The 57671-nt window shown below is 37.1% G+C and carries 57 protein-coding genes and 1 tRNA gene (1 of these 58 running past the window's edge); 47 read left to right on the top strand and 11 right to left on the bottom strand.

Features of this window, described 5'->3' with window-relative positions; genetic code table 11:
* The 6 genes from LDK52_RS13950 to LDK52_RS13925 form a co-directional block, all read left to right on the top strand.
* Positions 1-263, top strand: partial view of an ABC transporter ATP-binding protein gene (locus LDK52_RS13950; RefSeq protein WP_277586569.1) — the 3' end only. Its footprint begins 511 nt before the window's first position; the window shows 263 of its 774 coding nt (coding positions 512-774); its start codon lies beyond the left edge, outside the window; the stop codon is at positions 261-263.
* Positions 235-2166: an FtsX-like permease family protein gene (locus LDK52_RS13945; protein WP_277586568.1), complete on the top strand. Its 1932-nt coding sequence runs from the start codon at positions 235-237 to the stop codon at positions 2164-2166. Before LDK52_RS13950 ends, LDK52_RS13945 begins: the two co-directional genes overlap by 29 nt.
* 159 nt (positions 2167-2325) lie before the next feature.
* Positions 2326-3873, top strand: a complete 1548-nt coding sequence (locus LDK52_RS13940) for a fatty acid--CoA ligase family protein (protein ID WP_277586567.1) — start codon at positions 2326-2328, stop codon at positions 3871-3873.
* A 245-nt stretch (positions 3874-4118) separates the two neighbouring features.
* Positions 4119-4379: a hypothetical protein gene (locus tag LDK52_RS13935; RefSeq protein WP_277586566.1), complete on the top strand. Its 261-nt coding sequence runs from the start codon at positions 4119-4121 to the stop codon at positions 4377-4379.
* Positions 4380-4438: 59 nt separating this feature from the next.
* The gene (locus LDK52_RS13930; RefSeq protein ID WP_277586565.1) at positions 4439-4708 is read left to right on the top strand and encodes a translation initiation factor 2; all 270 of its coding nucleotides are present in this window, start codon (positions 4439-4441) and stop codon (positions 4706-4708) included.
* Positions 4709-5002: 294 nt separating this feature from the next.
* Positions 5003-6979: a S9 family peptidase gene (locus tag LDK52_RS13925; protein WP_277586564.1), complete on the top strand. Its 1977-nt coding sequence runs from the start codon at positions 5003-5005 to the stop codon at positions 6977-6979.
* Between the two features lie 167 nt (positions 6980-7146).
* Here the strand turns inward: LDK52_RS13925 and LDK52_RS13920 are convergent, their stop codons facing one another.
* On the bottom strand, positions 7147-8505 hold the full coding sequence (locus LDK52_RS13920) for an amino acid permease (protein ID WP_277586563.1): 1359 nt from the start codon (positions 8503-8505) through the stop codon (positions 7147-7149).
* A 129-nt stretch (positions 8506-8634) separates the two neighbouring features.
* On the opposite strand from LDK52_RS13920, the gene LDK52_RS13915 reads away from it, so the two are divergent.
* On the top strand, positions 8635-9171 hold the full coding sequence (locus LDK52_RS13915; RefSeq protein WP_277586562.1) for a GNAT family N-acetyltransferase: 537 nt from the start codon (positions 8635-8637) through the stop codon (positions 9169-9171).
* A gap of 157 nt (positions 9172-9328) precedes the next feature.
* Here the strand turns inward: LDK52_RS13915 and LDK52_RS13910 are convergent, their stop codons facing one another.
* Both LDK52_RS13910 and LDK52_RS13905 read right to left on the bottom strand, forming a co-directional pair.
* The gene (locus LDK52_RS13910) at positions 9329-9583 is read right to left on the bottom strand and encodes a DUF6774 domain-containing protein (protein ID WP_277586561.1); all 255 of its coding nucleotides are present in this window, start codon (positions 9581-9583) and stop codon (positions 9329-9331) included.
* A gap of 377 nt (positions 9584-9960) precedes the next feature.
* On the bottom strand, positions 9961-10962 hold the full coding sequence (locus LDK52_RS13905) for a S66 family peptidase (RefSeq protein ID WP_277586560.1): 1002 nt from the start codon (positions 10960-10962) through the stop codon (positions 9961-9963).
* 196 nt (positions 10963-11158) lie between these two features.
* On the opposite strand from LDK52_RS13905, the gene LDK52_RS13900 reads away from it, so the two are divergent.
* The 6 genes from LDK52_RS13900 to LDK52_RS13875 all read left to right on the top strand — a co-directional run bounded on the left by LDK52_RS13900 (position 11159) and on the right by LDK52_RS13875 (position 16946).
* On the top strand, positions 11159-11656 hold the full coding sequence (locus LDK52_RS13900) for a GNAT family N-acetyltransferase (RefSeq protein WP_277586559.1): 498 nt from the start codon (positions 11159-11161) through the stop codon (positions 11654-11656).
* 126 nt (positions 11657-11782) lie between these two features.
* A complete protein-coding gene (locus LDK52_RS13895; RefSeq protein WP_277586558.1) occupies positions 11783-13624 on the top strand; it encodes an SLC13 family permease in 1842 nt (613 codons plus the stop codon).
* Positions 13625-13759: 135 nt separating this feature from the next.
* The gene (locus tag LDK52_RS13890; RefSeq protein WP_277586557.1) at positions 13760-14398 is read left to right on the top strand and encodes a class I SAM-dependent DNA methyltransferase; all 639 of its coding nucleotides are present in this window, start codon (positions 13760-13762) and stop codon (positions 14396-14398) included.
* Between the two features lie 12 nt (positions 14399-14410).
* Positions 14411-14881 (top strand): S-ribosylhomocysteine lyase, encoded by a 471-nt coding sequence (locus tag LDK52_RS13885; protein WP_277586556.1) that lies wholly within the window; start codon positions 14411-14413, stop codon positions 14879-14881.
* On the top strand, positions 14881-15810 hold the full coding sequence (locus LDK52_RS13880; RefSeq protein WP_277586555.1) for a PLP-dependent cysteine synthase family protein: 930 nt from the start codon (positions 14881-14883) through the stop codon (positions 15808-15810). The genes LDK52_RS13885 and LDK52_RS13880 overlap by 1 nt, the downstream gene beginning before the upstream one ends.
* A gap of 2 nt (positions 15811-15812) precedes the next feature.
* Positions 15813-16946, top strand: coding sequence for a bifunctional cystathionine gamma-lyase/homocysteine desulfhydrase (locus LDK52_RS13875; RefSeq protein ID WP_277586554.1), 1134 nt, complete (start codon positions 15813-15815; stop codon positions 16944-16946).
* A gap of 138 nt (positions 16947-17084) precedes the next feature.
* On the opposite strand, the gene LDK52_RS13870 is transcribed toward LDK52_RS13875, so the two are convergent.
* Positions 17085-17333, bottom strand: coding sequence for a hypothetical protein (locus LDK52_RS13870; protein ID WP_277586553.1), 249 nt, complete (start codon positions 17331-17333; stop codon positions 17085-17087).
* 148 nt (positions 17334-17481) lie between these two features.
* Between LDK52_RS13870 and LDK52_RS13865 the strand changes: the two genes are divergently transcribed.
* Positions 17482-18321, top strand: coding sequence for a DUF2268 domain-containing putative Zn-dependent protease (locus tag LDK52_RS13865; RefSeq protein WP_277586552.1), 840 nt, complete (start codon positions 17482-17484; stop codon positions 18319-18321).
* 653 nt (positions 18322-18974) lie between these two features.
* On the opposite strand, the gene LDK52_RS13860 is transcribed toward LDK52_RS13865, so the two are convergent.
* Entirely contained in the window at positions 18975-19853 is an 879-nt protein-coding gene (locus tag LDK52_RS13860) for a LysR family transcriptional regulator (protein ID WP_277586551.1), read from the bottom strand.
* A 128-nt stretch (positions 19854-19981) separates the two neighbouring features.
* Here LDK52_RS13860 and LDK52_RS13855 point away from each other — a divergent pair, with 128 nt between their 5' ends.
* From LDK52_RS13855 to LDK52_RS13845, 3 genes are all read left to right on the top strand, one after another.
* Positions 19982-20950 (top strand): DMT family transporter, encoded by a 969-nt coding sequence (locus LDK52_RS13855; protein ID WP_277586550.1) that lies wholly within the window; start codon positions 19982-19984, stop codon positions 20948-20950.
* 104 nt (positions 20951-21054) lie between these two features.
* Positions 21055-21936, top strand: a complete 882-nt coding sequence (locus LDK52_RS13850) for a DMT family transporter (protein WP_277586549.1) — start codon at positions 21055-21057, stop codon at positions 21934-21936.
* A gap of 203 nt (positions 21937-22139) precedes the next feature.
* Positions 22140-22457, top strand: a complete 318-nt coding sequence (locus LDK52_RS13845) for a DUF378 domain-containing protein (RefSeq protein ID WP_277586548.1) — start codon at positions 22140-22142, stop codon at positions 22455-22457.
* A 59-nt stretch (positions 22458-22516) separates the two neighbouring features.
* On the opposite strand, the gene LDK52_RS13840 is transcribed toward LDK52_RS13845, so the two are convergent.
* Positions 22517-23293 (bottom strand): enoyl-CoA hydratase-related protein, encoded by a 777-nt coding sequence (locus LDK52_RS13840; protein ID WP_277586547.1) that lies wholly within the window; start codon positions 23291-23293, stop codon positions 22517-22519.
* A 160-nt stretch (positions 23294-23453) separates the two neighbouring features.
* On the opposite strand from LDK52_RS13840, the gene LDK52_RS13835 reads away from it, so the two are divergent.
* Positions 23454-24683, top strand: coding sequence for an EAL and HDOD domain-containing protein (locus LDK52_RS13835; RefSeq protein ID WP_277586546.1), 1230 nt, complete (start codon positions 23454-23456; stop codon positions 24681-24683).
* 683 nt (positions 24684-25366) lie between these two features.
* On the top strand, positions 25367-25732 hold the full coding sequence (locus LDK52_RS13830) for a YhjD family protein (RefSeq protein WP_277586545.1): 366 nt from the start codon (positions 25367-25369) through the stop codon (positions 25730-25732).
* Here the strand turns inward: LDK52_RS13830 and LDK52_RS13825 are convergent.
* Positions 25729-26268 (bottom strand): competence protein ComK, encoded by a 540-nt coding sequence (locus tag LDK52_RS13825; RefSeq protein ID WP_277586544.1) that lies wholly within the window; start codon positions 26266-26268, stop codon positions 25729-25731. The genes LDK52_RS13830 and LDK52_RS13825 overlap by 4 nt on opposite strands.
* Positions 26269-26445: 177 nt before the next feature.
* Between LDK52_RS13825 and LDK52_RS13820 the strand changes: the two genes are divergently transcribed.
* The 5 genes from LDK52_RS13820 (at position 26446) to LDK52_RS13800 (ending at position 34602) form a co-directional block, all read left to right on the top strand.
* Complete coding sequence (locus LDK52_RS13820) at positions 26446-26682, top strand: IDEAL domain-containing protein (protein WP_277586543.1); 237 nt, start codon at positions 26446-26448, stop codon at positions 26680-26682.
* A gap of 144 nt (positions 26683-26826) precedes the next feature.
* Complete coding sequence (locus LDK52_RS13815) at positions 26827-28404, top strand: M14 family zinc carboxypeptidase (protein WP_277586542.1); 1578 nt, start codon at positions 26827-26829, stop codon at positions 28402-28404.
* A 130-nt stretch (positions 28405-28534) separates the two neighbouring features.
* Complete coding sequence (gene uvrB, locus LDK52_RS13810) at positions 28535-30517, top strand: excinuclease ABC subunit UvrB (RefSeq protein ID WP_277586541.1); 1983 nt, start codon at positions 28535-28537, stop codon at positions 30515-30517.
* 6 nt (positions 30518-30523) lie between these two features.
* Positions 30524-33415 carry an excinuclease ABC subunit UvrA gene (uvrA, locus tag LDK52_RS13805; RefSeq protein ID WP_277586540.1) on the top strand — a complete coding sequence of 964 codons (2892 nt, stop codon included), beginning with the start codon at positions 30524-30526 and terminating at the stop codon, positions 33413-33415.
* An 83-nt stretch (positions 33416-33498) separates the two neighbouring features.
* The gene (locus LDK52_RS13800; protein WP_277586539.1) at positions 33499-34602 is read left to right on the top strand and encodes a DUF4097 family beta strand repeat-containing protein; all 1104 of its coding nucleotides are present in this window, start codon (positions 33499-33501) and stop codon (positions 34600-34602) included.
* Between the two features lie 34 nt (positions 34603-34636).
* Here the strand turns inward: LDK52_RS13800 and LDK52_RS13795 are convergent, their stop codons facing one another.
* Together LDK52_RS13795 and LDK52_RS13790 are read right to left on the bottom strand one after the other, a co-directional pair.
* Positions 34637-34798 carry a hypothetical protein gene (locus LDK52_RS13795; RefSeq protein ID WP_277586538.1) on the bottom strand — a complete coding sequence of 54 codons (162 nt, stop codon included), beginning with the start codon at positions 34796-34798 and terminating at the stop codon, positions 34637-34639.
* Positions 34799-35437: 639 nt separating this feature from the next.
* Positions 35438-35989 (bottom strand): N-acetylmuramoyl-L-alanine amidase family protein, encoded by a 552-nt coding sequence (locus LDK52_RS13790; RefSeq protein WP_277586537.1) that lies wholly within the window; start codon positions 35987-35989, stop codon positions 35438-35440.
* Positions 35990-36112: 123 nt separating this feature from the next.
* Between LDK52_RS13790 and hprK the strand changes: the two genes are divergently transcribed.
* The 22 genes from hprK to nadD all read left to right on the top strand — a co-directional run bounded on the left by hprK (position 36113) and on the right by nadD (position 55742).
* Positions 36113-37048, top strand: a complete 936-nt coding sequence (hprK, locus tag LDK52_RS13785) for an HPr(Ser) kinase/phosphatase (RefSeq protein WP_277586536.1) — start codon at positions 36113-36115, stop codon at positions 37046-37048.
* Positions 37049-37071: 23 nt separating this feature from the next.
* Positions 37072-37881, top strand: coding sequence for a prolipoprotein diacylglyceryl transferase (gene lgt, locus LDK52_RS13780; RefSeq protein ID WP_277586535.1), 810 nt, complete (start codon positions 37072-37074; stop codon positions 37879-37881).
* A gap of 15 nt (positions 37882-37896) precedes the next feature.
* Entirely contained in the window at positions 37897-38835 is a 939-nt protein-coding gene (locus tag LDK52_RS13775) for a nucleoside recognition domain-containing protein (RefSeq protein ID WP_277586534.1), read from the top strand.
* On the top strand, positions 38832-39482 hold the full coding sequence (gene ppaX, locus LDK52_RS13770) for a pyrophosphatase PpaX (RefSeq protein ID WP_277586533.1): 651 nt from the start codon (positions 38832-38834) through the stop codon (positions 39480-39482). Before LDK52_RS13775 ends, ppaX begins: the two co-directional genes overlap by 4 nt.
* The gene (locus tag LDK52_RS13765; protein ID WP_277586532.1) at positions 39479-39988 is read left to right on the top strand and encodes an acyltransferase; all 510 of its coding nucleotides are present in this window, start codon (positions 39479-39481) and stop codon (positions 39986-39988) included. Before ppaX ends, LDK52_RS13765 begins: the two co-directional genes overlap by 4 nt.
* 330 nt (positions 39989-40318) lie before the next feature.
* The gene (locus LDK52_RS13760; protein ID WP_277586531.1) at positions 40319-41497 is read left to right on the top strand and encodes an ATP phosphoribosyltransferase regulatory subunit; all 1179 of its coding nucleotides are present in this window, start codon (positions 40319-40321) and stop codon (positions 41495-41497) included.
* Positions 41490-42119: an ATP phosphoribosyltransferase gene (gene hisG, locus LDK52_RS13755; RefSeq protein WP_277586530.1), complete on the top strand. Its 630-nt coding sequence runs from the start codon at positions 41490-41492 to the stop codon at positions 42117-42119. The genes LDK52_RS13760 and hisG overlap by 8 nt, the downstream gene beginning before the upstream one ends.
* 8 nt (positions 42120-42127) lie before the next feature.
* Positions 42128-43411, top strand: a complete 1284-nt coding sequence (gene hisD, locus LDK52_RS13750; RefSeq protein WP_277586529.1) for a histidinol dehydrogenase — start codon at positions 42128-42130, stop codon at positions 43409-43411.
* Complete coding sequence (hisB, locus tag LDK52_RS13745) at positions 43408-44004, top strand: imidazoleglycerol-phosphate dehydratase HisB (protein WP_277586528.1); 597 nt, start codon at positions 43408-43410, stop codon at positions 44002-44004. Before hisD ends, hisB begins: the two co-directional genes overlap by 4 nt.
* 13 nt (positions 44005-44017) lie before the next feature.
* Complete coding sequence (hisA, locus tag LDK52_RS13740; RefSeq protein WP_277586527.1) at positions 44018-44758, top strand: 1-(5-phosphoribosyl)-5-[(5-phosphoribosylamino)methylideneamino]imidazole-4-carboxamide isomerase; 741 nt, start codon at positions 44018-44020, stop codon at positions 44756-44758.
* A gap of 45 nt (positions 44759-44803) precedes the next feature.
* Complete coding sequence (gene hisIE, locus LDK52_RS13735) at positions 44804-45430, top strand: bifunctional phosphoribosyl-AMP cyclohydrolase/phosphoribosyl-ATP diphosphatase HisIE (RefSeq protein ID WP_277586526.1); 627 nt, start codon at positions 44804-44806, stop codon at positions 45428-45430.
* A 78-nt stretch (positions 45431-45508) separates the two neighbouring features.
* On the top strand, positions 45509-47035 hold the full coding sequence (locus tag LDK52_RS13730; RefSeq protein WP_277586525.1) for a tetratricopeptide repeat protein: 1527 nt from the start codon (positions 45509-45511) through the stop codon (positions 47033-47035).
* A 69-nt stretch (positions 47036-47104) separates the two neighbouring features.
* On the top strand, positions 47105-48055 hold the full coding sequence (trxB, locus tag LDK52_RS13725; protein ID WP_277586524.1) for a thioredoxin-disulfide reductase: 951 nt from the start codon (positions 47105-47107) through the stop codon (positions 48053-48055).
* A 198-nt stretch (positions 48056-48253) separates the two neighbouring features.
* On the top strand, positions 48254-48724 hold the full coding sequence (locus LDK52_RS13720; protein ID WP_277586523.1) for an 8-oxo-dGTP diphosphatase: 471 nt from the start codon (positions 48254-48256) through the stop codon (positions 48722-48724).
* A gap of 3 nt (positions 48725-48727) precedes the next feature.
* On the top strand, positions 48728-49612 hold the full coding sequence (gene rapZ / locus LDK52_RS13715) for an RNase adapter RapZ (RefSeq protein WP_277586522.1): 885 nt from the start codon (positions 48728-48730) through the stop codon (positions 49610-49612).
* 4 nt (positions 49613-49616) lie between these two features.
* Entirely contained in the window at positions 49617-50588 is a 972-nt protein-coding gene (locus LDK52_RS13710; protein ID WP_277586521.1) for a gluconeogenesis factor YvcK family protein, read from the top strand.
* A gap of 29 nt (positions 50589-50617) precedes the next feature.
* Positions 50618-51559, top strand: coding sequence for a DNA-binding protein WhiA (gene whiA, locus LDK52_RS13705; protein WP_277586520.1), 942 nt, complete (start codon positions 50618-50620; stop codon positions 51557-51559).
* An 18-nt stretch (positions 51560-51577) separates the two neighbouring features.
* Positions 51578-51835: an HPr family phosphocarrier protein gene (locus LDK52_RS13700; protein WP_277586519.1), complete on the top strand. Its 258-nt coding sequence runs from the start codon at positions 51578-51580 to the stop codon at positions 51833-51835.
* A 285-nt stretch (positions 51836-52120) separates the two neighbouring features.
* Entirely contained in the window at positions 52121-52921 is an 801-nt protein-coding gene (locus tag LDK52_RS13695; RefSeq protein ID WP_277586518.1) for an NUDIX hydrolase, read from the top strand.
* A 67-nt stretch (positions 52922-52988) separates the two neighbouring features.
* Positions 52989-53537: a cysteine hydrolase family protein gene (locus LDK52_RS13690; protein WP_277586517.1), complete on the top strand. Its 549-nt coding sequence runs from the start codon at positions 52989-52991 to the stop codon at positions 53535-53537.
* A 57-nt stretch (positions 53538-53594) separates the two neighbouring features.
* Entirely contained in the window at positions 53595-55079 is a 1485-nt protein-coding gene (locus LDK52_RS13685; RefSeq protein WP_277586516.1) for a nicotinate phosphoribosyltransferase, read from the top strand.
* A 30-nt stretch (positions 55080-55109) separates the two neighbouring features.
* Positions 55110-55742: a nicotinate (nicotinamide) nucleotide adenylyltransferase gene (nadD, locus tag LDK52_RS13680; RefSeq protein WP_277586515.1), complete on the top strand. Its 633-nt coding sequence runs from the start codon at positions 55110-55112 to the stop codon at positions 55740-55742.
* A 607-nt stretch (positions 55743-56349) separates the two neighbouring features.
* Here the strand turns inward: nadD and LDK52_RS13675 are convergent.
* Both LDK52_RS13675 and clpP read right to left on the bottom strand, forming a co-directional pair.
* Entirely contained in the window at positions 56350-56661 is a 312-nt protein-coding gene (locus LDK52_RS13675; protein WP_277586514.1) for a hypothetical protein, read from the bottom strand.
* Positions 56662-56720: 59 nt separating this feature from the next.
* Positions 56721-57317: an ATP-dependent Clp endopeptidase proteolytic subunit ClpP gene (gene clpP, locus LDK52_RS13670; RefSeq protein WP_277586513.1), complete on the bottom strand. Its 597-nt coding sequence runs from the start codon at positions 57315-57317 to the stop codon at positions 56721-56723.
* Between the two features lie 165 nt (positions 57318-57482).
* Here clpP and LDK52_RS13665 point away from each other — a divergent pair.
* Positions 57483-57554 (top strand) — tRNA-Arg (locus LDK52_RS13665).
* Positions 57555-57671: the final 117 nt, after the last annotated feature.

Raw genomic sequence — 57671 nt, 5'->3', positions numbered from 1 at the left:
GAAATTTGGATTCAAAAGCTACCAGGGATGTATTAGAACTACTATCTAACGTAAACAAAAGAAGTAATACGACCATCATTATGGTCACACATGATCCGATTGCGGCAAGCTATTGTGACCGAGTTCTCTTTATAAAAGATGGGGAGTATTTTAATGAAATTTATAAAGATGACCGTAGACAAACATTTTTTCAGCGTATTTTAAATGTCTTATCTTTACTAGGTGGAAATGTAAATGACCTTTCGACAATTCGCTTATCATAATGTCATACGGAATGCTCGCGTTTATGCTGCATTTTTATTAGCGAGTATTTTTTCTATTTTAGTGTTTTTTGTCTACTCGATGTTAATGTTTCATCCTAAGATTGAAGATCAATTTTTACAGAATATCGCATTTGGTGGGATGTTCACAGCACAAGTCATTCTGATCATATTTACCGTGTTCTTTTTGTTTTATTCGATGAGTGCATTTTTACAGGCGCGTTCGCAGGAATTTGGAGTTCTTCTGAATTTAGGGATGGATAATCGTCAGTTGAATCGCATGATTTTTTTAGAGACAATGATTTTAGGGTTTATATCAACGACAGTCGGTATCTTTTTTGGATTTGCTTTTTCTAAGTTTTTCTTTATGATTATTCGAGAGATGTTTTTACTGGACAGCTTACCTTTGTATCTTTCATGGAAGCCCTTTGTATTAACTATTTTTGTGTTCTTGTCATTGTTTGTCATTATTTCGTTTAGTAGTTCAGTATTTATTCGTAAAAAGAATATTGTTCAGCTGTTAAAGGGATTTGGTAGGCAAAATGAGCAAGAGGCTTATAGTAAGAGAAGGGCAATGTTAGGAATTTTGCTGCTTATAGCTGCTTATAGCTTAGTTATACTGTCTCTTTTTCAACTTAAAGTATATATGAGCTTTATTATTATTGTACTAGCGTTAGTTGGTACTTATTTGTTTTATACGGATAGTGTTTTGTATTTGTTAGGGATTATTCGAAAGCGCAAGAATTTGTACTGGCGTTCTTTTCGATTAATAGCTTTTGCGGAAGGTTCTATTAAGATAAGAGAAAATGCCCGAATGTTTTTTATAGTAACGGTTGTTTCGACTATAGCCTTTTTATCCGTTGGTGTCGTAACTTCGTTTACTTCTTTTACAGCGCAATATCGGGAAATGAATCCAGTTAGTATTTTCTACTCTAGTAATTGGGACAATCCCTTTGAGGAAGAGCATGTGATGAAGTTATCCCAGGAGCTTCAACAGGAAGGGCTCTCCTACGAATTGGTTAAGTTCACCGTAAAAAAACAAACTTCCTCCAGTTTACGTAAGGAAGTAAATCTTATAAAAGAATCGGAAGTGAATAGTTTAGCGGTTGCATTGAAAATCCCTTTGATAGACCTACAAAATGGGGAAGCAATGATCATACCGAATACGCTTGAGGACTACGAAGGTATAAGAACGGAAGAAGAGCAAACAGTGTTAGAGGAAAGCAATATACCAATTCAAATTAAAGGTGCCTACGATCAGGTGATATTCCCTTCGCTTGTTATCAAAGATAATTCATTAATCATTAGCGACGAGGATTATGAACTTATTACCGAACCCTTATATGGGTATGGCCTTAGGGAATCTAGCATGACATTTTATGCTTTTCACGTTTCCGAATGGCTTCGCACGAAGGATGTTGGAACGGACTTAGATAGAGTTATGACACAGTCTATGGGAACTTCCGATGTAAATCCCAACTCGTTCTATATCTCCAATCCTGGATTAAACTATTCGATTATCCGAGCAACATTTTCCCTATTGTTATTTACTGGTCTACTTGTAGCAGCAGTATTATTGCTTGCAGCCGGGAGCTTTGTTTACTTTAAGCTTTATACGGACCTTGAGCGTGATAAAAAACAATATGATGTACTTCGGAGAATGGGAGTTACGGATAGAGAGCTAGTGAAAATCGTCAATCGCCAGTTAATTCCTCAGTTTTTCTTACCTTGGGGATTAGCTATGGTCCATAGTACGTTTTCATTTATGTATTTACAAGCCTTTTGGGTCGACCTAGCAGCAGTCTCCATCGTGATGGAAATGTTACTTGTATTAGTAGCATTCACAATCATTCAAGTTTCTTATTTCTTTTTAATCCGTTGGAGGTACATTACTCATATTCAATAATGAAGAGAAGGTTATGAAAGTAGCCTTCTTTTTTATATAATTAATTTAACCTCTAGTATTCTACATTCTAGTTTTTCTTGAATTGTCAAAACTTTTCTTATATAATGAATATGGGGATAATGAATGGTCATTCATTCAAAAAAGGTGGGAGACGAGATTATGAGTTTAGTTTCACGTGTTCGACAGATTGCCAATGAGCATCCGGAGAAGGTTGCCTATCATTTTATGGGGAAAGATACTACATACGCAGAATTCGACCAGTCAGTTGAACTATTTGCGGGGGCATTAAAGTCAATTGGAGTGCAAAAAGGAGATAATATAGGATTTTTATTGGGGAACTCACCACATTTTTTAATTTCTTTATATGCTACTATGCGAATTGGCGCCACGGCAGTTCCGATTAATCCAATTTACTCGCCAGATGAAATTAGTTATATTGTAAAAAACAGTGATGCAAAAGTAATCATTGCACTTGATGCACTATTGCCTTTGGTGGAGAAAGCTGCAGGGGTTTTCACTTCGGTTGAAAATTATATTATTTGTGAAACACAACCAGATACTGCTCAAAAACTAGCTGCTTTACCTGAAAACTTGAAGAAAAAAGTGAAACCGTTTTCATTAATGATTTCTTCATCTAGTTTGGGGACTTCTGCAGTGGATACAGATCCAGATGATATTGCTGTAATCTTATATACTTCTGGGACAACAGGTCATCCAAAGGGTGCTATGTTAACGTACAATAATATTTATTCCAATGCTCGAGATGTGGCAGAATACTTGAAGATTAATACAGAGGATCGTATAATTACGACTTTACCTGTATTTCATGTGTTTGCTCTAACGGTTGTTGTGAATGCACCATTATTAATGGGTGAAACATTACTATTAATTCCAAGATTTAGCCCACAAGAGGTATTCACATTTGCAAAAGAGCATCAAGCAACAGTATTTGCAGGTGTTCCAACGATGTATAATTTCCTATATCAATTCCCAGATGCAAATGTAGAAGACTTTTCTAGTATTCGCTTAGCTATTTCGGGTGGATCTTCCTTGCCAGTAGCACTGTTACACAACTTTGAAGACAAGTTTAATGTTCGTATATCTGAAGGGTATGGTTTGTCGGAGGCATCTCCGGTAACATGCTTTAACCCAATTGACCGTGATCGAAAGCCAGGTTCAATCGGGACAAATATTATAAATGTTGAAAATAAAATTGTAAATGAGCTTGGAGAAGAAGTTCCAGTTGGAGAAGTAGGAGAACTGATCGTTCGCGGACCAAACGTGATGAAGGGCTACTACAAAATGCCAGAAGAAACGGAAAGTGCGATTCGTGATGGATGGTTATATACTGGAGATCTTGCAAAACAAGATGAAGAAGGATATTTCTTTATCGTCGACCGGAAAAAAGATATGATTATCGTAGGTGGATATAATGTTTATCCTCGAGAAGTAGAGGAAGTCCTATTTACACATCCCGGTATAGTAGAAGCTGCTGTTATTGGCATACCAGATCCAAACTTTGGAGAAGAAGTTCTTGCGTTCGTTGTGAAAAAAGATTCTACCCTAACTGAACAACAATTACATGACTTTTGTGCAGAGAAGCTAGCAAAATATAAAGTACCTAAGAAGTTTGAATTCTTGGAGGAACTTCCTAAGAATACAACTGGTAAAATACTACGTCGGTCTTTAAAAGCACAAACTGTTTAACAAATTAATGGTTGAGTTTGTATAGAAAAATGAACTTGGAGCTTTATTTCCAGGTTCATTTTTTGTCTTTTTTTATTAAAGCGATTTAGGAATTTGAAGAGATTAAAAGAAAACCCATAGGCATCTACTCTTTTATTACACATTATATTTGCATAGTGATAAAAATAAGTAAATCCCTTTCACGAAAAAATGCATATTGCATAAAATAAATTGAAAATGAAATTAATTAATTGAAGGCTTACGATTTGAACAAAAATAAAACAAACTTTAAAGACAAATATCCTGACCTCCTAACAAATAGCCAATCCATTTTACCAGCGGTCATCGCAGATTTAATGATTCCGCTTGCCCACGCCCTTGCCGCTATGGCAGAAGTGCTGACAACAGTTGGAGCACAACAAGAACAAAGTAACACTGCGGAAAATAAAAAATTGCAGAAACTACTTGAATTTTTAAACTATGAAATAGAAAATTTTAAAAAACAATTCAATTACCATAACGATTAATTAGGATCTAATCATTTTATACTAATTAGTAAGCATAATGAAATCTAGGATGTGTAAAAATGAAAAACGGAAATAACTATCAAAAGGAACAAAATCCTGAATCGCCAGAAATTTATGCTGCTAAACTCTCATTAGTTGGAACTACCCTTTCTACATTGGGTGATGCTCTTCAGACAATCGCTGCAGGGATTACATTACAAGAATTAGAAAAAACAACTAATCAAGACTCCCAAAACCAATCGGATCAATCCCAAAAAATAGAAAGTATGCAAAAACAAATTGAACAATTAACTAGAAAAATAGAAAGAATGGAACGTAGAAATAAGTAACCATTTTTGGGGGAACAGGTCTCTTCATCCATTCCATTAGAGTTGGTTAAGAATACAATAACTTCCTACCAAATCAAATAGTAGGAGGTTATTAAAATTATTTGAAAATTAGTGATTAAATTATTATATTATATGACATTGCTTATTTTAACATTACACAATGAATCTCATTATTTGCTACACTACTTGAAGAGCATTTTTTCATATAAGCTTTTCTTAGAAAATAGAAGGAAAAAGATTTCGAATGTCGAAATAAATAGTGAGAGAAGTTTTAGATAGAGGGGGACTTTTAATATGACTAAAAGAAAACTAGAAGCTACGGATTTATTTGCGATACAATCAGTAACAAATCCTGTGATTTCGCCAGACGGGAATGAGGCAGTCTTCATCCGGACGGAGATGCACAAAGAGGATAACAAATACTACGCCTATTTATATCATGTAGATATTGAAACTTATGAAATAACACAATGGACCCATTCGAAAGAAAAAGTATCATCTCCTAAATGGTCGGAAGACGGAAAGCAACTAGCATTTATATCGAATCGTGACGATAAAAACCAAATTTACGTAATGTCCGCTAAAGGTGGAGAAGCAAAGCAACAAACCAAATTAGAAAAAGGTGTTTCTAGCTTTATCTGGTCCCCTTGTAGTAAAAAGATTTGGTTTTCTGCTTCGTTAAAGGAAGGGAAAAGCTGGACAGATGAGACTGAAAAAGAGGATAAGAAACTACCAGAAGCCTATATAGTAGATGAAATGAAGTATCACAATGACGGTGTAGGATTATTACCAAAAGATACATATCGACAAATTGGATCTATCATTGTAGCAACTGGAGAAATTACTGCCTTTACAGAAGGTACATTTAATCATAGCCTTCAAGCAATTTCTCATGATGGGAAACAACTAGTAATTGGTGTAAATCGTGATGAAAATCAAGATCTTTCATTCCGTGAACCTATGTTGTTAATCGATGTAGAAACGAAAAAAGAATCGATAATTATGGAAGAAAACGGATATTTCGGAGGAGCAACATTCTCAAGGGATAACCAATACATCGCCTTTAGTGGAGCACTCCACACATATAAAAATGCGACGCAAGCAGAAGTCTATATATACGAAGTAAACAGTGGGATTCTTCAAACTCTAACTGAGGGAATTGACGCTCCAGTTGGTGATTATGCAGGAGCGGATACCCAACAAGGAGCAAATGCACCTGATGTTGTTTGGACAAATCAGAATCACCTATATTTCCAACTATCCACAATGGGTGACGTACGTTTGTATTTTGCTTCACTTGAAGGAGAGATTTACCCAGCAACGCAAGAAAACGAGCATGTATACGGATACGATATTGCTAGAAATGGAGCCTATGCTCTTGCGACAATTAGTAATTCAATATTTCCCGGGGAATTATTTAAACTAAATTTGGCGACTGGTGAAAGAATTGCTCTCACTAAATTTAACGAAGAGTTGTTAAACGAAGTAGAGTTTGTCGAACCAGAAGCCATTGTGTATAAAGGTCTTAACGATTGGGATGTACATGGTTGGTTAATGAAACCAACAGGGTATCAAGCAGGCGAAAAGTATCCACTAATTGTAGAAATTCACGGTGGGCCGCATACGATGTATGCGAATACCTTTTTCCATGAGCTTCAACTATTAGCGGCTAAAGGATATGGAGTATTGTATGTGAATCCAAGAGGAAGTCATTCATATAGTCAACAATTTGTGGACGCTGTTCGCGGAGATTACGGTGGTGGCGACTATGAAGATATCATGGCTGGAGTAGATTATGTATTGAATGAAAATGACTGGATTGATGAAAAACGTTTAGGTGTTACTGGTGGAAGTTACGGTGGTTTTATGACTAACTGGATTGTCGGTCATACGAATCGTTTTAAAGCAGCAGTTACCCAACGTTCGATCTCCAATTGGGTTAGTTTTTATGGCGTTTCTGATATTGGTTACTACTTCACACCATGGCAAATTGGTGCTGATATGACGGATATTGATAAACTATGGGATGCATCTCCACTCAAATATGCGGCAAATGTAGAAACTCCTTTATTAATATTGCATAGCGAAAATGACTATCGCTGCCCAATTGAACAAGGACAACAGCTATATATAACATTAAAAGCTATGGGGAAAGAGACAAGTTTTGTTCGCTTCCCACAATCTGACCACAATTTATCTCGAGTTGGATTGCCTAATTTAAGACAAACACGATTAGAACAAATCACAAACTGGTTTGCAAAATATCTATAAGAACAAACGACAAAACCCCTTCATTTCGAAGGGGTTTTTGCTATATCGGTCGATAGATTGTGATAATCGGTCGAATAAATAGAGTAATTGGTCGATACCGCCAACTAATCGGTCGAAACCACCAAAGAATCGGTTGAATAACTGGAAGAATCGGTCGAATCGAACATTTATTTTCTTTTATGAAATCCTTTTTTATAATAGACAAATACTAATCCGATTATCCATATAGGTCCTACTATTAGCGCTATACGTGTATCAGGGAAGTAAGCCATTAGTCCGAGAACTAACACTAAAAAAGCTAATACTAAGTAAGATCCAACTGGATAGAATAGCGCTTTAAAGGAAAGTCTTGAAACTTCACCCTTTGTTAGCGTTTTACGGAATTTTAATTGAGATAATAATATAATTCCCCATGTCCAAACGGCTCCGAATGTCGAAATACTCGTTACCCAGATGAATACTTTCTCAGGAACTAAATAATTTAATACAACCCCAATTAATAATAAGATGGCAGAAAAGATAATTGCTTTGGAAGGTACTCCCGATCTGCTTATTTTAGCAAATGAATTAGGAGCCTGTTTTTGCTGTGCCAAATTAAACAACATACGTCCAGTACTAAAAATACCACTATTACAACTAGATAATGCAGCTGTAAGAACAACAAAGTTAATAATACCTGCAGCTGGACCAATACCAATTTTCTCAAACATTAGAACGAAGGGGCTTCCGTTACTCCCAATTTCATTCCAGGGATAAATCGACATTATGACGAACAGTGCACCGACGTAGAAAAGTAAAATGCGCCAAAATACCGTATTGATCGCTCGAGGAATTACCGTTTTAGGATTTTTTGCTTCCCCTGCCGTTACCCCAATCATTTCTACACCTAAGTAAGCAAACATGACCATCTGTAAGGACATGAATATGCCAGTAACCCCATTTGGTGCAAATCCGCCGTTCGACCACAGATTACTTATGCCGACTGCAATTCCATCATTACCAAGGCCAAAAAGAATAACACCTAGCCCTACAAAAATCATTGCTAAGATCGCAACTATTTTAATAAGAGCAAACCAAAATTCAAACTCCCCATAAGCTTTTACAGCTATCAAGTTAACGAGCGTCATAATAACTAATGCTGCTAATGCCCATATCCAGGATGGGGTACCTGGATACCACATTTTCATATAAACCCCGACAGCAGTGATTTCTGCCATACAAGTTACTACCCATAAAAACCAATAATTCCATCCTGTTATGTACCCTGCAAGAGGACCTAAGTAATCCTTTGCATACCGACTAAATGAACCCGCAACTGGATTATGTACCGCCATTTCACCAAGTGCACGCATAATGATAAAAATGGCCATTCCTCCGACAATATAGGAAATCAGAATAGCAGGTCCTGCAAGCTGAATGGCCGTTGCTGAACCTAAAAATAGACCAACTCCAATCGCAGCTCCTAATGACATCAAGGTGATATGTCGTTGTTCTAAACCTCGCTGTAATTGATGATTTCCACTCAAGCTATCACTCCTTTAAATTTTTCTGTAAGCTAAAACTCTATCACAATAATATGTATATTGGGAACAGTCTATCATACTGAAATTGTGGTAAAATTATGTATATAAAGCATGATAGATTGGAGTTAAACGATGAAAGAAGTATCGATTCGCCCTATTATCGAAGAAGAACTTGTTCGCCTTTGGGAATTAAGTGCAAAAGAAGAGACCCCTGAATGGAAAAAATGGGACGCGCCCTATTTTCCGCATACACCTAAAACTTTAGAACAATTTTTAGAAAAGAAAGATCAATTGATTCACCAAGAAGATATGTGGGGTATTTATGTAAATGGAGAATTAGTTGGTTCCCTTTGTTACTACTGGGAGCATGAGGCATCGCTGTGGCTAGAAATGGGGATTGTCATTTATGAAGCTCGTTACTGGAGTGGTGGAATAGGTACACAGGCACTTCGCATGTGGATTGATCATTTATTTAAAGAATTACCACTTGTACGTGTTGGCTATACAACCTGGTCGGGCAATGAACGCATGATTAAAGTCGGTGAAAAATTAGGAATGACGATGGAAGCTAGACTACGAAAATGTCGATTCTATAATGGAGTTTATTATGACTCTATTCGAATGGGTTTATTGAGAGAAGAATGGGAAGAGCTTGTAGGACGCTATTAGTGGAATATGGCGTAGGAATATATTATTTACGAAAGACTTACAATTGAAGGATTGGAGATCTAATTAAAGCAATGGTTTTACGACTTGTAAAGGTCCTATGAGGGCTGGACATCGAGGATAGTCTATTCTTAGCCTTATTTTCCACCTAAATAGAACACTAAAGATGCCAAGGTGTCATATTATTTATTTGTTTTTTTAGCTGTTTCACTTCATTCGTTAAATAATCAATCTGTTGTTGCATATCATTATTGCTATTTTGTTCTTGTTGTTCTTCTTTCAAAGCTTGAACTGCTGCGATGGTAGATATAGCATCGCCGAGCGTAGTTAATAATGCACCCCATACAGAAAGCTCTAGTGTACTTATTTCATTGGAATCTTGATTCTTTTGATCATTATTTTCACTATTTGTCATTAAGTTTTCCTCCAATATTAAAAAGTACATAGTGAATAGAAAGGTTCTGGAAGTTTTCCATTAAATATACACTCCTTTGATTATGCCTTATTGTATGAACTGATTAATGTTCTCTAGAACACACTTCCTATCTTTAAAAGAGGAATACTCTTAGTACTGAATTTGAGAAATACTTAGAAGAATAGTTATAAAAAACATTCCTTTAGATTTAGGGAATGCAGATATACTAGTAGAACAAGTCGCTTGAAAGCTTACTAGCAACATTAACATGATTACCTATAACATAGAAATGCAGTAAGAAAATACTCCCTACTGCATTTCTTATAGCTGTAATAACGCGGTTCCTAAATTGGTCCCATCTCGGTCAACCACTTGCTTCATCCTATCCATTTCTCTATTATGGTAACCTCCTTTTTTACGGAATCCAGTTTCACACTACGTCCAATAGGCATCGTTAGCATCGGGTGGGTATGGCAGCAGTCAAAGTCTGCAAGAATTGGAATCGTTGTATTGCCAATAGTTTCAACTAGAATATCAGCTGGTTTTCTACCAGTTCCTTGATCATCGAATAATTCATGTTTGCCTAAGATAATTCCAGAAACCCGTTCAAACACGCCATTCAACTTTAGTAAGTTGAAATTTTTCTCCACTACAGATGCTGATTTCATCGTGTCTTCTATTAACAGAATGTCTCCTTCATTAATCACTGGCATATAGGGGCTGCCCCATATACCGTACATAGCATTCAGATTACCGCCAATTAATCTACCTTCAGCTGTTCCCTCATTTACGCAAATCCACTCATTCGGTCTAAGTTGCTTGTCCTCGGTTTTAATTTCCCAATTGAGCGGTTCATCTGTCCAATAAGGGGGTAGTGGAATAGTGAAAGGGATTTGTTGCTCCTTTATTAATATGTCCTTGAAATAATCATATGTGTAATTTACGTACGGTTCAAACTCACCAAATGACGGTACTAATGCTGGTCCATAAAACGTTGGTATACCGGTTTGAGCATAAATTGCCAGTAAGATAGCAGTAGCATCGGAGTAGCCAATCATAATTTTAGGATTTCTTTTAAAAGCTTCATAATCAATATATGGCAAAATTGCATTAGAATTTGTCCCACCAATGGTAGACATAATACAGCGTATATCAGGATTACGAATAAGCTCGTTTAACTCTTCGGCACGTTCTAGGATATTTCCAGAGCGATAAAAGTCGTGTTTCCCTGTTAAATTCCCTTCAACAATTTCGAATCCTTTTGTTTCTAAAAAGTTTTTAGCTCTTCCAAAGCGCTTTGGGGAGGAATTGGTAATAGGTGATGATGGCGAATAAATTCCTATTTTATCGCCTTTTTGTAGTCTATTTAAACCTTTCATAGAAAAAATCATTCCTTTCAATAAATTGTAATCAGACACTGTTGAAAAAATCTAGTATTAAAGTAAATAGTCCAATATAAATCGAAGAAGTATAGTTAATATCTTAGAATATTCTATATTTAATTTAACCCAATTAATATATAATTGGAACTACTTACCTTAATGGATTAATACATAGTAGATAGGGGATGGATTTATGAGTCATGAAGAAATTGAATTTACTAGTAAAGATGGATTTTATATAAGTACAGATAAAAACTTATTGGATATAGACGTTATCTATAATTTTCTAAGTCAAGAATCCTATTGGTTAGAAGGTACTTCGAGAGAATTAGTGGAAACATCGATTGACAACTCCATTCTTTGTTACGGGATTTATGATGGGGATCCAACTAAGGGAAGCCCAAAACAAATAGGTTTTGCTCGTGTTGTATCAGATCTTGTCAGATATTCTTGGTTGGGAGATGTCTTCGTACTTCCCGAGTATAGAGGGAAGGGCCTTAGCAAGTGGTTAATGACTATTATTATTGAAAACCCGAAATTGAAAGGGACTAATTTTCATTTGGGAACTAAAGATGCCCATACACTTTACGAACAATTTGGCTTCAAGTCTGTGGAAAAAAATGGAATTAGCATGTCCAGACCACTTGATTGGGATTCTATAAATGCAATTTACAAAAAGGAAACGGTTTAATTTGTTTTTGTATATATTGTGACCTACTCCAAAGAATGTGTTTTCACTTATGGGTTCGGCTAGGAACTTTCTATATACTTCTTATATAATGAGGATAGCGTTATTTAAGAAGGGATTCATTCTATTATGCAATTAACTACATTTGTCGTTTTAGCGATAAGTATCGCTTTATTTATTAGTAATCGGGTGCGTGCGGATCTTGTAGCAATTCTTGCGCTTTTGGCTTTTGTTATTTCAGGTGTGTTAGAGCCTACAGAGGCACTTGCTGGTTTTTCTAATTCGGTGGTCATTATGATTGCTGGACTATTTGTTGTGGGAGCAGGGATCGTTCGGACAGGTCTCGCACAGTCTGCGGGTAACCTTTTACTGAAATGGTCTGGGAAGAGTGAGCAAAAGTTATTTGTTTTATTACTCATCATTACAGGTAGTGTAGGTTCATTTATGAGTAATACGGGGGTAGTTGCTTTAATGCTACCGATTGTGATTAGCATTGCCATCAGTATAAATAGCAGCCCATCTAAATATCTGATTCCCTTATCTTATATTAGTAGCTTATCAGGTCTGATGACGCTAATTGCGACACCTGCCAATCTAATTGTTAGTCAGGTGCTTGTGGATAATGGCTTTGAAAAACTTGGTTTCTTTGAAATTACTCCTCTTGGTATTATAGGAATTACGGTAGGGATCTTGTATTTTCTTTTTGCTAGAAAATATGTGTTGCCGAATGATAAAAGAAAAAACAATGCTGGAGAAGGGCATAAGCTATCCCCGAAACAGTTGGCAGCAGATTATGAGTTAGGTGGTAATTTGCATCGAATTCGAGTGGTAGAAAATTCTTCGATTATTGGAAAACAGCTTGCCGATTTAAAGCTTCCGGCAAAGTATCATCTTGCTATTTTAAAAATTGACCGTAAGTCGATGGAAGGGATGAATATTTTGCCTATCCGCTATCAGGAAATGGCAGGTCCTTCGAGTGTGATTGAGGCTAAAGATATTTTATATGTTCAAGGTCCTCCTGATAGTACTATGCAGTTTGTAGAAGATTTTCAGTTAGAGGTAGAAGATGAAGACTCGAATGCAGAGGAGTTAGTTTCTAAACAATTAGGTATTGCAGAAGTACTTTTAACCCCTCATTCCAACTTGATAAACGAATCGGTTGGTAGCATTGGTTTCCGAGAAAAATATAATTTAAATATACTTGGTGTTAATCGCAAGGGAGAATACGTGTTAACTGAAATGGCAGATGTACGCTTGCGATTTGGAGATGCATTGTTGGTCCAGGGTGCTTGGGAAGAGATTGAGCTTCTGTCCAGGGCTGTAAAAGATGTAGTAATTATAGGTCAGCCGAAAGAGCATGCAAGTATGGCTGCTGCCAGTGGAAAGGCACCAATTGCTGGAGCGATCATGCTATTGATGATTGGGTTAATGGTTTTCGAAGTGTTCCCAGCAGTCATTTCTGTTCTTGTAGCTGCTGTTTTAATGGTAATGACTGGCTGTCTTCGCAATATGGATGATGCCTATGGCAAGATGAACTGGGAAAGTATTATTTTAATAGCAGCTATGCTACCTATGGCAACTGCGCTTGAAAAAACGGGTGGTATGATCATCTTATCTGAGGGGATTGTTAATCTCCTTGGCGGGTTCGGAGCAATGGGCGTTTTGGCTGGTATCTACTTTATTACAATGGTATTTGGTCAATTTATTAGTAATACGGCGACAGCGGTTTTATTTGCACCAATAGCAATGACCGCAGCCATTAGTTTAGATGCAAATCCATATACATTTTTAATCGCCATTGCGGTTTCCTCGAGTATGGCTTTTACAACTCCTGTAGCGTCTCCTACGAATGCATTAGTAATGACAGCAGGAGGGTATAAATTCTTTGATTTTATCAAAGCAGGTGTCCCTTTACAAATAATTATGTTCATCGTTATGATGATCGCGATTCCAATTTTTTTCCCATTGTAATTCGAAAAGAGTTTCTCTTCATAAGGGAGGCTCTTTTTAGTTTGACAATTTGTTGGAATATGATATAACTAATATTAATAAGCCTAAAACAAAGTATGCCTGTAGGAATAATATGAATCAAAAAGGGGTTCTTAGATGGGCAGAGAATTTGTCAATATTTTTGATGGATGGGCAGACTCTTACGATGCGTCCGTTTCTGGTAAAGATCCGGAGTATCGAGATGTATTTGAAGGTTATGAAACTATTTTAAATGAGGTAGCAAAACGTGTTTCAGGTACTATTATTGAATTCGGAACAGGTACTGGAAATTTAACTGAAAAGTTATTAAAGGCAGGTTTTTCGGTTATAGGTATCGAACCTAATACTAAGATGCTTGAATTAACTGCTGAACGTTTTCCTTCTATTAAAGTAATGGATGGCGATTTGTTAGAATTTAATGTAGAAAATGAAAATATAGATGCTATTGTTAGCACGTATGTGTTCCATCATTTAACAGATGAAGAAAAGGGAATAGCATTGAAAAAATATGCGAACCTACTTCCTAAGAATGGAAGAATCGTTTTTGCAGATACTGTTTTTCTTACGGAAGAAGCCAAACAAGCACAGATTTCTAAGGAAAGAAACCGAGGCTTTTTAAATGTAGTAGAAGACTTGGAAAGAGAATATTATACGACCATACCTGTACTAAAAGAATTATTCACGGAAGCCGGATTTCAAGTAGGATTTGTGAAAATGAATGATTATGTTTGGTTAATGGATGCAACCAAAAAATAAGGAGCGATAATGATGAAAAAAATGAATGTAGAAAGTTTTAATTTGGACCATACAAAAGTAGTAGCACCGTTTGTACGCCTTGCAGGAACGAAAGTTGGAAACAATGGCGATGAAATTCTAAAATACGATATCCGTTTTAAACAACCAAATAAAGAACATCTGAAAATGCCAGGCCTGCACTCCTTAGAGCATTTAATGGCAGAAAATATCCGCAACCATACGGATCAGGTGGTCGATATTAGTCCAATGGGCTGTCAAACAGGTTTTTATTTATCTGTTATTAACCACGACAACTTTGATGAAATTCTAGAAATTCTTGAAAAAACATTACAAGATGTTTTAAATGCAACAGAGGTTCCAGCTTGCAATGAAGTTCAATGTGGTTGGGCTGCAAGTCATAGCTTAGAAGGTGCAAAAGAAATAGCTTCCGAAATGCTAGCTAAAAAAGATGAATGGCGTCAAATATACTCCGAGGAAGCGTAATGAACGTATTTAATAGTGTGCAAGATTTAATAGGCAATACACCCGTTGTGGAAATTACACATATACCAATCCCTAATAATTGCCGTATTTTCGCTAAGCTTGAATATTTCAATCCTGGAGGCAGTGTGAAGGATCGACTGGGCTTGTCTTTAATTGAGAATGGAGAGAAGTCAGGGGAACTTATTCCGGGTGGTACTATTATTGAACCAACTGCAGGAAATACAGGTATTGGTGTTGCTTTGGCTGCTATTGGAAAAGGATATAAAGTTATTTTTGTTGTACCACAGAAATTTAGTGTGGAAAAGCAAACGTTGATGCGTGCATTAGGGGCCGAAATCGTCAACACAGATACAGCATTAGGCATGCAGGGAGCGATAAAAAAAGCGGCAGAACTAGTGGCTGAAACACCAAATGCTTTCTCACCTTCCCAATTTTCTAATCCTGCAAATCCAGCTACGTATACGAAGACATTAGGACCTGAATTATGGCGAGATTTAGATGGTGAAATTGACGTCTTTGTAGCTGGTGCTGGATCCGGTGGAACATTTATGGGTACTTCATTATATTTAAAAAAGCAAAAAGAATCGATTAAAACTGTAATTGTTGAGCCATTTGGATCCATTTTAAATGGTGGGAAATCTGGTTCTCATGTGACAGAAGGAATTGGTATGGAGTTTCTTCCGGACTTCATGGATACTTCCTATTTTAATGCAATCCATACGGTAAGCGATGAGAATGCATTCAAACAAATGAGAGCGCTCACAAAAATGGAAGGATTACTAGTTGGAAGCTCTTCTGGGGCTGCTTTTCATGCTGCATTGAAGGAAGCAGAGGTAGTGAAAGAAGGAAGTCATATTGTGACAATTTTTCCAGATTCGAGCGAACGGTACCTAAGTCAGAAAGTCTACGAACTATTCGAGGAGGAATAAAGATGCGCGCTAAAACAAAATTAATACATGCGGGAATTGTTGGGGATGAAGCAACTGGAGCAGTATCGACACCGATTTATCAAGTAAGTACGTTTAAACAAGAGGCAGTAGGTAAATTCAAGGGCTATGAATATTCACGTACTGGAAACCCTACTCGACATGCACTTGAAGTATTAATCAGCGAGCTAGAAGGTGGAGTTGCAGGGTTTGCTTTTGCATCTGGAATGGCAGCAACGAGCTCTGTCATGATGCTCTTTGGCAAAGGAGATCATGTTATTATTACGGACGATGTATATGGCGGCACTTTCCGTGTTATTTCTAAAGTATTGAATCGCTTTGGCATTGAAGCGACATTCGTGGATACTGGAGATCTATCGAATGTAGAAGCGGCAATCAACGAAAATACAAAAGCGATTTTCTTAGAAACTCCTACAAATCCTTTATTAAAAGTTACAAATATCGAGGAAATTGCGAAGTTTGCAAAAGATAAAGGATTATTAACTATTGTTGATAATACGTTTATGACTCCATATTTCCAACAACCGATTGCACTTGGCGCTGACATTGTCGTACATAGTGCGACGAAGTATTTGGGTGGACATAGTGATGTCGTAGCCGGTCTTGTTGTTGTAAACTCAGACCAGCTAGCAACGGATGTACATTTTGTTCAAAACTCGGTTGGAGCAGTGCTTGGACCTCAGGATTCTTGGCTACTAATGCGTGGTATTAAAACATTAGGTATCCGGATGGAAGAACATAATGTAAATGCACAACGAATTGCAGAATTTTTGAGTAACCATGAAGCAGTTTCAAAAGTTTTCTATCCAGGGTTAGCAAATCATCCAGGACATGAGTTGATGAAGAAACAGACAACAGGCTTTGGTGGAATGATTTCCTTCGATGTTGGTAGTGCAGAAAAAGCGGATGAGCTTTTAGCGAAGCTTCATTACTTTACACTTGCAGAGAGTCTAGGTGCGGTGGAGAGTTTAATCTCAGTTCCTGCTCGAATGACTCACGCATCGATTCCGAGTGAGCGTCGGGCAGAGCTAGGTATTACAGATGGACTTGTCCGAATTTCAGTAGGAATTGAAGATGTTGAAGACTTATTAGAGGATTTAACACAAGCTCTAGCATAATTTTTTATATAAGCACACCACTTTCGCATAAGTGGCGTGCTTTTTTGTTGCTAACTTGCTCTTAGTTGGAGTTTTGAGATAGTTAGTTGGAATATCAATACTTTTTAATAAAGAGAGGATGCAACCTCTCTTCATTTATTACCAGAAAAATGCGGTAGCTAGCGTAATACCGACTATTGCACCTAGCGCAATACCGAAACCTAAGCCAAATCCTGCACCGAAAAATCCTAGTCCATACCCACCGAGATCCGCATCAGGACGAATCCACACCATATTTCTACTAACTCTTGTAACCTCACCAAAATGTACGCGCCCTTCTCTATCCACAATTCTTACCCTTTTTCCATGATATCTACAACAGAGATTATATATTTCATTTTGATTCATCTATAGTCCTCCTCTCCACAAAACTACATACAAGTATGCTCTATTAGTTTATGTTGGCTATGCGGACTTGCTAGAGACACTTGTCTATACCTCTAGTGGCTAAATAAAATTATAAACATATGCTATAAGATGAAAAAGGAGAGAATTCATGTCTGTCAAAGAAACGAGAAATATGCTTTCTACATTTGCAGAAAGATGCGAAGAACAAGGCGGGAGAGGGGTGGAAACTTTACAACGAGAGATTATATGTGATCCAGTTATGAAGTTTTTTCCGGAGGTAAATCCAGAGGTCATACAATATGAACTTTTAAAACATGGTTTATTTGATCCAACTGAATGGAAATCTTTAAAGAAAATGGTGCGAGAATTAGAAGCCAAAAATGTTTGGGATATCGTGAAACAAGAATATAAATATTTGCGAGAGTTATGGGATGGCCCGAAGGTTTCTATTTATATTTTCCCAATAAAAAAAGAAAGCACCTTGCGGAGAAAGGATATTCCCCGTAAAAATGGCATCGCTTATAAAAAAGTACTTTTTCTCTTCGTATCGCCTGATCTTGCTAAAGAAGAGGTGAAGGCTTTAGTAGCACATGAGTATAATCATGTATGTAGATTGCATTTTATAGATTCTCCCCCAGCTGCTATTCCCTTAAATGATTCGATTATTATTGAAGGTCTTGGAGAGTTTGCAGTAAAGCAATTGTACGGTAAAAAATGGCTAGCACCATGGGCTAATATGTATCGTTTCGAAGAGGCGAGCGAGGTATGGCATAGGCATTTTGCTCCTGGCCTGAAAATCAAAGGAATTAAAAATCACCAGCTCTACTTGTTTGGTCAAACTAACACCCCGTTTCCAAAGTGGATTGGCTATCATATTGGCTATCAAATTGTATATTCATACAATAAAAAACGCGGCCCTTTTGTTATGAAGGAATTGCTCCTAAAATCCTCCGATGAAATAATAGCAGGCTCTGATTTCGCATTATAATTATATATTCTCTATATAAAAAGCGTCATCTCTAGTATTTGAAGAGATGACGCCTGGTTTTTTTGAAGAAAGTATATAAAATGTTCCGTGAATACAGGGTATATGATCCAAGAAAGAATGAATAATACTGCTGATTTCCGTTCTAGGTGGTGAACAAAGGCTAAGAGCGCCACCTCGTGTGGCAACGCCTTCGTGACCAACTTCCTGTTGGCCTTCGTGGGGTGAGGCATTTTTAGAGAGGAATCAAATAATTTGGAATTGATTTTGAATTAGAAATGCTATTATCCAATGATAGATGAAGAAGGCAGATTTTTTTGTACTAGTGGAAATAAAGAGAAATAGTAAGTGTTTTCTAAATAAAGAAGCGGAATAGGAAAGCATCTTTTCTTTAGTTACCCAAAAACGCACTAACCTGTTTCTAAGAGTTGCAGGAGGGCGGCGGATAGACAAATGCGATAAGATTACCGGAAAAAGAAGGGTGGTCGTGGCTTCAGTCACGACCACCCTTTCAAAAATTAACCGGTTAATAATATAGCGATAAGTCTGTCCAAAGCACTTTGGAAACGCTAGAAACAGGTTTTGAACTTATAGAGATCAGGCATCTTTCTTGTCCGATTTTTCTCAGTTTTAAATTTTAGAAATCCCACTATTCTCTAATATAGCAATACCTCAGAAGCTTCTGCTTTACTTGAATCAATCGTTTCGATAAACCTTTCGACGGTCGTTGTTAAATATGAATTCGAACGTCTTATAAATACGGTTTTAATTTCACTATATTTGGTCGGCAATAAATGACATTGGATTAGTCCTCGGGCTTCTAAATGTAAAATCGCTGATTTGGGAATAAAGGTAATGCCTAAGCCAGCGACTACACTACTTAAGATAGTTTCTAACGTTCCAAACTCCATTACTTTTTTAGGAGTTATATTTTCATCTTTATACCAAGCTTCTAACCTTGCTCTATATCCACAGCCTTTACTAAAACATAAAAAGGGTTCATCTTTCAGTTGCTCCATTGTTGTTGTATTTTTATTGGATATTAATACTAGCTCCTCTTGAAAAACGTCGTGAGAGACAAGTTCTGGGTGAGGAGTCGTTTCTGTAACGAATGCCCCGTCTAATCGATGATTCAATACTTCATCCTGTAGCTTTTCGGTGACACCTGAGAAAAGAGACAGGTCTACCTCTTTATACTTTTTAGTAAAGGTAGATAAAATGGTTGGTAGTTTTATAACAGTTTCGACTGTTCCAATTGCTAATTTCCCTGAAGGTTGGTCTTTATTTTGTACCACTTTTTTCATTTCTCTAGTTAGCAACAGAATTTGCTCGCAATATACTAATAATTTTTTTCCTTCGGGGGTTAAACTCATTCCTCTATTATGACGATTAAATAACGGCGTGTTTAGCTCTAATTCAAGTTTCTTTATGCGAGCTGTAATATTGGACTGAACGTAGCTTAGTTCTTTTGCGACCTCGGTGATGGTTCCTTTTTGAGCAACAAGTTGAAATATTTCTAAATCTTTTAACTCCATTTTATAGCTCCCCCTTGTCTGGTGTTATGATATCACTAAAAATGATATATAACATCAAAAATAATCGTTTTACATGATAGGTAATCTTGTCGTTTAATAAGGGGATATGTTAAGGGGGTTGTATATTTATGAAAAATAATATTTTTTTAGGGGCATTTTTATGTTTTATTGCTAGCGTGTCATGGGGAGCTATGTTTCCGGTAGCTCATCATGCTTTTACATATATTGACCCGTTTTATTTTACTCTGTTCCGTTATGGAGCAGTCACTATTATTTTGGTAGTTCTTTTATTATGGAAGGAAGGCTTCAAAGCTTTTCGTATGGAGGGAAAAGGAAAGTTATTATGGTTTTTCGGTACTATGGCATTTACCGTCTATAATTTACTTATTTTCTGGGGCGAGGATTTACTAGGAGAGCCAGGTGTAATGGTGGCATCTATTATGGAATCTTTAATGCCGATGATATCTATTATTATCGTTTGGTTTTTTTATAGACACCGCCCTTATTCATTTACATTATTATGTGTTATTGTCTCATTCGTTGGAGCGATACTTGTTATTACGAAAGGAGATATCGGTTCCTTTCTTTCCGCAACAAATAATATTATTCCATCGCTATTGATCTTAATCGCAGTAATTGGATGGGTTATTTATACGATGGGAGGAGATAAATTTAGAGGTTGGTCTGTGCTGCGTTACTCGACATTAAGTTGTTTGCTAGGCACGATTTCTGCAGCAGTTATTGTAGCAATAGCAACAATGGTAGGATACGTCTCCATACCAACATTTGATACGATTCAAACAGTTAGTCCACATCTACTATTCATGATTATCTTTCCAGGAGTTATTGCTTTAGTTGGGTGGAATGTTGGTGTAAGTATTCTTACCCCTTTAAATGCTTTGTTGTTCATTAACTTTGTTCCAGTGACGACCCTTGTTATTTCAAGTGTTCAAGGAACTCATATAACTATCTTTGAGATTATAGGAGTAACCTTAATAATACTGTCCCTTCTTTCTAATAATATTTTTGTGCGTTTAGTTCAAAAGAAAGAGACAAGGCAACGAGCAAAACAGAGTTTACAAGAAAGTATATCCTAATTTAAATAGCGACTTCCACTACAACTGAAATTTTGTAGGAGAAGGAGCTTTTTTTGGAGCTTTTGCGATATACTAGTTCTAGTGAAAAAAGGTTGGTGGAAATAATGGGTAAGTACATTGGAGAAATATTGCTTGTTTTCACGGCAATCATTTGGGGAAGTGGGTTTGTAGCAAGTGCAGTGGCCTTGGAACACTATACGCCGTATCAGATTTTAGCTGGTAGGTTTTTAATCGGAGCTGTTATATTAAGTCTTCTATTTTTCAAAAAGTTGTATAACTTAAAGAAAAGCACGCTGCTTAAAGGGGCAATATTAGGGATATTTTTATATATAGCTTTTGCTCTTCAAACAGTGGGTTTGCAATTCACGACACCATCAAAAAATGCTTTTTTGACGGCCGTGAATGTAGTTATCGTACCGTTTATAGGATTTCTTATTTACAAACGAAAAATAGATATGTATGAACTAACAGGTGCAATTCTCGCTATTGTTGGTATTGCAGTTCTATCTTTGAAGTTTTCCACTGACGTGAATGTAGGGGATTTATTGACCTTAGGTTGTGCGGTAGGATTTGCTTTTCATATTTTTTACACGGCTAAGTTTGTTAAGACAGAAGAACCTGTTGTGCTAACTATTGTACAAATGGTTACTGCGGCAGCTATTGGGTGCATCGTCGTATTATTTAGAGCAGAAACAAGTTTTTCCATGGAAACTGAGGGTATGATGAATCTGTTATACTTAGGAATTTTCTCCACTACGATTGCTTTTCTAATGCAAACAGTGGCTCAAAAATACATAACAGAAACAAAGGCAGCAATTATTTTAGCTACTGAATCTTTTTGGGGCATGGTCTTTTCCATTATCATCTTAAGTGAGGTCATGACAGGCAGGATGATTATCGGTGCATTGCTTATCCTTTTAGCTATTCTAATTTCCGAAACAAAAATGGGATTTATGAAAAAAGATAAAATAAAAATAGTCACCTGATTTTAGAGTTTTCTTTATATACTGTATGAGTGTAGATGAGGCAATATAATAATTACTGTTCATAATAGGTTTTCGGATTTTAATTCCTCTTCATGTATGAATCGTTACTTCTGGTGAAAGATAAGAACGAATCTTAGTTGTTTACGATATGTTATCCCATATCGTCGCTATCATTCATACAACAAATGAAGGAGGAGTTAATCTTGGGATTTATCCGTCGGCTTGCTTTGGCTCTCGTTATTATTGGTGCAATTAACTGGGGATTGATCGGCTTTTTCGAATTTGATTTAGTTGCTTCTATTTTCGGAGGGCAAACTGCACTATTTTCTAAGGTGATCTATGCATTGGTTGGCATAAGTGGATTAGTCTGCATTCCACTTCTATTCCTACCAGATACGGACGAAGTAGTTGAACCAAGGGGAACAGGCGATTATCGTAATCTCCAGACGGAATTCGGTGATGAACCTGAATTCAAAGATATTAATGAGGAAACTTTGAAGGAAAAAGAGCTGAAAAAATAATCGAAAAAGGATAGATAACTGCGTAAAGCAGATATCTACCCTTTTTTTATTAGGGAAATTTATTTCCCCTTGAAAACAGGCTTTCTTTTTTCTCCGAAGGCTTGCAGGGCTTCTAATCGATCTTCTGTAGGAATGGTTATTTCATATGCTTTTCTTTCAATGTTTAAACCAGTTTGAAGGTCTACATTCATCCCGTATTTTACAGCAAACTTAGCTTGTTGTAACGCAATCGGTCCATTTGCAAGCATTAGTGCTGCAAATGCCTCCGTTTCTGCTTGTAGTGTTTCTTTCGCTACCACTTTGGTTACTAATCCGTAGGACATTGCTTCATCTGCTTTTAGTCTTTTAGCAGTTAGAATTAGTTCTAATGCTTTGGATTCTCCGATAAGTCTAGGTAGACGTTGTGTTCCACCGGCACCAGGGATTATTGCCAAACTTGTCTCAGTTAACCCGAGTTGAATATCATCAGAAGCAATTCTAAAATCACAGGCAAGTGCTAATTCCATTCCGCCCCCAAAAGCATAGCCATTGAGCATAGCTATTGTTGGTTGTGGAAGGTTTGCAACTGCAGTAAATACTTCTCCAATTTTGTATATATTACGTTTTACTTGTTGATCAGTTAATGTTTTTCGCTCCTTTAAGTCTGCACCAACGCTAAATGACTTTTCTCCTGCGCCTGTGAAAATAACTACACGGATATCCGGATTAATACGAATAGATTCTGCTATATCTCCAAGGTTGCGAAGCATCTCATAATTAAAGGCATTTAATGCGTCTGGTCTATTTAGAGTGACATATGCTAAATTACCCTGTTGTGTATAATGGATTAATTCCATAACTTTTTTCCCCTTTCAACTATTACTCTCCCCCAACACCAAACATATCACGTTCTAAGTTTTCTGTCATCCATAGGAATAAAGTTGGAACTATATCGATTTTCTTGGAAAGATTTGCTATAATAAATATATTGAATATTGATGGATTTGAGGAGTTTATATGGATATTTTTGTGGCGAGACAACCTATTTTCACCAAAAATGAGCATATTTTTGCCTTCGAATTATTGTATCGTGATAGTGATACGAATGCATTCCCTATTATAGACGGGGATTTAGCAACTTTAGAGGTATTAACTCATTCATTTTTGACAATAGGTATAAATAACCTTGTTGGAGATAAATTATGTTTTATCAATTTTACGGAAAATTTATTAGACAACACAGTATTAGGCAAGATTCCACCTAAACGTATAGTTGTGGAAGTTTTAGAGGATATTCCAATCACGCCATCTTTAATTCAAAAGCTTAAAAATATTAAAAAATTAGGTTTTTTACTTGCTTTAGATGATTTTATTTTACATAAGAATATAAATTTATATGATGAATTATTCAGTTTAGTTAATTTTATCAAAGTCGATTTTATTTTGAGCAAACCTTCTGAGAGACAAGTTATTGAAAGAATTGTGAAGAAAAATTATCCACATGTTGTACTTTTAGCTGAAAAAGTAGAGACACGTGAAGAATTTTATCATGCTAAAGAGGCTGGGTACGGATTATTCCAGGGATACTTTTTTGCCAAACCTGAAATTATTAAAGGGACGGAGATCCCTGCTAATATGGCCCAATATTTTCGAATTATTAGCTTACTTAACAACAAGGATTCTTCGATTGAAAAGGTAGCAGAAGAAATCGAGCGTGATGTGTCACTCTCCTTTAAAGTTTTGAAAATCATTAACTCACCAGCCGCTAGAAAAAAATATAAAATTCGTTCCATTAAACAAGCGGTGGTGATGTTGGGACTTGAAGAATTGAGTCATTGGTTATATGTACTATTGTTAAGAGAATCGAAGGCTAATTCTAAAGGAAGTGGAATGGCTCTTATTGAAGCTTCCTTATTCCGGGCGAAGTTTTGTGAGCTGTTGGCTAAAAAACAATTTTTACAAAACTCTTCAGAATATTTTCTAGTAGGACTGTTTTCCTTAATCGACACATTACTGCATCGGAAGATGAGTCATTTACTTCAAGGATTACCTCTCACGGATGAGGTAATAGAAACACTTTCAGGAAGTCGTACTCCAATGACTCTTTTTCTAGAGCTGTCGGTAGCATGTGACGAGGTGAGGTGGAATGACATGATCGAAGGTGCTGAGACTATGGGTATCGATCATGCTACATTAAACAAATATTATTTAGAAGCCCGAAGTTGGGCTATGGATATAATAGGTTAAGAACAACTGCCACTTTAAGAGATGGCAGTTGTTTTTTTGAAAAGAAAAGTATACAGTTTTGTTCCTTAAAGACAGTCGCTTTCCACTTCAATCAATTTACTCTGTAGTACTCCTCTATAAAATATAGAATAGCCTATTGCTTAGATGATCAGAGTAGTCAAAGCTAATATAACGATAAAGACGTCTGTTGAATGAAGGATGAAGTCAGTAGAGTCCCTTTTTTACTAGTGGAAATAATGAAAAATAGGAAGTGTCTACCCAATAAAGTAGAGGAATATCGAACAAAATTGCATCTTTGTGAGCTTCTTCTAGGAATAGGGAAGTATCTTTTCTCTAGTTAACAAAAAATGCACTACTTATTTCTAGAAGTTGTAGAAGGGTGACGGACAGTCAATAGTCATAAGATTACCGAGAAAAAAAGATGCTGGTCGTGTCTTCAGTCACGACCAGCATCTTTAAAAAATCAAACGGTAATTAGATAGCAATAAGTCTGTCCAAAGCCTTTCGCAAACAGTAGAAAAAGGTTTAAATCTTAAAGGACCGGGCATTTTATTGCCCGGTTTTTTTGAATTTTTTTCTACTGTTTCATTTAAATACCAATGACTCGGTTGTTGCATTTTCCGATAAAAGTAGTACAATTAAAAACAGAACACACGTTCCTAATTGGAGAAGGAGGAGTAGTTATGCCATTAATACCGGAAGAGGCAATTCCATATTTTGAAAACATGATCTATCTTCCAATGGTCTTGACTATTTTAGAAAAAGATCGAACTATTTTTGAGAAGGCTCCATTTAAATTGAAGCGTCCATATATCATTTTAGTAGAAGAAGCAGGAAAGCAAGTGCAGAAAGAATTAAAACAGACGCATATGTATATGAAGCGTCACAGTATGAAAGTTCTTCGAGGAGAGGGAGATGATATGTTCACAGAGTATGTATTTTTTCATGGAGGTTATGAAGAACATCGTCGTTACCTAAACGTTCGTCTCCGTAACAGAGTCGAAGAACTACTCTCTATATATTTGGCGGTAGTAGAAAGACTTCGTTAGTACTGCGAGTCTTTTTGAAATTGTGGAATTCTAGTAATATAACCCGTATTCATCAGATAACTCATTCGTTTTAGTAAATGCATATTTAGTAAATTAGCAAATCCAACCTGTCGACTTATTGTCTGCGGAGATGAAGGAACAGTTATTTTTTGTCCATTTGTTAAAACGACTACACATCCATCCTCAGAAGGATAAAATGTTTCTATTGCCCTAAAAGAGAACCAAACATTTAAATCTGATTTTGGAGAGAGTATTGGTATTAATATACATGGATTGCCGAAGTCATGGGCAATAAGAATAGGTAGCTTTAAATAGTTTCCAATCGCATCTCTCGATAATCGAACAGTATGCTGGAATGACGAGCCGTAAAATGAGCAAGAGTGGCGAACAATATCAAAAGGCTTTTTACCTATTATGTTTGATTCGCCTGAAAAGTTAGTGACTTTTGTAAATGTTGTATTATTCACTACAATAGGTTGAAGTACAGCGGTTTCAAATGAAATGAAAAAAGATTCTTCTTCTACTTTATTCGACATTAAATCCACCCCTTTGTATTATATACCTCAATTATAGTTAATTTTGGAAGTAAAGCAAGTACAAATAACGAATATTCGAAATATTCATCATTTAATATATAGTTGCAATTTTCTTAAAATGATTGCAAGTATCCCAATGCTTTTATATAATAGAAAAAAGACATCGGGGTGATGGAGATGGACAAACAATATTCATATGCAGATTTCTTAAAAGCAATGGGTCAAACGGCGAATGAAAGCTCTGCCGAAAATTTGTTGAACGAAATATATCTTGATATGTTTTTAAACATTATCCACCGGGAACAAAGTAGTAATCGTCTCTCAGCATTAATTGACAATGCACTAGATCAGAAAGACAAGGATTCTTTTATGAAGTATACAACTGCACTTCATCAACTGAATAATCCTAAATGAACGATTCCTCTATAAAAAACCACTTCTATTGGAGTGGTTTTTTTTATATAACAAAATTCTATTTCTTTTGACAAAATACTACGCTAAGCTAGGAGAAGAGGATAGATTTTCCACTACAAAGAGATCGAGAGGGAGGAACAATAAATGAAACGTTCTATGCTTATAGCATTATTCTTACTATTGGTTCTACCAACTATTGTCCAAGCAGAGGACAGGTGGAATATTAAAACGCTCGAGTCATATCAAGTATTATCAAATGCCTCCATCGATTCTTCTATACTATTAGATGCAGAAGAAGCCCAAGTATATGAAACGACAGGCTTACAAGCAGAATATTATCAGATTGATTTTAATGGGGTTCCAGGATATATACATAGTGCTCAAGCAAGTAATTTGTTTGAACAGGAACAAATGAGTTTTAAAGTGGTTGAGGAGCAAATTCCATACTATGTGATGCAAAAAGGCAAGCTTGTGCAAACGGGAATATTATCAAAGAATGCTGTGTTGACTCGAACAAAAGCGTCTACAGTCTATCATGTAGTGGAAGTAGGCAAAGAAGTATTTTATATTCCCCGGGCAGGTACAATCCCAACTTCGGAAATACCAACTAATGATCCTATAAAAAAAGCAACATACCCTATGAAAATTTATAACCGTGCGGAAGTTCCAATTTTTAATAAGAAGTTAATCCAAATTGGTAGCCTTTCAGCCAATCAATCTGTGGATTTATTAGGATTAGAAAAGGATAAAGGGATCATAAATTTTTTAGGACAAGAAGCAAGAATAAATATGGTGGATTTTGTGCATATGGATTTATTGCAGCCAAAAAAAGTCCTAACATATGAAGAAATGACCTATTTACTACATGTAATTGCAGCATTATATCCTGAATTTACAAAGCTAGAGCAAATAGGTAAATCAGTAGAAGGTACACCTATGTATGCGATGAAAATAGGTAATGGGAAAAAAGAAGTGCTGCTAGATGGATCGTTACATGCTAGGGAGCATATGACAACAAATGTAGTAGTTGAAATGATTGATACATATAGCATTCATTACGAAAATAAATCTGTTTATGGTGGATATAATGTTCGTCAGACGTTAGACCAAACTGCTATTTGGTTTATCCCCATGTTGAATCCAGATGGTGTAAAGCTTGTTCAATCAGGACCAACATCATTGAAAAATGGAGCACTCGCTACAAAGATTAATGGAAACGTTAGTTTTAATCGATGGAAATCGAATATTCGCGGGGTAGATTTAAACGATAACTTTGCTTCTGGTTGGGATAAGATCAAAGGTGGCCATAAGAAGCCGGCTTACATGGCATATAAAGGACCTAGTGCCTTTAGTGAGCCGGAATCACAAGCATTTAGAGATTTCGTCAAGAAGCATAAGTTTAAAACGTATATTTCCTACCACTCTTCAGGACAAATAATGTACTGGTTTAACTATCAAAAGAACGCGGAATCCAAGAGAGATCAAGTATTGGCAAACACATTATCAAAACTTACTGGCTATAAAGTAATGCCTCCTCAATACTTGCAGGGTTCCGGAGCTTCTGCTGATTGGTTTATCCAAGAAACGAAAATGCCAGGAATTACATTAGAGATCTCTCCATACGTAGGAGATAACCCAGTACCTCTATCGAAATGGGATGCAGTTTGGAAACAAAACCATAAAGTTGGTCTATATTTAGCACAGGAAGCATCGAAAAGATAATAATGATAACATCCAAAGTCACTGATATCAGTGGCTTTTTGGCATATGTGAAAAACGTATGTTCGTTTTAGTGGGAATCAAAAAAAGAGTGTGTTAAACTGAAATTATTCAAGAAATGGGAGGCTTATGTATGGAACAAATTTTTGATTTGCAAGCTCCGTATGAGCCAGCGGGAGATCAAGTAGAAGCAATAAAAGAACTAGTCGCAGGTGTTAAAGAAGGAAAAAGATATCAAACCTTACTTGGTGCGACAGCTACTGGTAAAACATATACTATTTCAAACGTTATTGAACAAATAAACAAACCAACACTAGTGATGGCGCATAATAAAACACTAGCAGGTCAATTATATAATGAGTTTAAAGAGTTCTTTCCGAACAATGCGGTTGAGTACTTCGTTAGTTACTATGATTATTTTCAACCAGAAGCATATGTACCATCAACCGATACGTTCATAGAAAAAGACTCGAGTGTTAATGAAGAAATAGATAAGCTCCGCCATTCTGCAACTTCCTCTCTATTTGAGAGAAAAGATGTCATTATTGTCGCTTCTGTATCCTGTATTTATGGATTAGGGAATCCAGAGGAATATAAAGAGATGGTCGTTTCATTAAGAACAGGAATGGAGATTGAACGCAATCAGTTATTGCGTAAACTCGTAGATATTCAGTATGAACGAAACGATATGAACTTCGTACGTGGAAAGTTCCGTGTTCGTGGAGATGTAGTAGAAATATTTCCCGCTTCACGTGATGAAAGATGTCTTCGTGTAGAATTCTTTGGAGATGAAATTGATCGTATTCGTGAAGTGAATGCACTGACAGGAGAGATACTTGGAGAACGTGATCACGTCGCTATATTCCCAGCATCCCATTTCGTTACCCGAGAAGAAAAGATGAAATTGGCTTTAGCCAATATTGAAAAAGAATTAGAAGAGCAACTTGCATATTTAAGAAGCGAAGATAAGTTATTAGAAGCGCAGCGATTGGAGCAACGTACAAGGTATGATTTAGAAATGATGGAAGAGATGGGCTTTTGTTCGGGTATTGAAAACTATTCTAGGCACTTAACATTAAGAGAAGCTGGAGCGGTTCCATATACATTAATTGATTATTTTCCAAAAGACTTTTTACTCGTAGTAGATGAAAGTCACGTTTCATTACCTCAAGTAAGAGGAATGTATAATGGTGACCAAGCGAGAAAATCTGTGCTCGTAAATTATGGTTTCCGATTGCCATCTGCTCTCGATAACCGACCTCTAACATTCACAGAATATGAAAAACATATAAACCAAGCTATATTTGTTTCCGCAACACCAGGTCCATATGAGCTGGAGCATACACCAGAAATGGTGCAGCAAATTATCCGTCCTACTGGACTATTAGATCCAATCATAACGGTTAAGCCTATTGAGGGACAAATAGATGATTTGATCAATGAAATTCATGAGAGAACTGCAAAAAAGGAACGTGTTTTAATCACGACATTAACGAAAAAAATGTCGGAGGATTTAACCGATTACTTGAAAGAAATTGGGATAAAGGTTCAGTACTTACATTCCGAAGTAAAAACTCTTGAACGTACAGAAATTATTCGACAACTTCGTTTAGGTACGTACGATGTAATAATAGGAATTAACTTATTACGAGAAGGTATAGATATACCAGAGGTGTCTTTAGTAGCTATATTAGATGCCGATAAAGAAGGATTTTTACGTTCCGAACGATCCTTAATTCAGACGATTGGGCGAGCTGCCCGTAACTCTAATGGAGAAGTTATTATGTATGCAGATAAAATGACGGACTCTATGCGAAAAGCAATTGATGAAACGAAACGTCGCCGGACAATTCAAATGGAGTATAACGAAAAACATGGTATTACACCAAAAACGATCCAAAAGAAAATAAGCGATGTTATACGTGCTTCACATGTTGCCGAAGAGGAAGAAACATATGCACAACGCTTGATAAGTGGGAAACCATTAACGAAAGAAGAAAAAGCAACACTTCTAAAAGATCTAGAAAAAGAAATGAAAGATGCAGCCAAAGCGCTTAACTTTGAACGAGCTGCAGAATTACGCGACGCAATTTTGGAACTGAAGCTGGAAGGGTGATAAGTGTTGAGAAATCAAGAAATCGTAATTCAAGGTGCACGTGTTAATAATTTGAAAAATGTAAGCTTGAAAATACCAAGAGATAAGTTAGTGGTCATGACTGGACTTTCTGGCTCGGGAAAGTCTTCTTTAGCTTTTGATACAATCTACGCTGAAGGACAAAGACGATACGTTGAGTCACTATCAGCCTATGCCCGACAATTTTTAGGGCAAATGGATAAGCCGGATGTAGATGTCATTGAAGGGTTATCGCCAGCTATTTCTATCGATCAAAAGACGACAAGTAAAAACCCACGATCTACAGTAGCAACAGTGACCGAAATTTATGATTACATGCGACTATTGTATGCGCGAGTTGGAAAACCAATATGTCCAAATCATGGGATTGAAATTTCCTCTCAAACGATCGAACAAATGGTAGATCACTTAAGTGCATATCCGGAAAAAACAAAGATGCAAGTGTTAGCTCCTATTGTTTCAGGTCGTAAAGGAACTCATGTAAAGCTTTTGGAAGAAATGAAAAAAGAGGGCTTTGTTCGTGTACGTATCAATGGTGAGTTAATCGATTTAGATGATGATATCAATCTAGATAAAAATAAAAAACATAATATTGAAGTTGTCATCGACCGAATTATTATGAAAGAAGGAGTTGCTGCAAGGCTTAGTGATTCCATAGAGTCAGCTCTAAGACTTGCAAATGGCAGAGTTTTAATAGATGTGATGGAGCATGAAGAAGTTCTATTTAGTGAGCATCACGCCTGTCCGATATGTGGATTTTCTATCGGGGAATTAGAACCTCGTATGTTTTCATTCAACAGTCCCTTTGGTGCATGTACTGATTGTGATGGACTTGGTACAAAGCTAGAGGTGGATCCCGAATTAGTAGTTCCCGACAAAAGTATTACTTTAGCAGATGGAGCAATCGTCCCATGGCAGCCAACAAGCTCCCAGTATTATCCGAAGCTCTTGGAGGCTGTATGTAAGCATTACAAAATAAAAATGAATGTTCCCGTTGAAAAATTACCGATAGATCAATGGAACAAAATTATGTATGGATCAGGGAATGATAGTAATCGCTTCCGATATGAAAATGAATTTGGACAAGTTCGTGATAGCATGGTTATATTTGAAGGCGTTCTTGCTAATATTGCGCGTAGATATAAAGATACGTCCTCCGATTATATTCGTGAGCAAATGGAAAAATATATGGAGCAACATGATTGCCCTAAATGTAATGGCTATCGTCTAAAAGAAGAAACACTTTCAGTGAAGATAAATTCCCTTCATATCGGGGAAATCACAAAATATTCGATTGAAGAAGCAAATAAGTTTTTCAAAGAATTGACCTTATCTGAAAAAGATATGCAAATTGCTCGTCTTGTACTGAGAGAGATTCATGAACGTCTAGGTTTTCTGGAGAACGTAGGGCTAGATTATTTAACATTAAACCGTGCTTCCGGAACTTTATCAGGTGGGGAAGCGCAACGTATTCGCTTGGCTACTCAAATTGGTTCAAGACTGACAGGCGTGCTATACATTCTGGATGAACCGTCTATTGGGTTGCATCAGCGAGATAATGATCGACTGATCGAAACATTAAAAAACATGCGAGATATCGGGAACACTTTAATAGTTGTAGAGCATGATGAGGACACCATGATGGCAGCAGACTATTTAATAGACGTGGGTCCTGGTGCAGGAGTGCATGGTGGTGAGATAATCGCTGCAGGAACCCCTGCACAAGTGATGAAAAACAAAAAGTCCTTAACCGGTCAATACTTAAGTGGGCAAAAGTTCATTCCCCTTCCAGTGGAAAGAAGAAAGCCAGATGGTCGCTTTATCAAAATTAAGGAAGCGTCAGAAAATAACTTGAAACATGTTAGTGTAGATATTCCATTAGGTGTATTTACTGCGGTTACAGGGGTTTCAGGATCTGGTAAAAGTACATTAATAAATGAAATATTATATAAATCATTAGCACAGAAGTTAAATCGCTCTAGAGTGAAACCCGGCGCCAATAAGGGTGTCGAGGGTATGGAAATGTTAGAGAAAGTTATTGAGATTGACCAATCCCCAATCGGTCGTACTCCAAGGTCTAACCCAGCTACTTATACGGGAGTTTTTGATGACATACGAGACCTTTTTGCAACAACAAATGAAGCAAAAGTAAGAGGATATAAAAAAGGCAGATTTAGTTTCAATGTTAAGGGCGGTCGTTGTGAGGCTTGTCGTGGTGATGGCATTATAAAAATTGAAATGCATTTCTTGCCTGATGTATACGTTCCATGTGAAGTCTGTCATGGAAAAAGATATAATCGTGAAACTTTGGAGGTACATTACAAAGGTAAAAATATAGCAGATATACTAAAAATGACTGCGGAGGATGGCTATGCCTTTTTTGAAAACCACCCAAAAATCAGTCGGAAGATAAAAACGATTGTAGACGTAGGATTAGGGTATATGGAATTAGGGCAATCTGCGACAACACTTTCTGGTGGTGAGGCGCAACGGGTTAAACTGGCTTCTGAATTACACAAGCGTTCTAACGGGAAGTCTTTTTATATTTTAGATGAACCAACTACTGGTTTGCATGTAGACGATATCGCAAGATTATTAATAGTACTTCAACGTTTAGTAGATAACGGAGATAGCGTTTTAGTAATTGAGCATAATCTAGATGTCATTAAAACAGCGGATTACATGATTGATTTAGGGCCAGAAGGTGGAGATAAAGGCGGAACAATTGTTGCAGTAGGTCCACCAGAGAAAATTGCAGCATCGAAAGATTCGTATACAGGAAAGTACTTGAAAACCATTTTAGAAAGAGATCGACAACGGATGGATGAAGTTGTAGCGAAAGCATCAATGAAGAAAAAAACTCCAGTATCGACTTCGTGATGAAACTTTTTGATTTTTCATTCGTATAAAGTAATGTAAGTAAAAATGATTTATATTATAAATTCATGAGGAGGCCTTTCACTATGCAAGAGGAACGAAAACGTATTTTAGATATGGTTGAAAACGGCACAATTACTGCACAGGAAGCATTGGCATTACTAGAAGAGCTTGGAAAACAAACAACACCTGCTACACCGTTTGTCCCTGAGGAGAAAGAATATAAAAAGTCCCAAAACAATAATACCGATTTCGTGGAAGATTTGAAGCGCGATTTTACCGTAATGGGTGAACGATTCATGCAGTTTATGCAAGGTACCGTCGACAAAATGAAAGATTTTGATATGCCGTTCGGCGAACCAGTTATTTTTGAACAAGAACTTGTCAAAGAAGATGCGGATATTACAGATATCTCTATTAATATTGCAAATGGTAAAGTTGAAGTTTTTTCTACGGAAGAAAAACATGCGCGTGCTTCTGTAAAAGTGAAGTCATTTAGAAATTTAACAGAAGACGAAGCAAAAGCACGTTTCCAAGAAGAGTTTATTTTTACTACTGAGGGAGATAAATTACGCGTATATAGCGACATGAAAACAACTTCAGTTCAAGTGACATTATATGTACCGAACAAAAAGTATAATTATATTTCTGCTCGATTGTTTAATGGTGAGTTCATTGCTAAAAATTTAGAGGCAAACTCATTTAAAGTTAAAACAACAAATGGAAAAGTAGAATTAGATGAATTGAAGTTTGAAAGAGCTGACATAGAAACGGTTAATGGATCGGTTCAAGTTCAACGAGTTGAAGGGGACACGATTGAAGTAGAGACGATGAATGGTCGTATTTACGTAGATGGTAAACTGAAAGAAATAGAAGGTTCATCTGTAAGCGGACATGTTATTTTGACAACAAAAGATAAAGAAGCGCGTAAAATAGAAGGAACTGCAATAGCTGGAACGGTCGAATTGTATATTCCAAAAGATATTTCAATAAAAGGGGAAGCTACTTCCCAAATTGGTAAAATAGATGTTCAGTTGGCTGATGTTACGCATCTAAATCAATCTGAGCAGCTATTAAACAAAAAGGTAGGATTCACGAAAATAGTGGATTCAGAAGCAGTACCTTTACGAGTATACGGTGACGCAAAAACAGGTTCTGTTATTGTCCGTTATACAATGGAAGCAGAATAAGTAAAAGTGGAGTGGGATATTTTCCCCTCCACTTTTATTTTGTCCAATAATAAGGGCTACAACCCAGTGTTAATAGTACTTTAAATAATTTAGCAATACTGTTGATTTCCGTTTCAGGTGGACGCGTTCCGTGGGGTGAGCGATGGGCTATCACCGTTGCTACGCGTCGTTGTGATATCTCATCTGTCTCACTCATCCCACTGGAGTCGCCACCTTTCACTGCAATCAATGAAGTGAGTAGTACTCAACTAAGAGATATAGCATAGAAAACGCTTAGATGATAAGAGCAGTCAAGATTATATAGTTTTAAAACGTCTGTTGAATTAGGGAAAGGGATACTATTCTGTAAGGAAGTATGAAGAATGTAGATTTTCTTTTATCAAGTGGAAATAAAGAGAAATAGTAAGTGTTTAATAAATAAAGAAGCGAAATTGCGAACGAAATTGCATCTTCAGGCCCGCACGATGTGGGTCAGGCAGTCGTTGCGAAATGTTTTTTTATTTTGCGACGAGCTTTGCGCAGGAGCACCAAGATGTCGCGTACTTAGACTATCATCATCTATCCTCCATTATTAGGATAGTATCTTTTCTCTAGTTACCCAAAAAATGAACTAACCCGTTTCTAAAAGTTGTAGAAGGGCGACGGACAGTTAATAGCCATAAGATTACCGAGAAAAAAAGATGCTGGTCGTGACTTCAGTCACGACCAGCATCTTAAAAAATCAAATGGTAATTATATAGCAATAAATCTGTACAAAGCCCTTCGAAAACGATAGAAATAGGTCTTGAACTTAAAGTATTAGGCCTGTATTTCCGAGATATTGTTGACTCCCAGACTAACGCTTCTGCTGGATCCAACATAGAATTGCAAAGGCGATAGCTTTCGCGCAGCGTTTTCTGTACTCCGTTGATTGCAATAAAGTGGCCTCTATTTTATTCGTCATAAATCCACATTCCACTAGAACCGCTGGCATCTTTGTATCTCGAACAACTGCAAAATCTGCTCTCTTCACACCTCGGTTGGTTCTACCTGTAATAGCACATAAATAGTTTTGGATAAGTGAAGCGAGAATAATTGATTGCTCGGAAGGCTTCACGTAAGTAAAAGTTTCGATCCCACTAACATTATTCCATGTTGAGCCATACGCATTGGCGTGGATAGAGATAAATGCATCAACCCCCATTTTATTTGCTAAAGCCGTTCTTTCCCTAAGAGGAACATCTCTTTGCTTGTCATGACAATTCATAACGATTACCCCAGCAGCAGTTAGTTCATTTTTAACAAATTGAGCAACTGCCTCATTAAATTCAAATTCTTTCATGTTCCCATCTGGCGTTCTTTTCCCTGTAGTATTAGGTCCATGCCCTGCATCAAGCATAATTTGCATCAACAAAAACTCCTTTCTCCCTTTAAATAGAGGAAGAAAAGATAAATGAATACAATTTCAGTAGACAATCATGATAAAATAAGTACTAGGTTTACAAATGTAGGATGAAGGGGGTTTATGGGTATGTCACATGTGACGACGAAGGACATAAAAGAATATTTGAAACTCACATTAGTAAGTGGGGAAGAAGGCATTGGGCGTCATATTTCCGTAAGTGATATTTCTAGACCGGGGATTGAAATTGCAGGATACTTTACTCATTATCCATCGAATCGGATACAACTTTTAGGGAAGACAGAGATATCTTTTTTTGCTTTGCTACAGCCAAAAGAAAAAAGCGAACGTATGAGAAAGCTTTGTGCACAAGATACACCAGTCATCATTGTTTCTCATGGAATGGAAGTGCCAAAGGAGTTAATCGATGCATCCAATGAAAGTTCAGTTCCTGTATTAACGAGTAGTTTACCTACTACAAGATTTTCAAGCAAGCTTACAAACTTTTTAGAAAGTAGATTAGCGCCGTCTACAGCTGTACATGGTGTACTTGTAGATATTTATGGGGTTGGTGTGTTAATCACTGGGAAAAGTGGAGTAGGTAAAAGCGAGACGGCACTGGAGTTAGTGAAAAGGGGACACCGGTTAGTAGCGGATGATTGTGTAGAAATTAGGCAAGAGGGCGAAGATACATTGGTCGGGAGTGCGCCTCAGTTAATTGAGCATCTTTTAGAAATTCGCGGACTAGGTATTATTGATATAATGACACTATTTGGGGCAAGTGCCATTCGAAGCTATAAACGTATAACGCTTGTAATCGAATTAGAGATTTGGGATGAGAAAAAAACATATGACCGACTAGGTCTCGAAGAAGAGACAATGGAAATTATTAATACAGCTATCACAAAGCTAACTGTTCCAGTTCGACCAGGTCGAAATATCGCGGTAATAATTGAAGTGGCTGCAATGAATCATCGATTAAAAAAAATGGGTGTAAATGCTGCGGAAGATTTCGCTAAGCGTTTAAATGATGTTATAGAACAAAATGCAGAAGTGGATTATTAATAGATGTTTGAAGGGAGTTACATATGAATTTATTACAAATAATTGATCCGGTAGCTTTTTCTCTAGGACCGATATCGGTACGTTGGTATGGAGTAATTATTGCACTCGGGATTGTATTAGCATTTTTTATTGCACAAAAAGAAATGGTGAAGCGAGGGTTTCATCCAGATTATTTAACAGATTTACTTATTTGGGCAGTGCCAATTGCTATTATTAGTGCTCGAATCTATTATGTTATTTTTAAATGGGATTTTTATAGTCAAAATCCGGGCAAAATCATTGAAATATGGAATGGCGGAATTGCGATTCATGGAGCATTGATTGGATCGTTTATAACTGCTTATATTTTCACTAAAAAACGCGGCTCTTCTTTTTGGAAGGTTGCAGATATTGTAGCACCAAGTATTTTAATCGGACAGGCTATTGGTCGTTGGGGAAATTTCGTCAACCAAGAAGCACATGGTGGGGAAGTAGCGAGAACATTTTTAGAAAATTTAATGCTTCCAAATTGGATTATCGAACAAATGTATATAGATGGAAAGTATTATCACCCGACATTTTTATATGAATCGATTTGGAATTTTGTCGGAGTTATTATTTTATTATTGCTTCGTAAAGTAAATTTAAGTCGAGGGGAAATGGTGCTATTTTACGCGGTTTGGTATTCGGTTGGACGATTTTTCATCGAAGGAATGCGTACGGACAGTTTGTATTTAATAGGAGAATTAAGAACAGCACAGGTTGTATCAATTGTGACGATTATAATTGCGATTATTTTGTTTGTATATAGAAGAATGACAGTAAAACCTGTTGTTCACTATCAAGATAAGTAAGAAAGCTGGGATAAGATGGGGACGTTGAAAAATGGGTTGCTTGCTGGTCTGAAAACGACATGGACATTAAGTAAAATAATCTTCCCAATTACATTAATCGTAGTGATTTTACAGTACACGCCAGTGCTTCCTTGGATTATTGATATCATATCTCCTTTTATGGGGATACTAGGACTTCGCGGGGAGGCTGCTATTCCTTTAGTGCTGGGGAATGTATTGAATTTATATGCAGGTATTGCTGGGATCCTTTCTTTGGAATTGACTGTAAAGGAAGTTTTTATACTAGCAACAATGCTATCCTTCTCACATAACATTTTCATTGAAACTGGAGTGGCTCTTAGAGTTGGTGTGAAGTTATGGATTGTATTGGTTGTTCGCTTTGGTTTAGCTATTATGTCAGCTGTCATTATTAACCTTGTGTGGCAAGGTGGGGGAGAGGTGGCGACATATGGTGCGCTAAAAGTAAGCCAGCAAGTTCCTGATGGTTGGGGAGAAATTATTTTGCTTGGCCTACAAAAGGCGACGTTCGGCGTTTTACAATTAGCGCTAATCGTCATTCCATTGATGGTTATCATCCAGTTTTTGAAGGATCGGAATTATTTACAAAAGTTTTCACAAAAGCTTGCTCCATTTACGAAAGTTATTGGTATACAACCCAACGCTTCCTTAACGCTTGTAGCTGGACTTGTAATTGGACTTGCGTATGGAGCAGGTGTCATGATTCAAGCGGTGCGAGATGACGGAGTAAGTAAAAAGGATGCTACTTTGGCTTTTATATTCTTAGTGGCATGTCACGCTGTTGTCGAAGATACATTAATCTTTATACCATTAGGAATCCCAATCTGGCCTTTATTATTAATAAGATTAATAACTGCCTTCGTATTAACGATAGTAGTTGCTTATGTTTGGAGGAAAGCGGAACAAAGTAAGCATAAGGAAGTGGTAGTCCAGTGAAAAACTATAAAGCGCTACTTTTTGATTTGGATGGAACATTGTTAAATACGAATGAACTAATTATCGAGACTTTTTTACACATATTAACCGAAACATTTCCGGGGAAATATAATCGAGAGACTGTCCTCCCGTTTTTAGGACCACCATTATCTGAAACTTTTAATGCGATAGATCCGGGATTAACTGAAACTTTAACTGCTTCCTATCGCAAATGGAACCTGGAGCATCACGACCAGATGGTAGCGCCTTTTGAGGGTGTTGTAGAAACTTTACGACAGTTAAAGAAGGATGGCTACAAAATGGCGATTGTTTCTACTAAGAGACGAGAAATGATAGAAAGAGGTCTCCGATTAATAGAATGTGAAGCATTATTTGATACGATTGTCGACTTAGAGGACGTGACATATACAAAGCCTGATCCAGAGCCGATTCAAATAGCACTTCAAAGAATTGGAGCTAACAAAGAAGATGCCCTTATGGTTGGCGATAACTTCCATGATATTGTTGGTGGGCAAAGGGCTGGTGTTGATACAGCTGGCGTAGCCTGGTCCATCAAAGGAGAAGAGTTCTTAGCTACTTTTAATCCCACTTATATGCTTCATCAATTAAGTGAGCTACTTGATATAGCTAAAGGGGAACATGTATGAGGAGAACAGAACGATACCCGGTAAAAGGGGCAAACTCACTTTGGCATGTATATGATACTGTTCCATTTTGGAAAGTGATAAAGAACTTTATTTTTATTCAAGCTGCTAGATATTCTCCGTTCTTAAGCTGGAAGAACTTTTTCTATCGTGCCTTTTTGAAAATGGAGGTCGGTAAAGAAACGTCTTTTGCTTTAATGGTGATGGTCGATGTCATGTTCCCGGAGCGTATTAAAGTAGGAGACAATTCCATAATTGGTTACAACACGACGATTCTTGCGCATGAATATTTGATAGATGAGTATCGTATTGGTGATGTCATTATTGGAGATCGAGTATTGATCGGCGCTAATACAACGATTTTGCCAGGTATTACGATTGGTAATGACGCGATTGTTTCTGCAGCCACACTCGTCAATGCGGACGTTCCAGAAGGATGCTTCGTTGGCGGAAACCCAATGCGCATTGTTTATACGAAGGAACAAATGCTTGAACGAAACAAAAACTAATGAAAAGCTATTCTCCTTTGGAGGATAGCTTTTTATTGAGAGAAAGTATAAAACCATCTGCTTGGTTAGAAATACTATTTTATTTTCTTTTATCGGAGTCCATTTCATAGTTACTCATTTTATAAAACACGACTATTTAAGCCTCCGAAAATTCCAACTAACCCCCTCTGGCGGCTCCTTTTTAGCAATCTAATCATCATTCTCGCCGACAAATTCCTCTCAAATAGAGGAAAAACAGAAAATTTGACGAATAGAATAAAGTAGGATAAAATTCAATTAATTCATCTTGTTAGTTCTCTAGTGTACTAAAGTATTTTTAGGAGTGGTAAAATGAGCAAAATTCAAATGTTCGAAAAGCCTCTTGGAATGAGAGACTCGTTTCCAGAAGTAAACGAACAAAAAGAATATATACGATCGACAGCAAGAGACTTTATACGAAGAAAAGGGTATGACTTTATAAAAACACCGTCCGTGGAGTATTTTGAAACAATCGGAAAGGCTTCCGCAATTGACGAGTCTTCTTTGTTTAAACTAGTAGACAATCAAGGCGAAATGCTTGTATTGCGTCCTGATATGACGACACCTATTGCTAGAATAGCAGCATCCAAATTACTAAAGGAAAAAAATCCATTACGCTTAGCCTACTATGCGGATGTATTTCGTGCACAACAACGAGAAGGCGGAAGACCAGCTGAGTTTGAGCAACTAGGACTTGAACTAATTGGCGATTTTAGTCCGTACGCAGATAGTGAAATAATCTATACCTCCATAGAACTATTAAAGGATTTAGGTGTAGAAAGCTTCCGAATTACGATTGGACATGCTGAAATCCTAACTGCTTTCTTAACGAACAACACAGAAAATAAAGAACAGGTTGAAACGCTAAGACAACTATTAGTAGAGAAAAACTTAGTTGGTTTCTCACAAAAGCTAGAAAGCATGAACTTATTAAAAGAAAAGAAAGAAAGACTTAATAAAATAATAGATTATACAATAGATTCCAATGTATTTTCGGATTTTCGTCAGTTCCTCAATGACGATCAACAATATTTGATCGATCAGATTGTAGAACTCCAAGAACTGCTGGAATTCCAATTGAATGACATTTCGATTGTATCGTTTGATTTTTCTTTAGCGAGTCATATGAGCTATTACACAGGTATGCTGTTTGAAATTCACGCGGCAGGAAGTGGTTTCTCCATTGGAAATGGTGGAAGATATGATGAGTTATTTAAACAGTTCGACGAAAAAGTTGGTGCAACAGGATTTGGGATTAGGGTAGACCGTTTGTTGGAAGTTTTACCGAAAGTTGCCGTAGAAGAAAAGCATACACTTCTTTTATTTGATAAAGGGTCTTTTTCTAAAGCGAATGTATTAGCGGAAGCTAGAAGAAATGTATCCGAATATGTGACGCTGCAATACGCCGAGAGTGTAAATGATATTGAAGCGTTTAAACAAATTTTCGATGAGGTAATTATCGTGTCCGAAGGTGGTTCTGTTCGTGATTGAGTTAACTATTGCCATGCCAAAAGGGCGTATCTTTGAAGAAGCGTATAAATTATTTGTAGAAGCAGGATTTAACTTGCCTAAAGAGATTAGTGATTCGAGAAAGTTAATAGTAGAGGCTCCGGGTGAACGCATTCAGTTCATCCTGGCGAAACCGATGGATGTCCCTGTATACGTGGAACATGGTGTAGCGGATATCGGAATTGCTGGGAAGGATGTTTTATTGGAACAGCACCGCGATGTCCATGAGCTATTGGATTTACATATTAGTAATTGTTATATAGCAACTGCCGGTCTTCCGAACACGACGATGAATGATATTGCGCCACGAGTTGCAACAAAGTATCCAAGAATTGCTACGAACTTTTACAAGGAAAAAGGAGAGCAAGTAGAAATTATTGAGTTGAATGGTTCGATTGAGCTAGCACCAATGATTGGTCTTGCAGATCGCATTGTCGATATCGTTTCTACTGGACAAACGTTGAAGGAAAATGGTTTAGTTGAATATGAAAAAATCGTTCCTATCTCCTCTCGATTGATCGTCAATCCTGTAAGTTATCGAGTGAAAAGTGAACGTATCAATGCATTTATTGCACAATTAAAAAATGAATTGAATAAAAGGTAGGGAATGCTATGAAAATAGAAAAGCTTACAAATACAATTTCATTATTGCGTTCGGTTGAACAAGGAAATGCAGATCATTTAACGACCGTACGTGAGGTAATCGCAGATGTACGGCAGAACGGTGATCAAGCCCTTCTTCGTTATACAGAAAAATGGGATGGTGCAAAACTTGCATCACTTAAAGTAACGAAAGAAGAAATGGATGAAGCATACGCTAACTTTGATAGACAATTGGTAGGAGACTTGGAAGAGGCTGCTGCTAATATCCGAGCATTTCATACAGAGCAAGTTCAACAGCAAATTGACTTCCCATTAGCTAAAAACTCTTATATTCAATATAAAATTTCACCCCTAGATGCAGTAGGTTTATACGTTCCGGGTGGGACTGCAGCTTATCCATCTTCGGTATTAATGAACGCAATACCTGCAATAGTAGCTGGGGTAGACAGAGTGGTTATCGTATCACCTCCATCTTCGAATGGAAAACTACCAGATTCCGTATTAGTAGCAGCACGTATAGCTGGTATTACAGAAATATATAAAGTTGGTGGAGCCCAAGCAATTGCAGCTCTTGCATATGGTACTGAAACGATTAAAGCGGTAGATAAGATTACAGGCCCGGGTAATAGTTTTGTAGCACTAGCTAAAAGAGAGGTATTTGGTAGGGTTGCAATTGATATGATAGCTGGTCCTAGTGAAATAGCTATTCTTGCTGATGATACTGCCTATGCAGATGAAGTAGCGGCAGATCTTCTTGCTCAAGCAGAGCATGACCGATATGCATGTTCTGTTTTAATCACAACAAGCCCATCTTTAGCTGAACAAGTGTCTATAGAGGTAGAGAAACAATTAAAGCTTCTTCCTAGAGAAGAAATTGCTCGAGCATCAATTGAAAACTTCGGATGTATTTATATTGCTGAATCAATGGAACAAGCGGTAGCTGCCGTGAATGAGCTAGCGCCAGAACATTTAGAAATTATTACGGAGCAGCCCGAAGAGTTGAGTAAAATGATAAGACATGCAGGGGCTATTTTTATCGGGAGATTCAGTAGCGAGCCAGTAGGCGATTATTTTGCTGGTACGAATCATGTACTGCCGACAAATAGTACAGCAAGATTTTCAAGTGGATTATGTATTGACGATTTCGTGAAGAAAACAAGCGTAGTCTACTATTCAGAAGAAATGTGGCAGGAGCAATATCCTAAAATTGCTCGCTTAGCAAGACTAGAACAATTAGAAGGACATGCGAGGTCTGTTGAGTCAAGAAGCTGGAATAAGGGGGATTCAAAATGACACATAAAAGAGTAGCGAAAATAGAGAGAATGACAAACGAAACAAAAGTGTGGGTTGAAATTGATTTAGATGGTGAAGGAAAAGCAGAAATAGATACAGGTGTCCCTTTTATGGATCACATGCTGGATTTATTTGTAAAGCATGGTTTATTTGATGCTTCTATTAAAGCTAAAGGTGATACATATATCGATGATCACCATACGACAGAGGATATCGGTATTGTTCTAGGACAAGCAGTAAAAGAAGCATTAGGAGACAAAAAAGGTATTAAACGCTACGGAAATGCCTACGTGCCTATGGATGATGCCCTAGCGCAAGTAGTCATCGATATTTCCAATCGTCCACATTTAGAGTTCCGTGCGCAGTTCCCAACTCAAAAAGTAGGGAATTTTGATACAGAACTTGTTCATGAGTTTCTATGGAAATTTGCATTGGAAGCACGTATGAATGTTCACGTTATCGTTCATTATGGAGCAAATACACATCATATGATTGAAGCAATCTTCAAAGCGTTAGCTCGAGCAATTGATGATGCTATTACGAAAGATGATCGAGTGAAGGGCGTTCCTTCTACAAAAGGTCTACTTACATAAGGAGGGAATAATGTTGACTTCGATTCAAGTTTATCCTGCAATTGATATGAAAGGCGGGAAATGTGTACGTCTATATCAAGGGGATTATGAGAAAGAAACTGTATATGGTGATTCTCCATTCGATATGGCTAAAAAGTTTGCAGATGAAGGGGCTACATGGATTCATTTAGTAGATTTAGATGGAGCAAAAGACGGTACGAAAATCCATGCCGACGAAGTAATTCGCATTGCAAAGGAGCTTCCGGTTAGCGTACAAGTTGGTGGAGGAATTCGTACGAAGGATGACGTTCAATTTTATTTGAATAACGGTGTAGATCGTGTAATTATAGGAAGTCTAGCTATTTCACAACCGGACTTAGTGACAGAGTTATTAGAAGAATTCGGTGGCGATAAGATTGTCATCGGATTAGATGCAAAAGATGGTATGGTGGCAACACATGGCTGGTTAGAAACCTCTACCCAATCCGCCGTCGAAGTTGGACAATATTTTGCTTCTAAGGGTGCCAAACATGTTATCTTTACAGACATTGCAACAGATGGAACGCTTCAAGGGCCAAATTTAGTGGCAAATAAAGAATTGGCAGAAGCAACCGGACTATCTATTATTGTATCAGGTGGAATTAGTTCCTTAGAAGATATTGCTGCAGTAGTAAAGTTAGCACAAACGACTACGGTTGCTGGGGTTATAACGGGTAAAGCATTGTATAATGATCGCTTTACACTAACTGAAGCACTTCAAGAAGCGGCCAAATAAGTAAACGAGCATTCGTATCCATCGAATGAAAAAGGAGTAGAATATATGACTAATTTAGTATTTGATGAAAAAGGTTTAATACCAGTAATCGTACAACATGCAATTACAAGAGAAGTGTTAACACTTGCTTATATGAATGAGGAAGCCTATGTAAAAACAGTAGAAACAGGGGAAACTTGGTTTTTTAGCCGTAGCAGACAGGAACTTTGGCATAAAGGAGAAACTTCAGGGAATACCCAAAAAGTAGTTTCTATTAAGGCAGACTGCGATTCAGATGCTTTATTAGTAGAAGTACTACCAACTGGACCAGCATGCCATACAGGAGAAGATACATGCTTCCATAATACCTTAGAAAAACTGGATGATACTGTAGGCTATAATGCAATTACCTCTCTAGTTAATGTTATTGAAGAAAGACAGCAGTCCATGCCGGAAGGTGCGTATACGACGTACTTATTTGAAAAAGGTGTAGATAAAATTTGTAAAAAAATTGGAGAAGAAGCATCCGAAGTCATTATCGCTTCCAAAAATAATGATGGGGAAGAGTTGAAGTGGGAAGCAGCAGACCTTCTATATCATCTGTTAGTCCTTCTACAAAACCAACAAGTTAGTTTCTATGACTTACTACAAGTATTACAAAAAAGACATGAAGCTAAAGCAGATAAAAATTAAATATATGTGATATACTGAAGGATATACTAATAAGGGACGTTGATTAAAACGTTCCTTATTATTTTTCGGAGGATTATATTGAATAAAAAAAGTAAAAAAGTTCTTAGAGAAAATATCATTTCATTTTTACCTACGGGTGAATACTATTATAAAAAAGCATTAGATGAACTACAAAAAGATCAATATGAAAAAGCACATAAATACTTAAAAAGAGCAGTTGAACTAAGTCCGAATGATCCCATGATATTACTGCAATATGCGATTTTACAAATGGAGATAGATAATTTTGAACTAGCCCATGAGCTTTTGAGAAGTGCCCATGCAATTGATCATAACGAATCAGAAATTACGTTCTTTTTGGCGGAGGTAAATGCCCATCTTGGGAATTTTTTGGAAGCCAATAAATTCGCAAAAATGTACTTGGAGATGGATATTCAAGGAGAATACACGGAAGAGGCAATGGAGATTGTAGACTTCACGGAGCAGGAAGATATCGTTTCACTCCAGGTGGATACGCCATCGGGTGAAGCGTTATTTTTACAGGAAAAATCCAGACGTTTGATGGAGCAAGGTAAGTTTGCTGAGGCAGTAGAGTTATTGGAAACCATCGTGGTCGATCATCCAGATTTTTGGGCAGCATTTAATAATTTGGCGCTTGCTTATTTTTATATTGGCGAAGAGGAACAAGCAAAGGCGTTACTACATGATGTACTTATTGAAAATAGAGGTAATATCCACGCGCTATGTAATTTAGCAGTGATTCATTATTATGAAAAAAATGAAGAAGAGCTGGAAGAAATCGTAGAATTACTAGCGAAGATAAACCCTTATTTTGTTGAGCATCGTTATAAGTTAGGTGCGACATTTGCATTAATAGGCAAATATGAACAAGCATTTAAGTGGCTAAGAAGTTTACAACGAAAAGGTTTTGAAGGGGATCCAGGATTTTACTTCTGGCTATCTCATTCAGCTTATTTTTCTGGGCATGAAGAGGTTGCCAAAAATGCTTGGAAGGCTTTATTGAAACTGGATCCGGAAAAAGCAGGATTTGAACCTTGGCTACCAGTGAAAAATGAAGCGCATGATACTTCTTCTGAAATTCAAAAGGAATATATTTTGGAGAAAATAGAGCATAAGCAAGTGAGCGACCGTATTTATGGTTTTTATTTGTTAGGTAAATCCAAACATCGTCAAGAGATAATCTCACATCCAAAATGGATTGTAGTGGATGAATTAACAACGATGGAGAAATTATTCCTAGCCAATTCTTTAGGGCATGATTTTGATGAAAAATCACCTGCAGAGAAAGCTTTTTTACGTGCAATTGCAGCGACAGACCTATTGTATGATAAATATAAGCCTTTGGAGCATAAAGATACGTTTCTATTTGAAATGTGGTTTGTTTTAGTGGAACGCGCACTAGAAAAGAGCTATGGATTCAAAAATCCACGTGCATTAGCAGCAGCAACGGAGTATATGTTTGAATCGTCGCGCGCTAAAAATATAACGAAAAAATATTATGCTGAGCAGTATGGCATTACAACGAATACTTTGACTAAGTATATTAACGAATTGATGCAATTTTTGCCCCTTTTTGATTCCTAGGCAAAAAAGTTGAAGCATATAAAAAAATCCTATAGATTGAGGATAGTAGCAACGTAGGAGGAATTTAAAATGACTAATGAAAAAATATATGATGTAATTATAATTGGTGCTGGACCTGCTGGAATGACAGCGGCAGTATATACTTCACGTGGCAACCTATCCACTTTAATGATCGAACGTGGTATTCCAGGTGGACAAATGGCGAACACAGAAGAAGTGGAAAACTACCCTGGATTTGAAATGATCTTAGGACCAGATCTTTCTACTAAAATGTTTGAACATGCGAAAAAGTTTGGTGCTGAATACGCTTACGGCGATGTATCAGAAATCATTGATGGAGAAGCTTACAAAACAGTTAAAGTTAGTGGAAAAGAATATAAAGCATTAGCTGTTATTATCTCTTCTGGCGCGGAATATAAAAAAATGGGTATTCCGGGAGAAACTGAGCTAGGTGGACGCGGAGTTAGTTACTGTGCAGTCTGTGATGGGGCATTCTTTAAACAGAAAAACCTAGTCGTTGTAGGCGGAGGAGACTCAGCTGTTGAAGAAGGTTCGTTCTTAACTAAATTTGCAAACAAAGTAACAATTGTGCATCGTCGTAACGAATTACGTGCACAAAAAATTCTTCAAGACCGTGCGTTTGCAAATGAGAAAATTGATTTTATTTGGAACACAACGTTAAAAGAAATTCTTGGAAAAGACGGAAAAGTAGCAAGTGTTACTTTAGTGTCTACTGTGGACGGTACTGAAAGAGAATTTGAAACAGACGGTGTATTCGTATATGTAGGGATGCTTCCATTAACAAAACCTTTCGAGAATTTAGGTATTCTAAATGACAATGGATACATTGTAACAAACGAAAAGATGGAAACAACTGTACCTGGGATATTCGGCGCAGGGGATGTTCGTGAGAAAATGCTTCGTCAGATTGTAACTGCTACAGGAGATGGAAGTATTGCTGCTCAAGCTGCGCAACACTATATTGAAAATTTGACAGACAAAACAATTTTAAACGCTTAATTTAATTTTTTCTTAATCGAATTGTAATAGTCTTGAAACAAATAAAGTGTATAGTAAAGAATATAAATTGACCCCCTTTTTATATATGAAACATTTGGACAGGCTGTTTCGCGATTTTAATCGTGAAGCAGCCTCTTTTTATGAAAATTAATGTATAATATAGTTTATTAACACATGATAGATGTGGAGTGACGATTTGTGCAAAGAATAGCAAACCTACTCGTATGTAAAGACGACAAAGTACTACTATTAAAAAAACCAAGAAGAAATTGGTATGTGGCACCAGGTGGTAAAATGGAGATGGGCGAATCTATATTAGTTTCTGCAGTAAGAGAATTTACAGAAGAAACTAATGCTGTTCCTATACAACCTCATTTAAAAGGGATTTATACAATGATTATTGAGGAAGATGGAGAGCATTTAGATGAATGGATGTTATTTACCTTTATCGCTAAAGGCATAGAAGGAATACCTTTAGTGGAAACAAAGGAAGGGATTTTAGAATGGCATTCAGTCGAGGACTTACACCATCTACCTATGGCTGAAGGCGACCGAACTAATCTCTTATTTGCGGTTCATGAAAAAGGTATGCAATATGGAACATTTGTATATACGCCTGACTTTTCTCTTATAAAGGAAACGATTCAGCAATCAACGGAGGGAGAATGAACAATGGATAGTCCTAAAAAGCACGAAACGGAAGTTGTAATTATTACAGGAATGTCGGGTGCTGGAAAGACTGTAGCTATCCAAAGTTTTGAAGACCTTGGCTATTACTGCATTGATAATTTACCACCAGAGCTATTGAGTACGTTCATCAAACTAATGATAGATTCCAATAAGCAACCTCGCAATATTGCGGTTGTGATGGATTTGCGTGGAGGAGAAATGTTCCACTCCTTAGCAGATTCAGTTAATGATTTAGAAGCGGCAACAACTGTTTCGCCTAAATTATTATTTTTGGATGCCGGAGACGAGGTATTAGTAAGAAGGTACAAGGAAACACGTCGATCTCATCCACTTGCCAACTCTGGGCTACCTCTAGAAGGTATAAAAAAAGAAAGACAAATGCTTTCTGATTTAAAAGGAAGAGCTCAGTATATTTACAACACTACAAAGATGAAACCTAGAGAACTAAGAGAGAAAATCCAAGAAGAGTTTTCTTCACAAGGCGATCAAGTTTTTACGGTGAACGTCATGTCCTTTGGATTTAAACATGGTATACCGATAGATGCCGATTTAGTATTTGATGTACGCTTCCTTCCAAATCCATATTATATAGAAGAACTACGTTTGAAATCTGGGCTTAATGAAGAGGTGTCCAGCTACGTATTAAAATGGGTAGACACTAAAACATTAATAGAGAAGCTGACGGATTTATTCCAATTCATGATTCCTCAATATAAAAGAGAAGGTAAAACCCAACTAGTCATTGCATTTGGATGTACAGGCGGGCAGCATCGTTCTGTTACATTAGCAGAATACTTTGGGAAGTTATTGAAAGAAGATGACAAAACGATTATTACGCATCGGGATGTTGTCATTAGAAAGGAATGAAAGAATGGAACCTACAAATCGCCGTAAAAAGCTAGTTATAATAGGTGGAGGTACGGGTCTGTCTACGTTACTTCGTGGCTTGAAGAAATTTCCACTGGACATTACGGCAATCGTTACGGTCGCAGATGACGGTGGAAGCTCGGGTAGACTTCGTGACGAATATGACATACCACCTCCAGGAGATGTACGGAATGTGCTAGCAGCTCTTTCGGAAGTAGAACCGTTAGTGGAGGAAATGTTTCAATATAGATTTTCTCAATCGAAAGAATTGGAAGGGCATTCATTAGGGAATTTGATGTTAGCCGCGTTAACATCCATAACAGGTGATTTTGCGCATGCCATAACTGAAATGAGCCGAGTACTGAATATTCACGGGAAAGTACTACCAGCAGCCAATCAGTTAGTCACGCTGCATGCACTGTTAGAGGATCAAACAACCATTACAGGTGAATCTAAAATTCCATACTCCGGGAAAAAAATTGAAAAAGTGTTTATTACTCCTGCAGATGTTAAACCATTACCAGAAACGATTAATGTCCTTCGTCAGGCGGATGTTATCGTTATAGGTCCAGGAAGTTTATATACGAGTATTTTGCCAAATCTATTAGTGCAAGATATCCAAAAAGCGATTAGGCAATCAAAGGCAAAGAAAGTATATATATGTAATTTAATGACACAGGCCGGAGAGACGGGTAATTATTCTGCATATGATCATGTTCATGCACTGCTGGAACATGTTGGAGAAAATTTCTTGGATGCTGTGCTAATAAGTAACGAAGAAATTCCTGAAAATGTGAGATATTTATATAAACAAGAACAGGCTTCTCCTGTTAAAATAGATATTGATCAATTAGAAACATTGAATATAGACATAGTAAAAAAAAACATTTCAGTCGTTCATGATGGTGCAGTTCGTCATGATGCAACGGAAGTAGCGAAATGGCTTGTAGAATACGCAGATGGTTTAAAAGTTTAAATCGTTCAGGAGAAAGGGGGAAACGGAACATGTCGTTTGCTTCTGAAACTAAAAAAGAGATGACTCAAGAAGAATATGAGCCTTGTTGTGCACGAGCAGAGCTTTCTGCACTCATACGCATGAATGGATCACTCTCATTTAGCAACAAATTGTTAAGCTTAGACGTTCAAACAGAAAATGCAGCTATTGCTAGAAGGCTATATACATTAATAAAATCGTTATATCCATTACAAGTAGAATTACTCGTTCGAAAGAAAATGAGATTAAAAAAGAACAATATATATATTTGTCGTATTCGAGATGGGGCAAAAAGTCTGTTAGAGGATCTTCAAATTTTAAAAGATGGCTTTGAATTCGAATACTCCATTTCCAAGGAACTTGTTCAAAAGAGCTGTTGTAAACGTGCCTATTTAAGAGGTGCCTTTTTAGCAGGAGGATCGGTAAATAATCCGGAAACTTCGTCTTATCACTTAGAGATCTATTCTTCTTATAAAACACATAGTGATGCACTTGTAGAATTGATGAACAGATATGAACTGAATGCGAAAACAATCGAACGTAAAAAAGGGTTTGTCGCATATTTAAAGGAAGCAGAAAAGATTTCCGATTTTTTAAGTATTGCGGGAGCCCATAGAGCTTTATTAAAATTCGAAGATGTTCGAATCATAAGAGATATGCGAAATAGCGTAAACCGACTGGTCAATTGCGAAACAGCCAATCTAAATAAAACAATCAGTGCTGCCATTCGCCAAGTGGACAATATTCGATTTATCGACAATTCTATCGGTTTAGACCAGTTACCAGAGAGACTTCGTGAAATAGCTAGGTTACGTGTAGAGCATCAAGATGTTACACTAAAAGAACTAGGTGAAATGGTTACTACTGGAAATGTGAGTAAATCGGGTGTTAATCACCGATTGCGAAAAATTGATGAAATAGCAGGCGCGCTTCGTAATGGAGAGACAATTTAGAGAAATGAGGAGTAAATAATGGCAGAACAGCAGGTGGAAGTAAAACTATCTTCAGGACTTCAAGCAAGACAGGCTGCACTTTTTGTGCAAGAAGCAAATCGTTATATTGCAGATGTCTATTTAGAAAAAGATACTAAAAAAGTAAATGCAAAGAGCATTATGGGAATTATGAGCTTGGCAATCAGCAAAGGAACAAAAGTAAATTTAAGTGCTGATGGTTCTGATGCGGAAGAAGTAGTCGAAGCTTTAGCAAAATTCATCTCAAATGAATCATAAAAATGGTACGGCCTCATTAGTCACTTTAGACGAAAGGGCTTTTTTTTTTTGGAAAAAATTTGGGTCTTATACTCAGTGTTCCAGATATTTTAGTCCAATAATACTGCTATCCCTAAACTTAACCAAAAAAAATGAAAAAAGTAGACAATTGTCTTGCAATTATAAAAATTAAAGTGTAAACTAATATTAACAAATAACAAACTGTTAATTAAAATAAGAAACTAATAAAGTTGAAGGAACATATAACATAAGCATGTGAAAAAAACAGAAGGGTAGGTAAATTTAATGGATAAATATAAGACAGAAGTAGAAATGCTTGAGAACTACGATGCAAACAAATATAAAACGCCAGACGGGTACACCAGCGACATTGCCGTATTTACCATTATTTCAACCGAAGTAGAAAAGCATAAACCGCCAGTAAAAGAGCTGAAGTTGATGTTGATACAACGAGCAGAGAAGGACGCAGAAGGTCAGCCAAACGTAGAAGGTAGTAAATGGGCATTACCGGGTGGTTTTGTTCAACCCGATGAAACAGCATTTGAAGCAGCCTCTAGAGAGTTGGAGGAGGAAACAGGCGTAACCAATCTCAAGATAAAACATTTTGGTACTTACGACAAACCTGGGCGTGACAAGCGTGCTTGGATTATCTCGAATGCCCATTATGCAATCGTCCCTGAAAACCAACTAGTCAAACGTAAAGCAGCGGATGATGCATCGGATGTTCAATTATTCACCTTAGAAGAAGTCAGCCAGTTGGAACTTGCTTTCGACCACGAACAAATAATAGCGGATGCCATTTGGATTATTAAAAAAGACATGGGGCTCACTACATTAGCGAAGAACTTTTTACCTGAAGAATTCGTGTTATCCGAATTACAGGGCGTACTACTAACTGTATTGGATGACTCATGGATTAAGCTGGATTCTCAGTTTTTCAGAAAAGCACCTTCCCTACCATTCATAGAAAAAGTAATGGTTGATGGGGAGTTAAAAAAATCTAATAGATGGTCAAAAAACAAAGCGCAATTATATAAATTCACCGACTACGAGCCTTTTGTTTCCATCTATAATGCAAACTATTAATTTTTTAATTTAATGATTAACAGTTAAATAATTAATAACTAAATTACCTAAAAGGAGCGGATGAATGATGAAAAGAGCATTATTAAACATTGATTACACGGTAGATTTTGTAGCAGATAATGGCGCATTAACTTGTGGTAAACCAGGGCAGGACATTGAAGGGTCAATTGTACAAGTAACCGAAGATTTTATAGATAAAGGTGACTACGTAGTGTTCGCTGTTGATATACACCAAGAGAATGACAACTACCATCCTGAAACAAAGTTATTCCCCCCTCACAATATAGAGGGAACTAAAGGCAGAGATTTGTATGGAAGACTCAAAGAACTATATGAAAACTACAAAACTCAAGAACAGGTCTACTGGATGAACAAAACAAGGTATTCAGCATTCGCCGGTACAGACCTAGAGTTAAAGCTTCGGGAAAGACAAATTACAGAAGTCCATCTAGTTGGAGTTTGTACCGACATTTGCATACTTCATACAGCCGTTGATGCTTTTAACAAAGGCTTTAAAGTAGTCATTTATAAAGATGCTGTCGCAAGCTTCAATCAGCAAGGCCACGAATGGGCTTTAGGTCATTTCCAAAATAGCATTGGTGCCGAAATCAAATAGAACTAGATGGCTGTTGCAATCATTCGCTGGATAATAAAAAGAGATGGAGGGTTTAACATGACGAAAATTTATAAAGATGATGGGTTTGCGTTACACACCGACCTTTACCAAATCAATATGGCAGAAACTTACTGGGAAGATAATATACACAACCGTAAAGCCGTCTTCGAAGTGTACTTTAGAAAGTTACCATTCGGAAATGGATACGCGGTGTATGCCGGACTAGAAAGAATTGTCGAATATATATCTAACTTCCAATTTACAAAGAGTGATTTAGAGTATCTTCAAAACGAACTAGGTTATGGAGAAGACTTCTTAGCATATCTTCAAACGCTAAGATTCACTGGCACGATTCGTTCGATGAAAGAAGGAGAATTGGTCTTCCATAACGAACCTATGCTACGTATCGAAGCTCCTTTAGCAGAAGGGCAATTGATCGAGACAGCTATACTGAACATCGTCAACTATCAAACGTTAATCGCGACAAAGGCTTCTCGCATGAAACAAGTAATTGGAGACCAGACCGCTATGGAATTCGGAACCAGACGTGCTCAAGAAATGGATGCAGCAATTTGGGGAACAAGAGCAGCTTTTATTGGGGGATTTGAAGCGACAAGCAATGTACGAGCAGGGAAATTATTTGGTATCCCTGTATCTGGCACACACGCCCATTCTATGGTTCAAGCGTATCGAGATGAGTATATCGCATTTCATAAGTATGCAAAAAGACATAAAGATTGTACCTTCTTAGTGGATACTTATGACACCTTAAAATCTGGGGTTCCTACTGCTATTAAAGTTGCAAAAGAACTAGGAGACAAGATCAACTTTAAAGCAATTCGACTTGATAGTGGCGATCTGGCTTATTTATCAAAAGAAGCGAGAAAGATGTTAGACAAAGCCGGTTTCAAACAGACGAAAATTGTCGCATCTAATGATTTAGATGAATATACTATCTCTCAACTAAAACATCAAGGAGCTAAAATTGATGCATGGGGAATTGGAACTAAACTAATTACTGCTTATGATCAAGCGGCACTCGGAGCAGTGTACAAATTGGTATCGATTGAAGACGATCACGGGAATATGGTAGATACTATTAAGATTTCTGGGAACCCAGAGAAAGTTACGACACCTGGACTCAAAAAAGTTTATCGTATTATCAACCTAACGAGTAATAAGTCAGAAGGTGATTACATCGCCATGGATGATGAAAAGCCAGAACAACAAGAAAAACTCAAAATGTTCCATCCAGTTCATACGTATATAAGTAAGTTTGTGACAAATTACGAAGCAAAAGAACTTCATCATGACATATTTGTGGAAGGAAAACTAGTATACGAATTGCCGGGTATCTTAGAAATTCAAAAGGACGTAACAAAAAACTTGTCATTCCTATGGGATGAATATAAACGACTTCTAAATCCCGAAGAATACCCTGTTGACTTAAGTCAGAAATGTTGGGATAACAAAATGGCTAATATCCAACAGGTAAAAGAAAAAGTAGAGGCCCGAATAAATGATAGAGTGGACACGGTATAACTAAAATTTTGATTACTTGGAGGAAACCTTATGGCTAAGATAGGAATATACGGGTCATCTTTTGACCCCATTACCAATGTACATCTTTTTACAGCAAGCACAATTGCGAATCGTTGCAAATTAGATAAGGTAATTTTTTTACCTTGCTCCAACAAAAGAAAAGATAAGATGATGAAGACGGAGGATGAACATCGCTGGAATATGCTAGAAATGGCGATTAAATCTGACGAAAAATTCACTTTAGATGATTTTGAGATGAAGCAAGATGCCTGGAAAATTTCCACCTATGAGACAATGAAGCACTTAAAAAAAGTATATCCAGAAGATGACTTATATTTCATTATGGGTGCAGACTTGTTAGTGGATATCGGAGATGGTAAATGGGGTAACGCAGATAAATTAGTAAGTGAAAACAAGTTTATTGTTATGGCTAGAGATGGTATTGATATGTTAAAAGCAATAAGTAGTTCACCTTTGCTTCGCAATAATGACGATGGAAGCACTTTCCACTTAATCGATAAGGGTATTGCCATGGAAATCAGTTCTACCTATATCCGCGACGAATTTGCTATGGGTGGTGAAGCAAAATATCTGTTGCCAATAGATTGCTATAACTACATTAAAACGAATGAATTATATGGATGGAAAGATGCGTCCAAGTAAAATCAGATAGAGAAAGTACAATAAAATTAACTTTGTATAGAGAGATGAGTTCGGAGAAATATATCCTAGCTCATTTTTTCCTTTTTAAAAAGATAAGTATATAGAAATACAGCATGAACATTGGTTTTACATAACTTTTAAAGAATGAATAGTACTTCTGATTTCCGTTATATGTGGAGAACAAAGGCTAAGGGCGCCACGTCTCAAAAGGAAGGCAATCTAAGTTCGCCGCGTCCTGCGGCAACGATTGCATAACCCACCTCCTGTGGGCCTCAACGCCTTCGTGACCAACATCCTGTTGGCCTTCGCGGGGTGAGCGATGAGCTATCACCACAGCACACGCGTCGCTGTGATATCTCATCTGTCTCACTCATCCCGCAGAAGTCGCCACCTTACATTCCAATCAAATAAGTGGGTAGTACTGTACTATAAGATTTAGCATAGCCTCTCGCTCAGAAGATAATAGTAATCAAAGTTAATATAGGGAAAAACAGTCTGATGAATTAGAGATATTATGCTATAACGTAGAATGTAGAAAGTGGATTTCCTTTGATATGAGTCCCTTTCAGCCTTACATATTTTAAGATGAAACATCTATATTGTATATTTAAGTGGTTTTATAGCCAATTATCCGCTTATATAAAGTGGATTTAATTGATTGGAGCGCAGAGCGGCGACTCCAGTGGGAACAGCGCGAGCTGAAGACCCTGGACTGAGCGTAGCGAAAATCTTTTTTGCGACGAGCTTGCGCAGGAGCAAGGGAAGCGGCTGAAGCCGTGCCCACGGAAAGCGTCCGCTCGGAGCGGAAATCAATGGCATATCTACGTTTTTGTTTTAAAGGACCTGGCGTCTTTTGCCCGGTTTTTCTTACTAAAGTAACAAAAAAGGTACCTGACTGATTAAGGATGATAAATACCATCCTCCTTGTATACAAAAAACATCCCAAAGGACTAAACCTTTGGGATGTTCGTCGATTAATTATGCTTTTTTCATTTCGCTACGATCGATAATGTGATCGATTAAGCCGTATTCTTTTGCACGTTCAGCAGTCATGAAGTTATCACGATCTGTGTCTTTTGCAATTACTTCGATCGGTTGACCAGTGCGTTCAGAAATAATTTTGTTTAATTTATCACGTAAATGTAAAATGCGTTTTGCAGCAATTTCGATTTCCGTTGCTTGCCCTTGTGCCCCACCAAGTGGTTGGTGAATCATTACTTCAGCGTTAGGTAGTGCATAACGTTTACCTTTTGTCCCAGCGGTAAGTAGGAACGCTCCCATAGATGCAGCCATACCGATACAAATTGTTTGTATATCTGGTTTGATGAACTGCATTGTATCGTAAATTGCCATACCAGCAGTGATACTTCCTCCTGGGCTATTAATGTAAATAGAGATGTCTTTTTCTGGATCTTCTGCTTCTAGGAATAATAATTGTGCAACGATAGAGTTTGAAACGTTGTCATCAATACCACTTCCAAGCATAATAATGCGGTCTTTTAATAATCGAGAGTAGATGTCGTATGCACGTTCTCCACGACTAGTTTGTTCAATAACAGTAGGAATTAAGTTCATCCTGATTGCCTCCTTCAAGGGTGGAATTTATTAATAAGTTACTGAGAAAAGTTCCCTCAGTTGTAACTTTATCATACACATAATGGTCAAGGAAGGTCAAATTTAAAGCTCTGAAATGTTTGCTTGAATTATGTACATTCTATTTGTATAATAGATAAGTCGCTTGCCCTTGTAGTGTAATGGATAACACACAAGCCTCCGAAGCTTGGAATGTGAGTTCGATCCTCGCCGAGGGCATAATGTTTCAACATTTTCACTAAGAACTTACCTGTTTTTATTATGACGAAATAGCACGTAATAATAACAAGTAGCCCTCCGTTTATTTTGCGATAAAGCAAACGGAGGTTTTTTTTT

Source organism: Psychrobacillus antarcticus, assembly GCF_029533155.1.
GTDB lineage: Bacteria > Bacillota > Bacilli > Bacillales_A > Planococcaceae > Psychrobacillus > Psychrobacillus antarcticus.
This window is presented reverse-complemented; position numbering and strand designations above follow the sequence as displayed.

What these genes read in the sequence shown, in the direction of transcription:
- LDK52_RS13945 (WP_277586568.1), top strand. Translation starts at nt 235, where the DNA reads ATGACCTTTCGACAATTCGCTTATCATAATGTCATACGGAATGCTCGC.
- LDK52_RS13940 (WP_277586567.1), top strand. Translation starts at nt 2,326, where the DNA reads ATGAGTTTAGTTTCACGTGTTCGACAGATTGCCAATGAGCATCCGGAG.
- LDK52_RS13930 (WP_277586565.1), top strand. Translation starts at nt 4,439, where the DNA reads ATGAAAAACGGAAATAACTATCAAAAGGAACAAAATCCTGAATCGCCA.
- LDK52_RS13925 (WP_277586564.1), top strand. Translation starts at nt 5,003, where the DNA reads ATGACTAAAAGAAAACTAGAAGCTACGGATTTATTTGCGATACAATCA.
- LDK52_RS13915 (WP_277586562.1), top strand. Translation starts at nt 8,635, where the DNA reads ATGAAAGAAGTATCGATTCGCCCTATTATCGAAGAAGAACTTGTTCGC.
- LDK52_RS13910 (WP_277586561.1), bottom strand. Translation starts at nt 9,583, where the DNA reads ATGACAAATAGTGAAAATAATGATCAAAAGAATCAAGATTCCAATGAA.
- LDK52_RS13905 (WP_277586560.1), bottom strand. Translation starts at nt 10,962, where the DNA reads ATGAAAGGTTTAAATAGACTACAAAAAGGCGATAAAATAGGAATTTAT.
- LDK52_RS13900 (WP_277586559.1), top strand. Translation starts at nt 11,159, where the DNA reads ATGAGTCATGAAGAAATTGAATTTACTAGTAAAGATGGATTTTATATA.
- LDK52_RS13895 (WP_277586558.1), top strand. Translation starts at nt 11,783, where the DNA reads ATGCAATTAACTACATTTGTCGTTTTAGCGATAAGTATCGCTTTATTT.
- LDK52_RS13890 (WP_277586557.1), top strand. Translation starts at nt 13,760, where the DNA reads ATGGGCAGAGAATTTGTCAATATTTTTGATGGATGGGCAGACTCTTAC.
- LDK52_RS13885 (WP_277586556.1), top strand. Translation starts at nt 14,411, where the DNA reads ATGAAAAAAATGAATGTAGAAAGTTTTAATTTGGACCATACAAAAGTA.
- LDK52_RS13880 (WP_277586555.1), top strand. Translation starts at nt 14,881, where the DNA reads ATGAACGTATTTAATAGTGTGCAAGATTTAATAGGCAATACACCCGTT.
- LDK52_RS13875 (WP_277586554.1), top strand. Translation starts at nt 15,813, where the DNA reads ATGCGCGCTAAAACAAAATTAATACATGCGGGAATTGTTGGGGATGAA.
- LDK52_RS13870 (WP_277586553.1), bottom strand. Translation starts at nt 17,333, where the DNA reads ATGAATCAAAATGAAATATATAATCTCTGTTGTAGATATCATGGAAAA.
- LDK52_RS13865 (WP_277586552.1), top strand. Translation starts at nt 17,482, where the DNA reads ATGTCTGTCAAAGAAACGAGAAATATGCTTTCTACATTTGCAGAAAGA.
- LDK52_RS13860 (WP_277586551.1), bottom strand. Translation starts at nt 19,853, where the DNA reads ATGGAGTTAAAAGATTTAGAAATATTTCAACTTGTTGCTCAAAAAGGA.
- LDK52_RS13855 (WP_277586550.1), top strand. Translation starts at nt 19,982, where the DNA reads ATGAAAAATAATATTTTTTTAGGGGCATTTTTATGTTTTATTGCTAGC.
- LDK52_RS13850 (WP_277586549.1), top strand. Translation starts at nt 21,055, where the DNA reads ATGGGTAAGTACATTGGAGAAATATTGCTTGTTTTCACGGCAATCATT.
- LDK52_RS13840 (WP_277586547.1), bottom strand. Translation starts at nt 23,293, where the DNA reads ATGGAATTAATCCATTATACACAACAGGGTAATTTAGCATATGTCACT.
- LDK52_RS13835 (WP_277586546.1), top strand. Translation starts at nt 23,454, where the DNA reads ATGGATATTTTTGTGGCGAGACAACCTATTTTCACCAAAAATGAGCAT.
- LDK52_RS13830 (WP_277586545.1), top strand. Translation starts at nt 25,367, where the DNA reads ATGCCATTAATACCGGAAGAGGCAATTCCATATTTTGAAAACATGATC.
- LDK52_RS13825 (WP_277586544.1), bottom strand. Translation starts at nt 26,268, where the DNA reads ATGTCGAATAAAGTAGAAGAAGAATCTTTTTTCATTTCATTTGAAACC.
- LDK52_RS13820 (WP_277586543.1), top strand. Translation starts at nt 26,446, where the DNA reads ATGGACAAACAATATTCATATGCAGATTTCTTAAAAGCAATGGGTCAA.
- LDK52_RS13815 (WP_277586542.1), top strand. Translation starts at nt 26,827, where the DNA reads ATGAAACGTTCTATGCTTATAGCATTATTCTTACTATTGGTTCTACCA.
- uvrB (WP_277586541.1), top strand. Translation starts at nt 28,535, where the DNA reads ATGGAACAAATTTTTGATTTGCAAGCTCCGTATGAGCCAGCGGGAGAT.
- LDK52_RS13800 (WP_277586539.1), top strand. Translation starts at nt 33,499, where the DNA reads ATGCAAGAGGAACGAAAACGTATTTTAGATATGGTTGAAAACGGCACA.
- LDK52_RS13795 (WP_277586538.1), bottom strand. Translation starts at nt 34,798, where the DNA reads ATGAGTGAGACAGATGAGATATCACAACGACGCGTAGCAACGGTGATA.
- LDK52_RS13790 (WP_277586537.1), bottom strand. Translation starts at nt 35,989, where the DNA reads ATGCAAATTATGCTTGATGCAGGGCATGGACCTAATACTACAGGGAAA.
- hprK (WP_277586536.1), top strand. Translation starts at nt 36,113, where the DNA reads ATGTCACATGTGACGACGAAGGACATAAAAGAATATTTGAAACTCACA.
- lgt (WP_277586535.1), top strand. Translation starts at nt 37,072, where the DNA reads ATGAATTTATTACAAATAATTGATCCGGTAGCTTTTTCTCTAGGACCG.
- LDK52_RS13775 (WP_277586534.1), top strand. Translation starts at nt 37,897, where the DNA reads ATGGGGACGTTGAAAAATGGGTTGCTTGCTGGTCTGAAAACGACATGG.
- LDK52_RS13765 (WP_277586532.1), top strand. Translation starts at nt 39,479, where the DNA reads ATGAGGAGAACAGAACGATACCCGGTAAAAGGGGCAAACTCACTTTGG.
- LDK52_RS13760 (WP_277586531.1), top strand. Translation starts at nt 40,319, where the DNA reads ATGAGCAAAATTCAAATGTTCGAAAAGCCTCTTGGAATGAGAGACTCG.
- hisD (WP_277586529.1), top strand. Translation starts at nt 42,128, where the DNA reads ATGAAAATAGAAAAGCTTACAAATACAATTTCATTATTGCGTTCGGTT.
- hisB (WP_277586528.1), top strand. Translation starts at nt 43,408, where the DNA reads ATGACACATAAAAGAGTAGCGAAAATAGAGAGAATGACAAACGAAACA.
- hisIE (WP_277586526.1), top strand. Translation starts at nt 44,804, where the DNA reads ATGACTAATTTAGTATTTGATGAAAAAGGTTTAATACCAGTAATCGTA.
- trxB (WP_277586524.1), top strand. Translation starts at nt 47,105, where the DNA reads ATGACTAATGAAAAAATATATGATGTAATTATAATTGGTGCTGGACCT.
- rapZ (WP_277586522.1), top strand. Translation starts at nt 48,728, where the DNA reads ATGGATAGTCCTAAAAAGCACGAAACGGAAGTTGTAATTATTACAGGA.
- LDK52_RS13710 (WP_277586521.1), top strand. Translation starts at nt 49,617, where the DNA reads ATGGAACCTACAAATCGCCGTAAAAAGCTAGTTATAATAGGTGGAGGT.
- whiA (WP_277586520.1), top strand. Translation starts at nt 50,618, where the DNA reads ATGTCGTTTGCTTCTGAAACTAAAAAAGAGATGACTCAAGAAGAATAT.
- LDK52_RS13700 (WP_277586519.1), top strand. Translation starts at nt 51,578, where the DNA reads ATGGCAGAACAGCAGGTGGAAGTAAAACTATCTTCAGGACTTCAAGCA.
- LDK52_RS13695 (WP_277586518.1), top strand. Translation starts at nt 52,121, where the DNA reads ATGGATAAATATAAGACAGAAGTAGAAATGCTTGAGAACTACGATGCA.
- LDK52_RS13690 (WP_277586517.1), top strand. Translation starts at nt 52,989, where the DNA reads ATGAAAAGAGCATTATTAAACATTGATTACACGGTAGATTTTGTAGCA.
- LDK52_RS13685 (WP_277586516.1), top strand. Translation starts at nt 53,595, where the DNA reads ATGACGAAAATTTATAAAGATGATGGGTTTGCGTTACACACCGACCTT.
- nadD (WP_277586515.1), top strand. Translation starts at nt 55,110, where the DNA reads ATGGCTAAGATAGGAATATACGGGTCATCTTTTGACCCCATTACCAAT.
- LDK52_RS13675 (WP_277586514.1), bottom strand. Translation starts at nt 56,661, where the DNA reads ATGGTATTTATCATCCTTAATCAGTCAGGTACCTTTTTTGTTACTTTA.
- clpP (WP_277586513.1), bottom strand. Translation starts at nt 57,317, where the DNA reads ATGAACTTAATTCCTACTGTTATTGAACAAACTAGTCGTGGAGAACGT.